Origin of the sequence: Campylobacter hyointestinalis subsp. hyointestinalis (assembly GCF_013372145.1) — a bacterium.
In the GTDB taxonomy this organism is placed as follows: domain Bacteria; phylum Campylobacterota; class Campylobacteria; order Campylobacterales; family Campylobacteraceae; genus Campylobacter; species Campylobacter hyointestinalis.
In genome coordinates, this window is the sequence record NZ_CP053827.1 from 1491703 (window position 1) to 1549373 (window position 57671).

The following is a 57671-nucleotide window of genomic DNA, read 5'->3' on the forward strand; positions in this document are numbered from 1 at the left end:
ATAGCTTCTTTTGTTTGAGGTTTTACTCCATCATCTGCTGCTACGACTATGATAACTATATCAGTTACGCTAGCTCCACGCGCACGCATAGCCGTAAATGCTTCGTGTCCTGGAGTGTCTATAAATGTTATATTTTTGCCATTTTTTTCAACCATATAAGCACCAACGTGCTGAGTGATACCGCCAGCCTCTCCGCTAGCTATGCGTGAGCTTCTTATATAGTCAAGCAAACTAGTTTTACCGTGATCTACGTGGCCCATTATAGTGACAACCGGAGCTCTTGTTTCTTCATGCTCGTCAATATCTATTTCTTCATCTTCATAAGCTTTTACGTAATCAAACGCTTCTTGCGTATCTATGATGTTGATCTCTATACCAAACTCTGCACCAAGTATCTCTATCTCGTCTTCTTCTAAAAAGTCGTTTTTAGTCGTCATTTTTCCTAACATAAATAGTTTTGCTATGATATCGCTAGGAGATTTTTTTATCTTATCTGCAAATTCATATAGACGTATCTCTTTTGGAATATTTACACTAGTTATCTCTTCGTTTTCTTTATCTTTTACAACTTTTTTATGTTTTTTGCGTGAATTTCTTTGAATTCCACCTTCAAAATTATAAGTATTGTTTTGCGCAGGTTTATAAATGTTTAACTGTTTTTTTACCGTATTTTGACGTTCAACTTCGATAGGCTTTATGGTAAAATCAGGTAGAACTACGACATTTTCATCTTCTATAACTATATCATCGCTAAAGTTTATCCCGGCTAATAAATCGATTTTTGCTGAATTATCTTTTTTAGATACAGGAACTATTTTTTTCTCTTTTTTCTTCTTTTTTAAATTATCGTCGTTACTGCTAAATATAGCCTCTAGTGCCTTATTAGCCGGTTCTACGGCTTGTCTTTTTTGTGTCGGTTGTTGGGCTGGAATTTCTTCTTTTTTCTTTTTTACTATTATCAGCCCTCTTCTTTTTGCAAGACTGGTACTAGCTAAACTCTCTTGTTTTTGCTCCATTTTGTTCTCTTGGGGTTCTTGTTTTTTTATATCATCTTGCTTTTGAACGCTTGGTTCTTTGGCTTGTTCGTTTTGGGTATTTACTTGAATTTCTTGTGTTGGTTTTTTATCTTCTTTTTTAATAACCTTGGTCTTTTGTTGATGGCTCTCTTTACTTTTCTTTTCCATATCATCTGGTTTTTTGCCAAATTGAACATAGTCGTAAAGTTTAGCTGCGTCCTCTGGCGATACGGCGCTAGATGAAGTAGTGACCTTAAAACCAAGCTCCTTTGCTTTTTCTAAAATCTCTTTATTTGAGTAACCAAGTTCTTTTGCTATCTCATGAATTCTAATATTGGCCATCTATGAGTATCTCCTTTAAATTTACACTATTTTTACTAAACCTTGAAAGTGGCTTTTTTAGTTCTTTTCTATCTTTTTGCATACAGTTTTTACACAAGTAAAATGATCTTGTATTTTTTGGATTTGGTATTATCTCATCATCAATAGAAGCAAATTTAAAAAGTTCATTTTGAAAGAATCTACCCTTACAAACCACGCACATTCTTATCGGTTTATGATTTTTGTTCATATTATATCTTAATTTTCTTTATTTTTGGCTTTAGAGTATCATAAATCCGTTATTATCAAGCTCAAAAACTTCAACTTTAAAATCAACAAATCTCTGTTTTAACAGATCTTTTAGTCTATTTGCATCGTCTTTGTATATCAAATTTAAAAAACTAGAACCGCTACCAGATAAATTGCTCATCAAGGCCCCGTTGTTGTAGGCTAACTCTCTGACTTCAAAAAGCTCATTTAGTCCTTGCATACGGATCTCTTCGTGCATCTTATCTATACTTGCTATCTTTAAATTCGCATAATCTTTACTCATAAAACAAGCCGTGAGATAAGCCGCGTGAGATACGTTGCTAACGACGTCTTTCATAGAGTATGATTTTGGTAGCTTTCCTCTGGACTGTTTTGTACTCATAGCGTTATTTGGTATCACGACTACGGCTCGAAGATCTGAGCTTAAGTCCATTTTGTGTGAATACACAACACCTTTATGAACGACATTTGCGGTAAATCCACCCCAAACAGCCGGAGAGATATTGTCTGGATGATTTTCAAATTCCAAAGCTCTATTTAGCACTTGCTGTCTATCTACTTTAAATCCTGAAATTTGATAAGCCAAAGCTATTGCGCTTACAATAACAGAAGAGCTACTACCAAGGCCTCTGGAAAACGGGATATTGTTAGTAAAAGAAAACTTAAAATTTGAATGTTTACCTGTAAGTTCAAATATAATTTGATTGAAGATATTTATAAACGTATTATTTTTTCTAAGACTTATCTTGTCGCTTCCCTCGCCGACTATGGAAACAGAAGTAAAGTTTTGTGGCGAAACGACAACTTCATTATATAATTTTAAAGCTAAACCAAGACTGTCAAATCCTGGACCCAAATTTGCACTCGTAGCTGGTGTAAGTATCTTCAAAATCTCTCCTAAATCGCATCTATAATATAATTTGGGAGTGTATCACAACTTCTATTTAAATTTGATAAATTGCTAGGCAAGCTAAATGGTGCTGGCATAACTTTTTTTAAATTTACGCTCCCGTTTTCATAGACGAAGCTCATATTTTTATTTGCTCTAATGGCACCGTAATTATTTAGCTCAAAGCCACTAACTGCGTAAAAATCGCAATCTTTTGCAATACAATACGTCTTAAGCACGACATAAGATACTTTTAAACCCATAAAACTACCAGGAGTATTTGCATAAGTTATGCTTTTGATCTTAAATTTGCTTCCGATCTGAGATAAAATGCTTATCAAAGCTTCGCTTGCTCTATCATCGCTTGATATAGTATTTATTAAAACATCATTTTCGTAAATTCCCACAAGAAGCGGAGACGAAAGAGCTACGACTAAAATTTCAACCTGTTTTATGCAAAAGCCTTTGCGTATTCTGGTTCTTTAAGCCCTTCTTTTATGGTAACTATCTCATAGTTTTTTTCATCAGCTAAGATAGCTTTTGTTAGCTTATGGTTAAGATCATGACTTCCTGCATAAGCCTCATAATCCCCAACCATAGGTGCTCCAAGCAAGCTTATATCTCCTATCGCGTCAAGAATTTTATGGCGAACAAACTCATCTTCAAATCTAAGCCCCTCTGGATTTAAGATATGCGTATCATCGATAACAACAGCATTATCCAAGCTTCCGCCAAGCGCTAGCCCCATAGCGTTTAATTTTTGAACGTCTTTTAAAAATCCAAAAGTTCTAGCGCGTGCTATTTCATTGATAAAGTTTTGTTTGCTAAACTCAAACGTATAGCTTTGCTTTCCGATAACTGGATTTTCAAATTTGATGGTATAGTTAAATTTAGGATTTTTGCTAGGACTTACTTTTACGTATTTATCGCCCTCTTTTATCTCAACGTCTTTTTTTATCACAAGAACTTTTTTATCGCCATCAAGCTCCTTGATCCCAGCTTCATCTAGCATCATACAAAAGCTTATCGCGCTTCCGTCCATAACAGGTACTTCGTTTGCGTCTAAAACTATTCGGATATTGTCTATCCCATAGCCATTTATGGCTCCAAGAAGATGTTCTATAGTAGAAACGTAGCCTTTTTCATTTCCAACTACAGTCGCCATTTGCGTATTTATAACATTTTTTGGCTCAGCTCTAAAGCTAGTCCCCAAATCGCTTCTATAAAAAACTATACCCATATCTTTTTCTAACGGTTCGAGTATGATCTTGATCGGCTCACCTTTATGCAAACCGATACCTACTCCCTCGACCTTTTTTGCTATCGTTGTTTGTTTCAAATTTATAATCCTCATCAAATTTTATGCAAAATTATATCAAAAAACCGGTAAATAAAATTTATCGATTAGAAATTTAGATCAATAATTCCGCGCTAAAAGCAATTACCGCTCTTCCTGTTATCTGTACAAGAGTCGGTTTAGTGCCGTCTTTAGTTACATTTACTTCCATCACGCCTGTGCGTCCTATCGCTTCGCCTTGCATAGCTTTAAATTTAAAACTTTGAAAATCGTTGTTTCCAAATAGACCATAATGCACAAGGTACGCCCCTAAAGGTCCATTTGCATTTCCTGTTACAGGGTCTTCATTTATCCCTATCGCAGGAGCAAACATACGTCCATGCACTAGAATTTCAGCATTTGGATCTAGTGTAAAAACATAATACCCATTGCAACCTATCTCTTTGCTAAGCGATATCAAAAGTTCGAAATTCGGTTTTAAAGAGTGTAAAACAGAGTTTGAATTTATAGCTATCATTACTTTTGAATGCCCTGTAGATGCGATGCAAACCGGACATTTTGAGTTTAGATCATCACTCTTGATACCAAGTGCTTTGATAAGCTTTTGTACGATCTGCCAAGAAAAAGGTTCGCCGATTTGGATTTTACCTTGAGTCATCACTATAGAATAATCATCGCCGCATCTGTTTATATCTACAAGAAGGTTTCCGGCGCCTGTTTTTTGCACTACTTTAGTAGAGTCTAGTCCAAGCTCTATAGCTCTAGCGTAATGAGCGGCTATAGTAGCGTGACCACATATAGGAACTTCGCTTGTCGGAGTAAAAAAGCGTACCCAAACATCATGACTCTCATCTTTAGGGGACAGAATAAATGCGGTTTCTGAGTTATTTAGCTCTCTTGCTATACGCTGCATCTGCTCATCGCTAAGTCCATCGGCGTTTATCACTACTCCAGCTGGATTGCCATAAAGCTTTTGAGTAGTGAACGAATCGACTTGATAAATGCGGTATTTCTTCATAATTTTCTCTATTTTATATAAATTTACAGCTTATTTTAGTAGCTATTTTTTATCTATAACCTGTTTTGAGAGTTCAAGCACATCATAGATGTTGTCTTTCATCCATTTAGTATCCATCCACTCTTCTGGTCTGACTTCCACGCCTTGAACCAAAACTCCAAAGTGTAAGTGATCACCTAAAGCTAGACCGCTAGTACCAGTCGTACCTATGAGCCGATCAGCAGATACCCTATCTTTTGTATTTACCACAGAACTGTTACAGTGGCCATAAAGCGTATAAAGCCCAAATCCGTGATATAAAATCATATTTAAACCATAAATTCCATTATCTGCGTTAAAAGCGACTATCGCATTGTTGCTTGATACGATATCAGCTCCAGCCGTACTTGCAAGATCTAGCCCTAAATGCCAACTTTCACTTACGTTTTGTCCATTGTAAGTATAATACCTATGATCACCAAAACTAGCAACCGCAGCGCCATTTTTAAGAGGATAAAAAGGTTTTACGTAAAATGAGTTTATAGACTCTTCTGGAACGACTGAGGTTATCTGCGCTATTTTTTTCTCATTTGATATCCTAAGCGTTTCGTTTATAAATTTAAATTTAGCCAATTTATCCATAGAATCAGGATCATTTGAGTGCATATTTGTAAGATCAAGTATCTTACCGTCTAAAAATCTATCATTCAATGCTATTTTTGAAACCCTATATTTTCTATCTTGTAAAAAGTATTTTATCCTCATAGAACTTCTGTTTTTTGCTTTATCAACCGCAACTATATCTGCGCTAAAATCATCTACGCTAACAGGCCAAGCAACCAAAGAAGCGTAATATCCTTCTTTGTAAAACGGTGTAGCTTTAAATTTCTTACCATAACTTGTCATAATATAAACTTCGTCTAAATTTGGATCGCTAGCTCTAAATACAACTGCTGCAGAACCACCTTTTGCTATCTTGTATGATTGATTTAGCGCGTAAAGCTCCGGTCTTTTCGTGTCTATCTTTAGCTCTGCTTGTGTGGTAGCTTCGTTTCCTCTAAAAAAATTCCATTTACTATTATCAGTCGCTTCTACGATAAGAGTATAATTTTTCTTTTCATTAAATGTATTTCTTTTTGGGAAAGAGATATTAAACGAGAGTTGTTTTGGCGTATCTTTAAACTCTTGGCTCATAACTACTTGAGATGAAGCGCCGTCATTTAGTATAACTTTTATAAATTTAATACCGCTCTCATCTTCTATCTTTATAGGTATAGGATCTTTTAAATTCCAGTAAATTTGAGATTCAAGAGCCACTTTTGGGCTATTTTTTTCAAACATACTAGAGTTTAAAACCCCAAAAACACCGGCTACTAAAACCAAAATGATAACTATATAAACTAAGCTTTTAAGTCCGTTATTTTTTCTCATATTCTACCTTTATTTACATCTAATTTTATGATTTTATCAAAATAATTATAAATTTAACTACAAAATATCTCTAAGTTTTCTAGCAGTGTTCATCCACTCTTTTAATTCGTCCCATTTTTCGCCTTTTATCAAATCTTGACAAATTTGAAGCTCATTTTTAAACGAATCAATCGCGCTGACAAGATTATTTTTATTTTGCTTAAATATATCCACCCACATTTCAGGACTTGACTTTGCGATACGAGCCATTCCGCTAAAACTACCACCAGCTAGCAACAAAATATTTCTTTTATCTTCTTCTTTTAGCGTAGCATTTACCAAACTATAGCTAATAGCGTGAGGTAAATGCGAGATGATACCTACATGATGATCGTGGCTTTTTGCGTCCATAAAAATGATCTTCATACCGGCGTGACTTAGTATCTCAACCGCTCTTTTTATATGCTTTTCGTGCGCATTTTTATCATCGCATACTACTACAACAGCGCCGTTTAAAAGAGATTTAAACGCTGCTTTAGGACCGGAGTTTTCAGTTCCTGCCATAGGGTGAGCTGCTACGAAATTTTCTCTTATTTCTTTTGGACATTCTTCTAATATTTTAGATTTCGTAGAGCCAAGATCTACTATCGTAGTATTTTTGGGTATATCTTTTAGATCACCCAAAACCTTTATGATGGCTTCAACAGGAATAGCTAAAAATATCATATCGCAAGTACGTTTCATCTCTTCAAAACTGATGATCTTATCAATCAAACCGAGCTTTAGAGCGTCCTCTTCATTTTGCTTATTTAGATCATAACCGCTGACACTAGAGATGATCTTCATATCCCTAAGGGCTAGACCAAGAGATCCGCCTATAAGTCCGAGTCCGATTATTCCAACTTTCATATATTTCCTTGATAATTTTTTCGCAATTATACTTTAAATTTAAAAAAAGTTTTATTACGCTATCAAATTTGTATCGCTTTTTTAAATTTATTGTATGTTAAAAGTATTTATGATAGTATGGCAAAAATTACTTAACTTTAGGCAAAAATTAATGAAAAAAATTTTCTTTTTAAGCTTAGTTGCAGCGTCCGCGCTAAATGCTGCTACTATAAAATCCATAACATACAAAGGGCTTATCCACTTATCAAACGATATAGCAAATGATATCTCTGGATTAAAAATAGGCGATAATCTAACTGAACAATCCTCAAATCAAGCTATTTTAAATTTATATAAACAAGGATATTTTAAAGATATCTACATAGAAGAAAATGACGGAAACGTTATTATAAATTTCAAAGAAAAACCTACGATAGCAAAACTTGATATAGAAGGTGTCGTAACAAATGATAAAAAAGCTATTGATGGCATACTTGGCATAAAACAAGGTCAAATGTATGATGGCGTAGGCATAAAAAAAGCAAAAGAGAGAATAAGACAGTTTTATGAAGCAAAAAGTTATTTTGATACCGTTGTAGATGTAAAAACAGTTCCACTTCACGGAAACGAAAATGCGCTTCAAGTCATAATGACCGTAAATAGAGGCGAGAAAATCACTATAGAAAATGTAAATTTAGAAGGTGCAAAAGTTCTTGATTACTCAGATATAGAACCGGCTATAGCAAATAAAGAACGTGAATTTATGGGCTGGATGTGGGGGCTAAACGACGGTAGCGTAAAGATATATGAACTCCCAAACGATCCATCAAAGATCAAAGAAGAATACCTAAAAAAAGGTTATCTTGATGCTAGTGTTTCTAATCCGTATTTAAATACATATTTTGATAATTACACAGCCGATCTTACTTATTATATAAACGAAGGCGAAGCATATAAAGTAAGTAGTGTAAGCATAGAAGCTCCTAGTGAGCTTGAGCTAAATACGGATGAGATCATAAAAGGCTTCAAACTTGAAAAAGGCGATAGACTAAATTCTGCTTGGCTTAGAGGCGATGTAGAAAAACTTGAAAATATAGTAGCAGACAAAGGCTATGCTTATGTAAAAGTTTATCCGCAAACTCAAAAAAACGAGACAGATCATACAGTAGATATAGTATATCAGGTAGTTCCAAACGATCAAGTATATATAAGAAACGTTATAATCTCCGGAAACGACAGAACAGTAGATAGAGTTATCCGTCGCGAGATGTACTTGACTGAAGGAAATTTATACAACAGAAGTGACCTTGTAGATTCTAAAAATGCACTTAAAAGAAGTAGTTACTTTGAAGATGTAGAAATAACAGAAAATAGGATAAGTAAAGATCAAGTAGATCTAGAAATAAAAGTAAAAGAAACTTCAACAGGTAGTATAACAGGCGGTATAGGATACGGAACGAGTGATGGTCTGCTTTTAAACGCTGGAGTAAGCGATACGAACGTATTTGGTAGCGGATACAAAGGCAGTATAAGCGTCGATAAAAGCGATGACACTCTTAGCGGAAATATAGGACTTACAAACCCTAGAGTCTTTGACTCAGAATATAGTCTTGGCGGAAATATTTTTGCAAACGACTATGAGTGGGATGATTATAGAGAGAAAAACTACGGAGCTTCTATAACAGGTGGTAGAAAGCTAGGCAGATACGTAACGGCATTTCTAACATATCAGATCGAACAAAGCAAGATCAGCGGTTTGGATCAGTTTTATAAAGCAGCTGGATACCAAAACGGTACGAATTTAAAAAGCTCATTAATACCTGGTATTACATTTAACAACACTGATGACTACTACTTGCCAAGAAGCGGTATCATAGCAGGTACGAACTTTGAGTATGCAGGAGTCGGCGGAGATATTGAATTCGTAAAAAATAAAACAAATTTTAACTATTATTTTGGACTTAGGGATTATATAGATTATGATTTGATCCTTAGATATAAATCGAATTTTGGTTATATATGGAATAGTGATGATGCTAAACTTCCTATTAATGAAAAACTATTCTTAGGCGGTATAAGAAGCATAAGAGGATACGATAACAGAAGCGTAACTCCAAAAAAAGCCATAACCATAAACGGAACTACAAAAAATATCGATATGGGTGGTAAGATAGCGTTTAACAACTCAGCAGAGCTAAGCTTTCCTATCATAGATCGTTTAAAAATGCGCGGGGTTTTATTTTTTGATTACGGTATGATAGGCGATGATAGTTTAAATGAGATAAAGCGCTACAGTACAGGTGCTGGTATAGAATGGCTAACTCCTATCGGACCGCTTCAACTTATCTATGCTAAAGCATTAAACGACAAACCAGGCGACGATACAAGTAGCTTTGAGTTTTCTATAGGCAGAAGATTTTAACGCATAAATTTGACCGGAACTACCGGTCAGATCCTTTTTTATATTTTACAACTCACTCATATAAGAATTGTCATAGACACCTTTTATACGCTTTGCTATAACACTCTCCCAACCACTACTTAAAGTCTTTAATCTCTTAAATTTATCCATCAAATTTAGATGATTTTTTGGATCATAAAAAAGCATATTTACTTCCATTACGCTCATACAAACTTCGTCCTTTTTTACGATCTCTATCTCATCGCCGCGTTTAGCGCTTCCTGCTTCTAAAACACGGTAATACCAGCCAGTTAGCCCAGTTTTAAATATCTCTTTAGTAAAACCTTTATCGTCCCAAACACCAGATATCTTAAAACAAGGTTTTCTAGGCTGAGATACTTGTAAAACAAGCGAACCTATTTTGTGTATATCGCCCACGCATACTTTATTTTCATCTAGTCCATCTATGCATAAGTTTTCACCCATAAAGCCGATCTTCATATCTTTTTTTAGATATTTCGACCAAATAGCGTAATTTTGCAAACTATTTGCAAAAACCGCTTTTTCTAGTCCACCATGGTTTTTAGTATCACTTACACAATCGCCTATAAAGCCCATTTGAGTGCAAAAAACCTCACCATTAATGCTATCTTTAAGCATACCCGTTTCAAAAACGACTTTTATGTTTTTACCCTCTTCTACTCGATGCAACTTGCCTATATGCAAAGAATGAAGCTTCATCTCACCTCATTTCCAAAAAATATTCTAAACATTAAATTCGCACTTTCTTTAGTAAAATTCGATATAAACTTATCAAACACCGGACGCTCTTTCCAGATAGGATTTTCCACTCCGCTTAAGATCTCAAGCTCTTTTTTAGCGTCACGATAGCTTTTGATTCCGTCTATCAATCCAAGCTTTAGAGCGTCATTTGCTAAAAACACTCTAGCATTAGCCCAAATATCCACGTCGTTTAAATTTAGCTTTCTAGCTTTTGCTACGTCACCGTAGAACAGCTCATAACTTTTATTAACCAAATTTTGAAGCTCATCTTTTTCTGCTTTACTCCACGCACGATAAAACGCACCAGCTTCTTTAAATTCCCCGGCTTTTATGGTTTGAGTTTTGATGCCTATTTTATTTGCTAACTCTTCTATATTTGCACCTTGCATTATCACGCCGATAGATCCTATAAAACTTCCACGGTTTGCATAAATTTTATCCGCCCAAATACTAGCGTAATAACTTCCACTCGCCATAGTTCCACTCGCGTAAGCAAGAACCGGTTTTTTGGCTTTTAGCTCACGCAAAGCGTCGCTTATGGCAATGCTAGGAGCCAAAGCGCCACCTGGACTATCTACGTCAAATAAAACGCCCTTTATAGACTCATCATCCATAGCTTCGTAAATTTGATCTAAAACCGTTTTTTCATCAACTATAGCGCCATTTAGAGATATCTGCGTTAAATTTGGATTTGAAACCTTATCGCCGCTAAATAAAACAAGCGCTACGATAAACAAAAAAACACACGTTTTAAAATACGTATTGATAAATTTAAAAATAGCCACAAACGGCGAAAATATAAGCTTTAAAATTTGCATTCATCACCCTTTATAAATAATTTTTTAACTTCTTTTGTATGCAGTATGAGCTCAGTTGCTAACTGAGTGCTATCTCTAACATCAAGCCCTTTATATACTGCTATATCAGCAATCCTTCCACTAGATAAAATACCTAAATTTAAATTTAGCGCCCTTGCCGCCCAGTTTGTAGAAGCCAAAAGAGCAAATTTAGCTAAGAAATTTAGCTCAAATTCACAGTGTGTCCATAAAAACGCTCTAAGTTCATCAAAAAAATTCAGACTGATGTTTGAGCTAAGCCCGTCTGTTGCGATATTTAAAGATAGATTCTGTTCTATTATTTTATTTAAATTTAGTCTTCTTTGTCCTAAAAGCCTATTTGAGACTGCGCAAGTAGTAACGCTATGTAAGTTTTTATCAAAAAACTCAAGATAATCATCACTCCAAACGCAGTGAGTAAAAAGCGCTCTCACGCCGCTAAAATTCGCTAAAAATTGACTTGGAGAGTAAAGCGGAGTGGGATTTGGAGTAAAGCTTGATAACCAAGATTTAAACTCGCCGCTTCCACTTTCTAGCCACATTTTTTCATGTTCGCTTTCTAAAAAATGAGTGCTAACTAAAAGATCTTTCTCTCTAGCTAAATTTAGTGCTTTTTTAGTAAGTTCTGGGTGCGTAGAATATGGCGAATGGACAGAGATAGCCGGTATAAATTTATCGCTTTTATACTCTAAACTTGCATTAAATCTAGTCATAAATTTATCAAAACATTCATCTATTGCTTTATCATTTGTACCTAAAATTTCATTAAAAAAAACAAATCTAGCTTTTGAATTCGCACAAATTTCTGTATCTTTTCCAAAGCTTGAGATCTCGCCTATCGTGCTAACTCCACTTTTTAAGATGCTTGTTATAGCTTCTTTCATGACCAAGTTTTTAGCCTCATCGCTTAAGCTATCTCTAAAGCTTATAACGCTTTTTAACCAAAGCAAGAAATCGCCATAATCAAGGCTTGAAACATTAGAGCTAAACTCCAAATGCGTATGTGGATTTATAAACGCCGCAGAGATGATATCATTCGAAAAATCAAAAATTTCAGCGTCTGGATACATCAAAACAAGTTCATCAAATTTACCTATAGATCTTATGATCTCATCAAAGGCGATGCTCATGTTTTGCAAGATATCAAATTCATCATTGCAAGTTATTATGTATTTGGCTTTTATTATTTTCATTATATTGTCCTAACGTAAAAGGAAAAAAATTATAGCAAAAATTTAGCAATATTTTTGTACAATCGTAGTTAAAATATTTTTTAAGGATTTTTTATGGAAGGCAAGATGAAAATAATGGTTATACAAGGACCAAACATCAATATGTTAGGTCGCAGAGAGACAAATATTTACGGTGTTATGAGTATGGAAGGCATACACGAACAGATGAAAACGGTTGCTGATCAAGCAAATCTTGATATTGAGTTTTTTCAAACAAATTTTGAAGGTGAAATAGTAGATAAGATCCAAGAATGCCTAGGAGAATTTGATGGTATCATCATAAATCCAGCCGGCTATACTCATACTTCAGTAGCTATCCGCGACGCCATATCAGCGGTAAAACTTCCTACGATCGAAGTCCATATAAGCAACATCCACCAAAGAGAAGAATTCCGTCAAAAAAGCCTTATAGCGCCTGTTTGCGCAGGACAAATAGTAGGTTTTGGACCAGTAGGATACCATCTAGCTATGATAGGTATGATACAAATTTTTGAACAAATAAAAGCCATAAAAGCCAGATCACAAAATAATGCATAATTTTATCTTAAAAGATGAAAATGCCGTATTTTATGAGTGCGGATACAGTTGCGATAATGAAATTTATATAAAATCCAAAGATGATGCGTTTTTTTTAACGGACGCTAGATATTTTATAGAAGCAAAACAAAACGTTAAAAATGCCATCGTCGTACAAACAAGCAGAAATATAATAAAAGAAGCAAGGCTACTTTTAAGGTCTTTAGGCATAAAAGATATCGATTTTAATCCAGCGGATTTTAGCGTTTTGGAGTATCAAAGTTTAAGTAAAAACTTGGGTATAAATTTCATAGCAAAAAACGAATTCTCAAAGCTAAAAAGAATGATAAAAATGAAGCAAGAGATAGAAACTCTGTTGATGGCCGCAAAACTAGGGGCGGATAAATTCGATGAGTTTGGCGAGTTTATAAATAAATTCGGTCTTGGTATGAGTGAAAAAGAGCTAAATTTCCATGCTCAAAATATATTTAAAGATAGCGGAAATTTAGGACTTAGCTTTGAACCTATCGTAGCCATAAACGCAAACGCGGCAAAAGCTCACGCAATGCCTACTGATACAAAACTAGCAGAAGGCGATCTTTTATTAGTCGATGCCGGGGTAAAATTCAAAAGATATTGCTCAGATAGAACAAGAACAGTATGTGTGCAAAACGGTTTTAAATTTGATAAAAATCAGAAATTCAGATCAAATAAACAAAATGATATTTTTAGCATAGTAAAAGAGGCGCAAAACGAAGCGATAAAAGCGATAAAGCCTGGTATTTTAGCTGACGAGATAGACAAGGCAGCAAGAAGAGTTATAGCAAAATTTGGCTATGAAAAAGAGTTTTTTCACTCAACTGGACATGGCGTAGGGCTTGATATCCACGAGTTGCCAAGCATCAACAAAACAGATAAAACAGTACTTAAAGAAGGTATGGTCTTTAGCGTAGAACCAGGAATTTATATAGAAAACGAATTTGGTGTACGTATCGAAGACGTGGTGGTAGTAACGGAAAATGGATGTGAAATCTTATAATAACGCATTTATTTGCAATGAAGCTAGAAGCGTAGTAAGATCACATTTTTTCCCGAATTTCAAAGATGGTGGGAATGAGTTTAAAAACTCGTTTTTGCTAGGTATCGGAGGAAATGTGGGAGATACAAAAAAACGCTTTGAGCTTTTTTTGTATAAACTAAAAAAAGATAGAAGATTTTTCGTAAAAGAGTGTTCTTTGATACTTAAAAACAAAGCTTTTGGATATACTAAACAAGCTGATTTTTTAAATGCGGTCTTACTAGTCAAATCTTCTTTTTATGCTGCTGATGTTTTAAAAATTATGCAACATTACGAGAAAATTTTCGGTAGGATCAGGAGCTTTAGAAACGCTCCAAGAACTCTTGATATAGATATTTTGTATTTTGATAAAAAGATTAGAAATTCACAAAGACTGATTTTGCCTCATCCAGGAGCAAATGATAGACTCAGCGTGATAATTCCTATAGGATCGATGAAAGGAATATAATGGCTACGGTGCTTAAAACCTTTACGGGCGAGAGTGCGATCGAGGCACTCAAAAAAGCAAAAGAAGAGTGCGGCGAGAGTGCTATGCTAGTGACTACTAAACAAATTCAGCCAAAAACTCTAAACAAAAAACCAATATATGAGATATTAGTAAGCGTAGAAGATACTCAAAAAGCAGCCCCTTCAAAAGAAAGTATAGAGAGTATAAAACAGCAAATTTCGGCTTATACGAAGTTGCCTGAGTCACCAAAAAGCGATGAAAGCGTTCTTTTAAATATCTCAAAAGCAGCAAAAGAGATCAGTAAAGCCGCAAATATAAATACAAATCAAAATACTAACGTAAGCGCAAATGAAGAATATAACAAAAAAATAGAAGACGTCGCCAAACAAGTAAATAAGCTAAATGATAAAATTTCGCTTATCGCAGATATGATCTGGGACGATAAAAGTGAGAATAGAGATGATATAGCCATTCCTCCGGAGTTTTCTACTATATATAAGCTTGCAAAACAAAGCGGTATGAAAAACGAGCATCTAAAATCTATCTTAGAGATAACTATACAAAATATGCCAACTTCCATGAAAACAAATCCTACTGCGGTAAAAAGATACTTCTATTCGCTTTTACGAAATATGCTACCTTGCAGAAATACAGGATTAGACATAAAAAAACAAAAAATAATGATGTTCGTAGGACCAACAGGAGTCGGAAAAACTACGACACTTTCAAAACTTGCTTATAAATTCGCTCACTCAGGCGATATCAGATATAAAACAGGGATCATCACTCTTGATACGTACAGACTAGGCGCCGTAGAACAGCTGTTTCAATATGCTAAGATAATGAGCATACCTATACTTGATGCCATAGAACTAGATGATTTTAAATCTGCATTAAAGAGTTTGAGTAACTGCGATCTTATACTCATAGACACTATGGGTAGTAGCCAGTACGATAGAGATAAGCTCATTAGACTTGATAATTTTTTAAAAGGAAGCGGAGCTAAAATAGACGTGAATTTAGTACTTTCCGCTGGTTCAAAAATAGAAGATCTATTAGAAATTTATGATAATTTTTCATTTTTAGATATAGATACTCTTATCATAACTAAATTTGACGAAACAAAAATATTTGGAAATGTTTTTTCGCTAGTTTATGAAACAAATACTCCAGTTAGCTATTTTTCAACAGGACAAAATGTGCCTGATGATATAGTAGAAGCGAAAAGCGAATTTTTGGTTGAGTGTGTTTTAGAAGGTTTTAACAAAGGAGATGACGATGGATCAAGCAGATAAGCTAAGAGAACTTATGTCAGTGCCCTCCAAACCGAAAAAATCAACTCACTTTATAGCAGTAACCAGCGGTAAAGGTGGTGTAGGCAAATCCACAATCAGCGCAAATTTAGCAAATATCCTAGCAAAAAACGGTTATAAAATAGCTCTTTTTGATGCAGATATAGGGCTTGCAAATTTAGACGTTATCTTAAACGTAAAGATAAGAAAAAATATCCTAAATGTCTTAAAAGGCGAATGCACACTTAGCGATATCTTGATACAAGTAAAAGAAGGACTTACGCTAATACCAGGAGACAGCGGCGATGAGATCTTTAAATTTAATGATCAATTTTTAATGGAAAAGTTTTTAGAAGAAGCAAATACTCTTGATGGATTTGATTTTCTTATCATAGATACTGGAGCTGGGATCGGCTCAAATACACAGGTATTTTTAAATGCTTGCGATGAGATCATAGTAGTCACAGTGCCAGATCCAGCAGCCATAACAGATGCTTACGCGACTATAAAAATCACTTCTAAAATGAAAAAAGATATTTTTATGCTACTAAATATGGTAAAAAATGAGGCTGAAGCGATAAAAATTTATGAAAATATAAAAAAAGTAGCGAAATTAAATATCAAAAATGAGTTAGATCTAGAACTTCTTGGATATATCGAGGCAGATAAAATAATATCAAAGAGCATAAAACAAAGAACTTTATTTAGTGATGACGCTCCTCATATAGGTCCTAGTATAGAGCTAAAAAAGGCGGCAAGCAAACTTCTTTATAAATTGGAACGAAAAGTGCTTAATGACAAAGAAGATAGAAGCTTCGGAGGCTTTTTTAAGCGTCTAGTAGAACAATTTTAACTAGGTTGGACAAATTGAAAACAGATAATTTTATAGCTTTTTTTACGGTTTGCGGCTTTTTTATGGGACTAGTTTTTGTGATCTTAAAAGCGACTGATCCATCAGAACTTATCCTTTATACGCTACTTATAACCCTATTTTTCTATCTTATGGTACATATTGTTATTATGAATTACGTCGATGCAAATAAAATAGGTAAAAAATACTTTAACAAAGAAGAATATGAGGAAGTCAATGACTATCTTATAGACGAACTAGCACTTAGAGAAAAACGGATAGAAGGCATTATAAATACCTCACTTGACCCAAAAACAATATTAAAAAAACAGAGCAAAAAGCATGAACGAGTTAAAGCAAAAGCAGCTTGACGCATACAAAAATGCTATAAAAAAAGAGCAAGATGATCTTGTAGTAGCATATATGCCAGCACTCAAAGCTATGGCATTTAAACTAAAAGCTAGACTTCCTAGTTCTATAGACGTGAGTGATTTGATCAGCGTAGGAGCTGCTGCTATGGTAAAACTTTCTCGCACTTATGATAAAGAGCAAAATGACAATTTTTGGGGATACGTAAAACAAAGAGTTTATGGCTCTATGCTTGATTATCTAAGAAGTTTGGATTTTATAAGCAGAGGCAATAGAAAACTCATAAAAGAGATAGATAACGCAATTGATGAATATTTTAATAAATTCGAATGCGAACCAGGCGATGATTATTTAGCAAATTTACTAGGTATCGAAGAGAGCAAAATCAGGGAAGCTAGAAATTTAAGTGACGTATCCGCAGTACTTCCTATAGACGAACAATTTGAGCTCCTTAGTGATACAAATGTAGAATCAAAGATAGAAAAAGACGAACTCATAGAAAAAATAACAGAAGTTTTAGAAGATTTTGATGAGCGTGAGCAGACGATTATCCAACTTTATTATTATGAAGAGTTAAATTTAAAAGAGATGAGTGAAATTTTAGGTATAACAGAGTCGAGAATTAGTCAAATTCATAAAAGACTTATAACAAAAATTAGAGAAAGGCTAGGATTTTAATGGCTGATATTTTAAGTCAAGAAGAGATCGATGCCCTGCTGCAAGTAGTCGATGAAGACGGAGATACTGCTGCTGCCACTGAAGTAAATTTACATCCAGAAGAGCCAAAGCAAGTAATAATCTATGATTTCAAAAGACCAAACCGTGTTAGTAAAGAGCAGCTACGAGCAGTAAAAGGCATACACGATAAGCTCGCGCGAAATCTTGCCAGTCAAATTTCAAGCATTATGAGAAGTATAGTCGAAATAAGACTTCACAGCGTAGATCAAATGACTTATGGCGAGTTTTTGATGAGTTTGCCAAGTCCGACTAGCTTTAATGTATTTTCTATAAAACCGCTTGATGGAAACTGCGTTTTAGAGATAAATCCAAGTATTGCTTTTCCTATGATAGATCGTCTTCTAGGCGGAAATGGCGATGGTTTTGAAAGTAACAGAGAGCTTACTGATATCGAGATAAACCTGCTTGATGCGATACTTCGCATAATGATGCAACGCTTAAAAGAGAGCTGGTCAATGATAACTGATATGTATCCAAACGTCGAAGCCAAAGAAAGCTCACCAAATGTCGTTCAGATCGTCAGTCAAAATGAAATAGTCATAATGGTAGTTATGGAGATCATCATCGGAAACTCAAGCGGAATGATAAATTTATGTTATCCCGTGATCTATTTAGAGCCGATTTTAAGTCGCCTAGCAAATCGTGATATAATGCTCGGAGAAACAAGCGCTAAAAAAAGTCGCAACAAAGAGCTAAAAACACTCATCGGTCGTGCAGAAGTCCTATATGAAGCGATTTTAGGAAAAACAGTTATCAGCGTAAATGAGTTTTTAAATTTAAAAGAAGGCGATATCTTAAGACTCGATAGAAGCGCCGATGATAAAGCAATAGTTTGCATAGATAAAAAAGATGTATTTTTAGCACAAATCGGACTTCATAGATTTAGAAAATCCATAAAGATAGAAGAACTTATCAAAACCGATAAAGACGAGATAAAGTCGATATTAGAACAATATGAAGAAGAGAGAAAAGCCAAAATAATGGCATATCAAGAGCAAACCGAAGAAGAACCGGAGGAAGAAGAATATGATGAATAAATTTTTAGAAGTATTTACAAGTGAGGCAGGAGCCACTGTAGAGGGGCTAACTGGTCATACTTTAAACCTCACTGATATCGGCGAATTCGATGCAGATAAACAAAACGGGATAAAACCTCCAGTAGTCATGGCAAATGTAAGCGTAAGCGGAGATATAGATGCGAAAATAGTTCTACTAGCTTCCCCACTACTCATCAGCGCTATAAATGATTATATGTTAGGAGAAGAAGAGCTTAGCGGAAATGAAAATATAGGAGACGACGAGCTAGACGCTAGCAAAGAGATCTTTTCAAATATAATGAGCGCCGTATCTACAAATTTAAATGCACAAAAAGAACTACCAAAGCTAAATTTCGAAGTTACTAAAGTAGTATTTTTAGACGAATCAGGAGTTTTAGAGCTAAGCTCATATCAAAAACTATTTTTATATACGGCAAATATAGAATCACTAAATGAGCAACTAGGTATAGTTGTGGATTTGGCTTTTGATAAGTATTTTAATAAACCAGCTCACAGCGAAAATAAAGAATCAGGAACTCATAAAGTTGAAATAGCAGATGAAATAAAAAATATAGGTCTTATCATGGATGTAAGACTACCTATAAGAGTTAGGATAGGATCTAAAAAAATGTTACTAAAAGACGTATTATCCATGGATATAGGATCTGTTATAGAACTAAATCAACTAGCAAATGATCCTTTAGAAGTTCTTATAGGCGATAAACCAGTTGCTCTTGGCGAAGTCGTTATCATAGATGGAAACTTTGGAGTTCAGATCACTGAAATAGGTAGTAAAAAAGAGAGACTTGAACAATTAAAATAAAAAAAGCTTATTTAAATTTAGGTATTTTAAATTTAAATAAGTCTATATCTCTTGATCTTTTTGCGCAAAAAAAGTATCTGTATGTATATTTTCAAACGCAGCTTGTAAGCTAGTAAATAGCTTTGGATTTTCTTTTTCAAGCTGTGCTAAAAGCTGTTTTGTTTCATATCTAGCGTGGGGCATTTTCACGTCAAATCTCATCGCAGGACACGCTTCATCGCCTATGACAAAGAGATTATTTCTAGTAGCATTATCTCTAAGCTGACGCTCTCTGACATTTATGAGAGGTCGTATCAACACTAGTCCATTTTTCGCTCTGTATTTTGGAGCAAGTGTTCTTAAAGCACCGTTGTAAGTAAAATTCATAAAAAAACTCTCAGCCGCGTCATCAAGATGATGAGCGATCGCTAGTTTATTGAAACCGTGCTCAAGCGCATAAGTATAAAGATATCCACGTCTCATACGGCTAAAAAAGCTACAAAAACTCGAATTTTTTCTGATTTTATCTTTGCTTATTTCAAATATAGAGCTATCGATAACACTATGCTTTATACCATGTGCATTGCAATGTTTAGTCAAGTACGCATAGTCCTCGCCCATACCATAGCTAAGCGTTACGGCTTCAAACTCAAATTTATCTGGAGTAACGTTTTGAAAATGCTTTAGTATATGAGCCAAAGCTAAGCTATCTTTACCGCCACTTAGCCCAAGAAGTATTTTATCGTCTTTCTCAAACATCTTATATTTAGCATTTGTTTGACCAACTTGACGAATGAGCTTTTTACTTAGATCTATCATAAATACTCTACCATATCAAGTACAAATTTAGCAGATGTATTTGCAACTTCTACCACAAACTTATCAAAGTCGATCTCGGCACCGCCGCCTGCTTCATCACTTATAGCCCTCATCAAAAAGTATGGAATATCAAGAGTAGCACATACTTGTCCAACGCTAGCACCTTCCATCTCCACGGCATCCGCATCAAAAGTAGATTTGATCCACTCTTTTTTCACAGGATCACATATAAACTGATCTCCACTAGCTATAACTCCACTAACAAGATTTACACCATTTTTAGCAGCAACTTTTTTTGCTATATTATTCAGTTTTTCATCTGTTTTTTCATACACATTTATACCAGGCACATAGCCATAAGGATGTCCGAATGCACTTATATCGAGATCGTGCTGAACCGTACTTGTAGTATAAAGGATATCGCCTATTTTTAATTTTTCATTTAATGCTCCAGCAACTCCAGTAAATAGCAATATCTCACAACCGAATTTTTCTATAAGTAGCGTAGCAGTTAAGGTAGAGTTTACCTTGCCTATCTTTGAATAAGCTATAACAAGGTCATGATTTTTATATTTAGCTAAATAAAACTCATTTTTAGCATATTTTATAGTTTCGTAATTTTGCAGTTTATCTAAAAGCGGTGCTATCTCATCTGACATAGCACCAAGAATTGCTATTTTCATGCTAACGCCTTTAAACTATCTTCTAAAGAGCTTAAATTTGAAATGCTATAAGTAGGTTTTGATGTTATCTTTTTGTTTAGTCCTTTTAATACGCTAGAGCCAAACTCTATAAAACAATCGATATCGTTTTCATAATTTTTAATACTTTGTTTATACAAAACAGGTTTTACCAACTGAAGCTTTAAAAGCTCCAAAGCATCTGCTTTACTAGTATAAGACTTAGCCGTGACATTTGATATGACAGGAGAAAACTCATCTTTTATAAGACATTTAAGCTCATCATAGAGCTTAATGCTAGCACTATCAAGAAGCGGACAGTGACTAGCTACGCTCATATCTAGAAGCATAGCTCTTTTAGCACCGGCTTCTTTAAATACAGGCTCAAGTTCCACAAGATCACTTTTTACTCCGGCTACCACTATTTGTCCATCACAGTTATAGTTTGCAGCCCAAACACTTTTTGATGATTTCTCGCAAATATCTTTTACAATATCATCATTTAAACCAAGGATAACCATCATTCCAGCATTTTTACCTTGACAAGCTTCGCTCATAAATTTACCTCTTAAATGAACAAGCTTTATAGCATTTAGCATATCAAAACCACCGCTAACACTAAGAGCAGAAAACTCACCGAGCGAATGGCCGAGTGCAAATTTAGCATTGCTATCGATATTTTCTTTGAAAGCAAGAAAACACATAAAAGAATTCAAAACAATAGCAGGTTGAGTAAATTCAGATATACTTAAGCGATCGTTTTCTTTAAACATAAGCTCTTTAAAATCGATCTTACAAAAATCGCTAGCACTATCTAAAAGGTCTTCTGCAGTTTTGAAATTTTCATAAATTTCAAACCCCATACCAAAGCTTTGAGAGCCTTGGCCAGGAAATAAAAAGGCAACATCACCCATCATGAACTCTTAGTGATTATGTTTTCCGCAGCATCCGCCGCCGTCTTTACCATGACCGTGACCGCCGCAGCACTCACCATCTTCATGATCTTCATTATGACCATGTCCACCACAACATCCACCGCCACCATGCTCATGATGATGCCCATGTCCGCCACATCCGCAAACATGAGGCATAGCAACAACGCCAGTTAGCTCCTCATCTGCATCTGCGTCTCTATTTTCTGTAATTTTAACGTTAAACTCAAGATCTCTACCCGCGTAAGGATGATTAAAATCCACGGTAACTTCATTTTCTCCGATTGCTTTTACGATCACTCTAACGCTACTTCCGTCTTCACCCTCGCCAAAAAGCTCCATACCTTCATTTAATTCTATACCGGCAAATTGCTCTTTTGGCAATACTTGAAGTGCTGCTTCATCATACTCGCCGACACCTTGCGCAGCAGGAATAGATATAATAGTACTTTCACCTGATTTAAGATTTATGACTCCTGCTTCGAGAGATTCTAAAACTTGATTTTTTCCAGATACAAATGCTATTTCTTGCCCATCTATATTTGATTCTAAAAGCTCACCTGTTTTGGCATCTTTTAATTCATAGAACATTTTTATTACTTTTGACATATTTTCTCCTAAAAATTTATGCAATTACTTGCGATTTGGTGAAGCTTTTGCTTCTTTACTATTTGGGTATGCTTGTTTTAATGCGTGATAGAATTTATTCGCACTATTTTTATCACCGATCTTATCAAAGCTAATAGCAGTATGATATAATAATTTTGGCATATAATCAGCTTTATCGTAAAGCTCCACGCTCTTTTGATAATGCGGAATAGCCTCTTTATAGGCTTTTTGTATATATAGTATTTCGCCTAACATAAAATTTGAATATGCTGGTTTATGATTTTTATCTACAAGATATAAATAAGCAGATTTTGAATTATCATAATCTTTTTTCTTATATGCAAGATCTGCATATTCTAGTACCTCAGATAACTTCTTGTCATCAAAATTTAGTTTATCTACTGTAGAAGAGTTAGCTTTAGCTTTGTCGCTATTTTCTAAATCGGTTTTTGAGGATTTAGTATCTTGATTATTCATAGAATCGATTAAAGAAGTTAATTCAGATATAGCTTGTGTAATTTTTTTATAATTTTTCTCTTGTATATCTTGATTTTGTTTTAGACTTTTTTTCAACTCAGTAATTTCACTGGTTAAATTTAGATCATTTGCATTAACTCTGTTTTCTAAATCAGATATTCTGCTATCCATTTTTTGATTATTGGCATTGATACCATCAAGAACCGTTCTAAGTCCCTCTATATTTTCTTGCGCATTGGCAATATCAGATTGTACCGAACCAATATTTTGATTTAATTTTTCTACTTTTTGTTTATTTTTTAATAAGATCTTTTCGTTTTCCGTAAGACCATATGGAGTATCTTGATTAATATTACCTGCATCAAACACCGAAACTTCAGCACTAAGAAAACTCGCGGCTCCAAATAGAGCCGCAAAGATGAAATTTCTTTTCATAAAGATTATGGAAGAACTTTAAATTCATCACGACGATTTTGAGCGTCGCAAGCTTTTGTTTTTTCAGTACATACAGGTTTACTCTCACCGTTACTTGTGATTTCAATTCTATCTTCGCTTACGCCTTGATTTACAAGAGAATCTTTAGCAGCTTTTGCTCTTTTTACACCTAGAGCATAGTTATATTCATCACTACCCCACTCGTCGCAGTTACCTTCGATCATGATTTTTAGGCTTTCTGCACCTGATTGATTAAATAAAGAAGCATTTGTATTTACAACTTCTTGCATATCAGAACGGATAGCGAATTTGTCAAAGTCGAAATAAACATTTTTAACTTGACTTTGAATTTGATTTGCTAAAGCAGCTAGTCTTTCTGCATCACTCATCATATCAGTATTTGACATAGAGTCATTTGACATTTTATTTGCATCTGCATTCATGTCAACCTCAGGAGCTTTTGAACTACAACCAGCCACAAATAAAGCGGCAGCAACAGCTGAAACTAAAACTAAATTTTTCATTTCCTACCTTCTAAATAAAATTTTCACGCAATTATATCATAATTTATAATTTTTGTGTCATAAAAATTATAAATTTTAAAAAACAGACAATCTTTACCAATCAATTGATTGTAGCTTACCAATCCTAAGCGGAAATTGGAAACTTTTATTCTCATTTATACGTATAATACCAACAGCGCTTTCTCCACCGGAATTTTTTATAAAGACCACGCTACCGCCATCTGCGGAAAAACGAGGATAAGTATTTACTCCACCAGCTGTAAGCTGCCTTATATAATCGCTCTTTGTAGAAATAAGATATAAATTAAATGTTTTTGTATTATAACCAGAGCTTTCACGACTAGAATAAACAACATAATTTTGGTATGTAGTCACAGAGTTATTGTTTTTACCGTGAAATACCATTTGCTCTACGGCTCCACCATTTACGCTAGTGCTAAAAACATTAGGATAGCCTAGCCTATCGCTGACAAAAACTATTTTAGTATCATTATCTACAAAATTTCCATTTACGTCTATACCTCTAAAATCAGTGATTCTAGTTTTTCTTTTTGTGTTTATATCATAAACAAATATATCGCTTTGGTCATCTGGTGCCATTGTTAAAAGAAGTTTGCTACCGTCTTGACTGACGTCTGAAGCGACTATCATACCAGCACTCGTCGTTATCTTTGTTTTTCTTCCAGTAGCAAGATCATATCTAAATAATGTCGGAACCATCTTTATATATGATGTATAATAAAACGCACTTTGCTCTTTATTTGCCCATTTTGGAAAAATATTTAATCCCCCTGTTAGTATAACTTTTTGATAAGTTAGCGTATAGTCTGCTACTATTATATTACTCTTTCCAGGAGACGTATATTGAGATATGATAATTGATTTATCCATCCAATCAATAGGGGATAAATTTAAATTCCTAGCTATCTCAGCTACACTTTTATGTGCTAAAAATGGAAATTTAGCAAGCTCGCCTTGAGAAAAAACACTCTCATATCTTATAGAGCCATCTTTTGCATTTAAAAGCTTGACTTTTAACTCAAGTCCAGATCCTGCATTACTCAAAGCATATCTTAATATAAACTCTGGATTTTTGCTATTTGCTAAATTTGTTCTAAAATCACCATCATACGAGCTAGTATAGTAATCCTCTATAACCTCAAATGATGAACCAACTTTCAAATCCCCTATCATGATCTTAAAAAATTTATTTTTAAGTCCTGAATTTGAAAAATTTGTAGTCGCATCTTGAACTAAAATTCTTGGTAAAACAAGCCCTTTATTTACGACTTCCATTGTAGCGTCAGCCGCGATAAGCCCCATACATAAGGCAACTAATAAAAATATTTTTCTCATTCTCACTCCGTATCAATTTGATCTATCAATGTTAATGAAATAGAAGCTGTTTGCCCATTTGGCGGGACAGGAAACTCTACTTCTTTAAGTCTTTCTAAAAAGTCCCTGACTTTATTATTAAACTCTTTATCATAAGATAAAGAGATGATATTGTAACTCAGTTTTCCAAATTTATCTATAAAAACTTGAACTTTTGCATTATTATTTGTATCGGCTTTATAAACAACCCATTTTCTTTGGATTATTTCGCTTATATCTCCAAAAAATTTATTATATTCGCCGGTCATTCCAGCTTTTGGAGCTTTAGAAGTTATATCTTTTTGAAGTGATTTAAATATGTCGCTTGCACTTTTTGAGCTAGATTCAGTTTTTTTAGCACTTTGCTTATTACTTTGGACGGCTTCAGGTTTTGTGCTACTTTTTGTTTCTGGTAATTTAGTATTACTAAAAAGCTCACTTAAATTTACATTCGGAGTCTCTTTTTGTGGAGCAACTTCTTTTTTCGGCTCTTCTTTTTGAGGCTCTGGAGTCTGTTTATTTGTAGTTTTTATCTGCTCTTCTTTGGGTTCTTCTTGTTCTTTTGTTATCTTAGCTTCCACTTTTTTTTCAGCTTGTTTTGGAGCAATAAGAGTATCTGCGACTTCAGTTTGAACAACATAAACGTCCATAAATGCATCTTTTTGATTTGTATATTTTTTCGGATCTTCTCTTGTATAAATTTTAAAAAAAAGAAAAAATATTATACATATATATATTATAGATGCGATTATAAAAGAGCTAAACGTAGGATACGTAGCACCGATTTTTTTAGATATTTTAGCCATTTGTTTCTAATGCGACTTTTGTAAATCCTGCATTTTTCATGCTTTTTAATACAAACATAACATCATCATATATAAGTCTTTTATCGGCTTTTATATAAACCGGTGAGCCTTTATCGTATTTTTGTGAAATCAAAACTAGGTTATCTGCTAACTCGTTTAAATCTATAGTAGTTTGATTGATATAGACTTTTCTTTGTGCGTCTATTCTTACAGTTAAACTTTTTAAATTTTGAGAGACGACTTTAGTTTTAGAACCATCTGGAAGAGTGATCTGCTCCTCATATATTATAGCTGGAGTTGTAACCATCAAAATAGCAAGCAACACAAGCATAATATCAACTAGTGGAGTTATATTTAACTCCGGAGTTTCATCGAGATTGATCATGTTACTTGGTTTCTTCTTGCATACTTAATAAAATATTTGATTCTCTTCTTATTATACTAAGAACCTCATACGCTTTTCTTTTTATAAGAAGATTGAAACTATAAGCTGGGATAGCTACAAATATACCACATCCAGTAGCAACCAAAGCTTCTGAAATAGCCGGTGCGATCACGCTTAAAGAACTACTTCCGCCACCTTGCCCAAGTCCTGCAAATGTTTCAAGTATGCTAACAACTGTACCAAAAAGCCCTATAAATGGGGACGTTGAAGCGATAATAGAAAGCATAGTAAGTCCGCTAGTCGCATTTGTCTCTGCCAAACTGATACATACGTCTAATTTCTCTTTAGTAGGAAAACTTGATGCGCATTTTTTTAAAGAAGAATCCACAGAAGATACTTTAGCCCCCATTAAGATAGACTCTAATGCGGCTTGCTCTTTTTTCTTCCAAGTATTAAGTCCAGTATATCTAGAAAATAGTATAGTAAAACTAATAATAAAATATAGTGACAACCAGCTTAAGACGAAGATTGTCACCAAGCTACTTTTAGATAGATAATTCAAAAACAGATCTAAAAAGCTTAACACCTATTTAGCCCTCGCAGCATTTTCGATTTTTGATAAAGCAGCAGCCAAAATTCCGTTTCCATCTTTCATAGATTGAACTAGATCTTTCGCTTTTTGTAGCGATTTAGCTATCTCACTCTCGCTATTTCCGGATACATAAACTGCGCCATCTGCTAAAACTATGACTTTATTTTCATCTATTTTAGCATAACCCCAGTCTATAGCAACTGCATCATGAGTTCCATCGGTATTTTCTATATCGACAACGCCTATCTTCAAAAGCGAGACAAGAGAGGCATGCCCAGGAAGCACACCAAACTCACCCTCGCTACCAGGAAGTACTACCATTTTAGCATCATTTGAAAATATAAGCCCTTCTGGGGTTACTATTTCTAAATGTATTGTATTCATATTGCTTCCTTTAGCTTATGCCTTCATTTTTTCAGCTTTAGCGATCGCCTCATCAATATTTCCTACCATATAGAACGCATTTTCTGGTAGATGATCGTATTTGCCTTCTAAAATACCTTTAAATCCGGCAATTGTCTCTTCAAGGCTTACATATTTACCAGGACTACCTGTGAAAACTTCTGCAACGAAGAACGGTTGAGATAGGTATTTTTCTATCTTTCTAGCTCTATCAACTGTAAGTTTATCTTCTTCGCTAAGCTCATCCATACCAAGAATCGCGATAATATCTTGCAAATCTTTGTATTTTTGAAGCACAGCTTGAACTCCGCGAGCGATTTTGTAATGCTCTTCACCTAAAATTTGAGGATCAAGCATTCTTGAAGTTGAATCAAGTGGATCAACTGCTGGGTAGATACCTTTTTCAGCGATAGCACGGTTAAGAACAGTTGTTGCATCAAGGTGGGCAAAAACTGTCGCAGGCGCTGGGTCAGTAAGGTCATCAGCTGGTACATATACAGCCTGAACAGACGTAATCGAACCTTTTTTAGTCGATGTGATCCTCTCTTGAAGTCTTCCCATTTCACTAGCTAATGTAGGCTGATAACCAACCGCACTTGGGATACGTCCAAGAAGAGCTGACATCTCTGAACCTGATTGTGAGAAACGGAAAATGTTGTCGATAAACATAAGAACATCTAGCCCCATCTCGTCACGGAAATACTCAGCCATTGTAAGACCAGTAAGTGCTATACGGTTTCTTGCCCCTGGTGGTTCATTCATTTGTCCATAGCATAAGGCAACTTTGTCCAAAACGCCGGATTCTTTCATTTCGTTATAAAGGTCATTACCCTCTCTTGTTCTTTCGCCAACACCTGCAAATACAGAATAACCACTATGCTTAAATGCAACGTTGTGGATAAGTTCCATTATGATAACTGTTTTACCAACGCCAGCACCACCAAATAGTCCGACTTTACCACCTTTTGCATAAGGAGCTAAAAGATCTACGACTTTTATACCTGTTTCGAAAATCTCACTTTTTGTACTTTGATCTTCAAATGCTGGTGGATCTCTGTGAATCGACCATTTTTTCTCAAAAATTTCATTTTCGCCCTCATCAATCAAATCACCGACAACATTGAAAATTCTTCCCAAAACTTTATCGCCGACTGGAACACTTATAGGTGAGCCAAGCGCAATAGCATCTAGTCCTCTAGTAAGACCTTCACTCATATCCATAGCGATCGTTCTTACACGGTTGTCGCCAAGATGAGCAGCAGTCTCTAGGATAAGTTTATTCGTCTTGCCCTCTACTGTAAAATTTACTTCAATAGCTTCGTTAATCTTAGGCAAGTAGTCTTTGAAATCGACATCAACTACAGGACCCATAACTTGGCTAATAATACCTTTCATTATCACTCCTTATAAAATTACTTCATACTCTCAACACCGCTTATAATCTCTATAAGCTCTGTCGTAATGCTCTCTTGTCTTGCTTTATTATAAGCAAGTTGTAACTCTTTCACTCTAGCTTTTGCATTATTTGTAGCATTATCCATAGCCTGCATTCTAGCACTATGCTCAGCTGCTAATGAATCTACCAAAGCGTAATACATACTATATTCAAAATACTTTTTCATAAGCTCATCAAGGATCTTATCATCATTTTCTGGTTCTATCTCCATAAGAGAACTAGAAGCGCTAGCACCCTCTATAGATGGGATATCTACAGGAACGATATCATTTATCCTGATCTCTTGAGAAATCATATTTTTATATCCATTATGGACAAGTATGACCTTATCCGTAGCGCCTGACATAAAATCGTTAATAGCGTCAGCAATAATGCCTTGAGCTTTTTCGTATGTCGGTGCAGAACTTACACCTTTATAGCTCTCTAGGATTTCAGTGCCTTGAAAATTAAAAAATTCGATACCTTTTTTACCTACGGCTCTTAATCTTACTTTGATTTTTTTTGATTTATACTCTTCTATCATATTTTTAATGGTTTTTATGGTAGATATATTAAATCCACCGCAAAGTCCCTTATCTGCCGTAACAAATATAATATCTATCTTTGTTACTGGAGTATCTAAATCAAAAAATTTACTATCTTTACCGACTATTTTAAATTGATTTATTTTATAAGCGATTTCGCTTATCACCTCATTTATCTTAAGAGCATAAACACGTGAGTGACGAGCTGCTTCTTCTGCTTTTTTTAGTTTAGCAGTAGATACGAGCTTCATCGCTTTTGTTGTTTTCTGAGTGTTTTGAACGCTCTTAATCTTCCTTTTGATATCTTTTAAATTTGACATATCTTAGCCTTATTCAGCGCTAAATGTTGCTTTGAAATCATTTAATGCTTTAGTTAAAGTTTCTTCGATATCTTTATCCAGTGCTTTTTTAGTTCTAATTTGCTCAAAAATTTCTGGATATCTAGCCTCTATATATGGATAAAGCTCAGCTTCAAATTTAGTTACTGCACTTACAGGAACATCATCAAGGTAACCTTTACTTCCCGCAAAAATTATGATAACTTGATTTTCTACTGGAAGTGGGCTATAAGGAGGTTGTTTTAGTACTTCAACCATTCTTTGTCCACGCTCAAGTTGCTTTCTGCTGCTCTCATCAAGATCACTTGCAAATTGAGCGAACGCTTGAAGTTCACGATATTGAGCAAGATCAAGACGAAGTGTTCCAGAAACTTTCTTGATAGCTTTGATCTGAGCTGATCCGCCAACACGACTAACAGATAGACCAACGTTAATAGCAGGACGGATACCTGAGTTAAACAAGTCGCTCTCCAAGAAAATCTGACCATCTGTGATAGAAATAACATTCGTAGGAATATAAGCTGAAACATCGCCTGCTTGAGTCTCGATAATAGGTAAAGCCGTAAGACTTCCTGCTCCTAATTTATCGCTTAATTTACTAGCTCTTTCAAGTAGTCTTGAATGTAGATAGAAAACATCACCTGGATAAGCTTCACGACCTGGCGGTCTTCTTAAGATCAATGACATTTCGCGATATGCGACAGCATGCTTACTCAAATCATCATAGATGATAAGTGCATGGCGTGAGTTATCGCGGAAATACTCACCCATAGTAACACCAGCGTATGGAGCTAGATATTGAAGCGCCGCAGAGTCGCTTGCGCTCGCATTTACGACTATCGTATAATCCATAGCACCATATTCTTCAAGTTTTTTAACAACTTGAGCAACTGTAGATTGTTTTTGACCGATAGCTACATAGATACATATAACATCTTGACCTTTTTGGTTTATGATAGTATCTATAGCAACTGTTGTTTTACCTGTTTGACGATCGCCAATGATGAGTTCTCTTTGTCCGCGACCGATCGGAACCAAACCGTCAATAGCTTTGATACCAGTTTGTAGTGGCTCATGAACTGATTTTCTAGCCATGATGCCTTTTGCTTTTTCTTCGATAAATCTTGTTTCTGTAGCTTCTATAGCGCCTTTTGCATCTATTGGCTCACCAAGTGCATTTACAACGCGTCCTATCAAAGCATCACCGACTGGAACACGAAGAAGTTTTCCCAATCTTTTAACGCTAGTTCCTTCTTTTATACCACTTGATTTACCAAGTACAACTATACCAACACTACTTTCTTCAAGGTTTAAAGCCATACCTTTTTCGCCGCCCTCAAACTCTACCATCTCTCCGGCCATAACATTTTTTAGACCATAGACGTTAGCAACTCCATCAGCAACGGATATTACTTTACCAGTTTCTTCAACATCAACGCTTAAGTCAAAATTCTCAATGCGTTCTTTGATGATACTGCTAATTTCGTCAGCTTTTAATTTTACACTCACGCTTTTACTCCTTATTAAATTGCTTTTAAAATATATTCGCTCATTTGAGCCTTAAGTCTATCTATAGAAAAACTAACTTCCAAACCCAAACTATCAAGCTCAATTTTGACACCGTTGTAATCATTTTTGATCGTTTCAAAACTAATCTTTGAACCAAATTTTTTAGAAAAACTTTGTTCTAGTTGCTCTTTCTCAGCTTTGCTAAACTCAAAATTTCCAGATATCAATCCAGTAAATTCATTGTCTTTTACGGATTTTTGATATGCAAATTCTTTTGCGATATCTGGCAACACGTCAAGTCTTTTGTTTTCACCTAGAAGATTGATAAATTTTTTAAGTTTTTCCGAACCATTTTCCACCAAAGAAAAGATAAAATCGGATTTGCTTTTAGAAGAAATATCCGGCGAATCAAGTATAACTTTTAGTCTTGGAAATCCTGAAACAACGCCAAGAATCGCTAAAGATTCATTCATTTTATCAAATTCACTAGCCTCTAAACTTGAAATCAATGCTCTTACATATTTTTTAGCTATTACTTCTTTCATCAGCTCACCTTCTTAAGCACTAAATTTACAAATTCGTTTTGATCTACTTTTAAAGTATCTGAAGTAAATAATTCATCTAAAACTTCACTTACGACGGTTCTAATTATTTTTCTTTCTTCAAAAGCTTTTTGCTCTTCATGGCTTTTTTCTAAATACGCAAGTTCATTTTGTGTATCTGCTTCAACCTTACAAACTAAAAGCTCGGCTTCTCTTTTAGCAGTTTTTACAAGCTCTTTGGCATTTTCTTTAGCTTGTTCCACGGCTTTTATAGCTTCATCTTTTTTGGCTTTTGATTCACGAAGCTTATCTTGGATAGCTTCTAGTCTAGCAGCTATAGAGTTTATTCTTCCTTTATATGCATTTTTCACCGGTTCAGCGATCAAATAATACAAAATTCCAGCAAATATAAGAAAATTTATAGTTCTAGCAACTATATCATAGTCGTGCTGTGCAGCTGCATTGCTGCTAGCAAATACAAATACCGGAATTAATAATAATGATATATATCTAAGTTTCATTTTAATTCCTTAAATCTTTGATAATTTTATGCCAAGACTACTTTTAAACTCAGGAAGTTTGGCTAACAGCATACTTTTTAATTCATCTTTTCTAGATACTAAATCTTTGGAAAAAAGTTCATACTCTGATTCTAAAGTCTCTTTTTTAGCTTGAATTTTTTTAGCGGCTTCATCTTTAGCTAAATTCAAAGCAGTTTGTTTGATAGAATTCGCTTCGGCTCTAGCACTCGATATGATTCTTTCGATATCGGCTTGATATGCTCCAACATCGCTAGCATTTTTACTTACGCTTTCTTCATCATTTTTTATCGATACATTTCTATCGTCGATAAATCTTAGAAGAGGTTTGTAAAGAATGGAATTTAGAACAAAAATCAGTCCTAAAAAAATCACAACCGTAACTATAAGTAACGGTAGATTAATTTCTAACATTAAATCTCCTTAATAAATTTCTTTGGCAAACGCAAAATAGTCCCGTATTTTACAATACTAAATACTAATTTTTACTGAATTTTTGCAATTAAATATTTAATTTCATCAGTATCTTTTAAATTTAATATAATTTTTTTCTTATTTATCTTACAATTTAATCCCAAATTTGAAAATGCTGCTTGAAGTAAGCTTAGATTGTCATTATAGTCTTGCTGTATATTATCTAAATTTGATGATTTATCTGATCTGTTTTTAAGTCTTTTTACAAGATTTTCCGTATCCCTTACATTTAATCTTTGACCAATGATCGTATCTACGACCATTTTTTCATCATCTTTTTTTAATCCAACTATGATTTTTGCGTGACCTTGAGTTAGTTTTCCATCTTCAATAAGTTTTTTTGTATCATCACCTAAAGTAAGCAAACGAAGCGTATTTGTGATCACGGTACGGCTTTTTTTTATAATATTAGATAAAGCTTCTTGCGTTATTTTATACTCTTCTATGAGCTCTTTATATGAATTTGCTAGCTCAATAGGGCTTAAATTTTCTCTTTGAATATTTTCTATAAGAGCTAATTCTCTTAAGTTTTTATCTTCTAAATTTGCCACTATGGCTTTTATGCTAGATCTTCCTAGCATTTTCGTAGCGCGAAGACGTCTTTCACCGGCTATAAGCGTATAACCATTTTTGTTTTGTATGACGATGATAGGCTGGATAAGTCCGTGTTTTTCTATACTTTGACTAAGTTCGCTTAATGCTTCTTCATCAAAATAAGTACGTGGTTGATATGGATTTGGGATTATTTTATCTATATCGATATCTTTGACTAAGTCCCTATTTAACTCTTTATCATACGCCTCTTCAACATCTGAAAGTATCGAACTAAGACCTCTACCTAATGCCATTTTTACCCCATTATCGAATATGCTAAATTTTGATACGCTATACTACCACTAGACTTGATATCATACAAAATAACCGGCTTACCGAAGCTTGGGCTTTCTGCGAGCTTAACATTTCTTGGGATTATAACAAAGCCTTCTTCACTACCTTCTACTTTAAATAATTTATTTTCAAAATGCTTTTTTAGATCGGCCACAGTCTCTTTTGAGAGATTATTTTGCGCACTATACATAGTCGGTAAAAATCCCTTAATATTTAACTTTGGATTTATAGACTTTTTGATAACTTTTACAGTGTTTAAGATCTGAGCAAGTCCTTCCATAGCGTAAAATTCGCATTGTATAGGTATGATAACACTATCGCTAGCGCTAAGTGCATTTATAGTAAGACTTCCTAGTGCAGGAGGACTATCGATGATAATAAAATCATAGCTATCCCTAAGTTCGGCAATTTTATTTTTTAGTATAGCCTTATAGTCTTTAGTTTGATCGTTGAACTCTTGTTCTATGCCGACAAGTCCTATATTTGACGGAGCTAGATGAAGCGATTTGATCTCTGTTTTTAGTATGATTTCACTAAGTTTTTTTCTGCCTGTTAGAACATGATATATGTTAAACTCATAATCGCTCCTACTAAAACCGAGTCCAGTTGTAGCATTAGCTTGTGGATCAATGTCTATCAAAAGAACTTTTTTTTCAGCCACGCCTAGCGATGCAGCCAAATTTACAGCTGTTGTCGTTTTACCTACGCCGCCTTTTTGATTGGCTATTGTTATAACTTCACTCATCTTAAAGAATACACCTTTTTATCTTTTATCATTATCGAGCCGTCGTTCAGCAAAATAGCGTCTCTAAGGCTCGTTAGCTCGCCATCTATATGGGTATTAAAAACTCTTGATTTCTCGAATTCTATCAGATATTTGCTAAAAATTTGCTTCCACGATATCTTTAAATTTAAATAATTAATAAATCCATCAACAATATTTGGCACTGAAATATCGATATCAAGGATATTTGCAAAACTTGGTGATTTTTTTAAATTTATTCCCATACCACACACATATACTGATTTTATTTTTGTCGTGATAACTCCACCGATTTTTTTATCACCCAGATAAAAATCATTTGGCCATTTTATCCAAAGTTTCGAGCCGCAACTCTTTAAAAATTCACCCATCAAACTAGCAAAATATATGCTAGCAGACGCTGTTTCTACGTCATTTGCAAGATCGTTTTCATTTATGCAAAAGCTAAAATACAAATTTCCCTCATCGCTTTGCCAAGAATGCCCCCTGCTCCCTACGCCGTTTGTTTGAGTACTTGCCACTAGGGCATAAGGCGGAGTTATGACTGCATTTTTTAGCATAAAAATGAGTTCTTCTTGAGTCGAAGGACAGCTTTCAACAAAACTTACTACCAACGCTTAGCCTTTTACCATTTATATAATCTTTTGCCAAAACACTTTTTTTTCCGGCTTCTTGAAGTACGTTTATCTCAATACTTCCATCATTTACACCAACTACAAAACCGTTTTGATCAATACGTAAAATTTCACCGATAGGACCTGATAAATTTGAAACTCTCATCTCTAAAATCTTAGTTTGATTTTCTAAAAAGATACCCGGCCAAGGATAAAAAGCTCTAAATTTAGCATAAATATCTTTAGCGTTTATTTTTAAATTTATAAGCCCGTCTTCTTTTTTTATCTTTGTACATTTGCTACTAAGTGCGCTAAACTGCTTTATAGGCGATATATTATCAAACTCGTCAAGTACTTTTATGCTCAAACTTGCAGCCATTTTTGCTAATTCGCAAAAAAGTTCGCTTGATTTTAGATTTGATATATCAATCAAGCTAAAGCCTAGCATATCTCCATCATCAAGACCTACTCCCATTCTCATAGCAGTTACGCCACTAAGCTTTTCGCCACGTAAAATCGCTTCTTGGATAGGACTTGCACCCCTAAATTTTGGGAGCAATGAAGCATGCAAATTTATACAAGGTGCGATATCTAAAATATCTTTTGGTAAAATTTGTCCATAAGCCGCAACTACGATAAAATCAGGTTTTAAAGCCTTAATATCATTTGCAGTGCTGCTATCTTTTAAATTTAAAGGTTGAAAAATAGGGATATCAAGCCCAGTTTGCAAAACTGTTTTTTTTACTTCTGGAGGAGTCAAGATCGCTTTTCTTCCTACTGGGCGATCGGGCTGCGTAAATACCGCAACTACGTTATAACCACCATTTTTTAATATAGCCTCTAAAATGACACTAGCATAATCAGGAGTCCCCATAAAAACTATATTTTTCATTGTTCGCCTTTGAAGATTGTACCACCTATTTGATTATTGTCTAGTAAAAATGCTCTTGCATCACTAAGGTCAAATCCACTAGCTAAAAACATATCTTTTTTATTGTCCATCAAAAACTTAGCAGCCAAAAGCTTTGTCGTAATGCCGCCCGTACCGTGTTTACTTCCTGTATCGCTAGTTTTATTTAGCTCTTCATCGCTTAAACTAGTAACTAGATGACGGATTTTTGCATTTTTATTTTCTCTTGGATCGCTGTCATAATAACCATCGATATCACTTAATATAACTAGCAAATCAGCGTCAAAATAAAACGAAACAGCGCTTGAAAGTCTATCGTTATCACCATAAACTATCTCGCTGATAGCGATAGCATCGTTTTCATTTATGATAGGTATAATACCGTTTTTCAAAAGACCATTTATAACGTTTAGTGCGTGATTTGTTTTTTTTCTTGAATCAAAGTCGCCTGCGCTAAGTAAAAGCTGAGCAGCTTTTTTACCAAATTTAGCCAAAGCTCTACTATAAATTTCCATCAAATAAGGCTGTCCTATAGCAGAGAGAATTTGTTTATTTACAACAGTAGTTCTTGGGATATCAAGCTTTGTTTGACCAGTACTTATAGCACCAGAACTTACCAAAATCACTTCGTATTTTAAGCTTAAATCATATAAAAACTCACACAGATGAGCGACTCTTTCTTCACTAACACTGTGATCGTCGCTGATCACGTGAGAACCTACTTTTATAACCACTCTTTTCATAAAAATATAGCCTTTAAATTTAAAAATAAATTTAATGATTATACTATTTTGCTACTTAAACTCAAGTATTAATATAAACGGAGTGATGCTAAGGTATTTGACAAAATGTCTTCGTCATACTTTTGACAAGACACTTTAATGATTTTTTGAGATATCTAGCTAAAATTAATTTTCGCCTTTCAAAATCTCCAAAAGTCCAAATTTAAGCTCTTTTAAACCATCTCCAGCGACGCTTGATATAGGAAGTACGAAAAACGGCTTTTGGCGATCGTATTCATAAATATCTTGTTTTTTATCAAATTTAAATTCACTCAAAAACTCTTCTATCTTTTCATCAGCGTCTCCTGCAGCGTCAAGGCGCGTCAAAGCTATAGCAAAGTCTCTTTTTGCTAGATTTGGCGAAAATTTCAAAACTTCACTTTTTAGAGTTTCAAACTGCTCTTTAAGTGAGCGATAGTTTGCTAAATCTATCATATAAAGTAGGACTTTTGTTCTTTCTATATGTTTTAAAAACTGTATTCCAAGTCCTTTTCCATCGCTTGCGCCTTCTATGATGCCTGGTATATCTGCCATGATAAATCCACTAAACTCATCAACTTCTACAAGTCCTAATTTTGGCGTGAGAGTTGTAAATTCATAATTTGCGATCTGCGGCTTTGCGTTTGATATACTTGAAATAAGAGTTGATTTGCCAACGTTTGGAAATCCTACTAAACCAACGTCTGCTATGAGTTTTAGCTCCAAACGGATATTTTTTGTCTCGCCCGGAAGTCCTGGTTGGGCTTTAGTCGGAGCTTGATTTACGCTTGTTTTAAAATGAACATTTCCAAGTCCGCCTTTTCCACCCACTAAAAATAGCTCTTTTTGACCTTCTACGGTAAGATCTAGCAGAAGATCATTTGTATCTGCGTCATAAACAGCAGTCCCTGGCGGAACGATAAGCTCGAGATTATCTCCTTTTCTTCCTGTCATATTTCTAGGAAGTCCAGGTACGCCGTTTGCGGCTTTCATAGATCTTTTACCTTTGTAGTTGGCTAGAGTGTGAGTGTTGTTATCTACTATAAAATAAACATCTCCGCCATTCCCGCCATCTCCGCCGTCTGGTCCGCCTAAAGGAACGTGTTTTTCGCGACGAAAACTAGCACATCCCTGACCGCCTTTGCCACTACTTACACTAAAACTTGCACTATCTATAAACATAAAATATCCTTAAATTTAGGGGAGATTATAATAAAAAATTGCTGAAATTAAAATAGAAGAGATAGCCCAAAATGGGCTATGAGTTACGCTGCAGGATAAACAGAAACTTTTTTTCTGTCTTTGTCTTTTCTTTCGAATTTAACAAAACCATCAACAAGTGCAAATATAGTATGATCTTTTCCAATACCTACGTTATTGCCCGGATGAGTTGCTGTTCCTCTTTGGCGGATTATGATATTTCCAGCTCTTACAAACTCGCCACCGAATTTTTTTACACCTAAGCGGCGACCTATACTATCACGGTTATTTTGGGTTGAACCTTGACCTTTTTTGTGTGCCATACTTTACTCCTTAGGCTTTTATACTTGAAACTTTAACGCGAGTGTATTGTCTTCTAAAACCGCGTTTTAATTTTGAGTCTTTACGTCTGCGTTTTTTGTAAATAACGACTTTTTTGTCTTTTCCTTCACAAACTACTTCTAAGACAACTTTTGCACCACTTACGAACGGCGCACCTACCTTTAAACTGCCATCATTAACTACTAAAACTTCGTTAATCTCGACACTTGACTTTGCTTCGGCTTCAAAATGATCTAAATTTAGGAAGTCACCTTCACTAACTTTATACTGTTTTCCGCCGTGTTTGATAATCGCGTACATCAAACTATCCTTTATAAATTTGGTAGACCAAAAAGCATTTCTAAATTTAAAATATAGAAAATTTTAGGGGCTTATTTTGGTTATGGAATGTGGATTATACTCAAAATTATATAAATTTCAGTTGAAAATAAATTCAAAATTATAGCTTATATATTACATAAATTAAAATTTAACATTTTATCATTTATATTGTTTTTTGAGATTTTCTACTTTTTATTAATACCAAAATTCCAAAAATTCCAAGTAAAAGCCCTATCGCACTTAGTATTCCCTGATATTTTATATAAGCCAATTCGTCGTATTTTTCCACACTAAAGTCATCATTCACAGTCACGCTAAACTCACTCTTATGCTCACCGTGATCACTAAAAGCAGTAAGTTCTACGCGGTAAACTCCTGATTTTGGAGGTAAAAAAGCAAATTTGCCATAAGCATCAGTTTGAGCATGAAGTAAAGCTATCGCAGAATCTCCTTCATAAATATCTATTTTACCGTAAGCCACTGGAGTATTTTTTGTAAAATTTGCTGATATTATAATGGCTTTGCCGGTATTTACAGCGTAACTGACACCATGAGCAAAGCCAAAAACGACGCACAAAAATGCTATTAATACAAATTTCATTATTTTAACTCAAAAGATATGGAACTTTGTAAAAGCAAAGTATTTGCATTTGGATCTTGCAACTCTTGCTCGCTATCTATAGCTGCGATTATATTTAGTCCTTTTTCTTTTATCTCGATCTGAGCTATACCAAATTCATTTGTAATGACTTTACTCTCTTCTTTCCCAACTTCAAAACCGATACCTTTTATAGGCGCTCCATTTTTCAAAACAAGCACTGGCAAATAATCTCCGATCTTTAGTTTAAATGGATCACTCAAAGCTATAACTTCTAATTTTAATCCAATAGGAGATGTCAAATTTGGATTCCACGAAAAATATGTTTTACCTAATTTAACACTTCTAGAAGTTGAAAATACTACACCATTTGCCGCACTTTTTCCACCATCTACAAAAGCTCCACCTTTATCACTCTCTACCCAATATCCGGCGTCGAATGCGCTTGTTATGATAGCTGGTTTTGCAGCAGTAATAACCTCTGGAGTTTTATTTTCTCCAAAATGATAATTTATGCCGGTTTTAATTTCTTTTGAATTTAAATCATAAGCATTTGCTGCTATTAGTTGATTTGCCTTATATGGAACAAAGTCTCCATGAGCCCAAAACTTCACCTCGAATTTATTTGTACCGATATTTTCCGTAATAACTTGATGAGCACAAAGTGTTGTGACAGTGCTTATCACTGCAACTAAAAATAGTTTTTTATACATAAGAGTCTCCTAAATAATACTAAAATAATTTTAGTATTATATTTATATAATATAAATTTATAATAAATAAAAACATTTTATTTTATTTAGTAATACTAAAAATGGTAAAAACTATTTTAATAAATATTTTAGTCAAGTCATAAAATAATATGGAAAACAAGAAATGATGAATAGAGTTCGCTCCAAAATATGGAGCGAAAGATTATTATAGCTCTGGTTTTGGAGTTTTATCAGTGCTTCTTGGGAACATTGGGTAAGTAACTTTTGGCATTTCACCTGTTAGTGAATTTAAGAATGTTACTATGCTTTTTGCTTCTGCATCACTTATTTCGATACCTAATTGAACACTACCCATAGTTTTAACAGCTTCTTCAAGTGACCATATAGCACCATTGTGGAAATATGGAGCAGTTTCAGTGATATTTCTTAAAGTTGGAGTTTTAACCATACCGTTTGCATCGCCTTTGAAATCGCCAATATTTGCGAATTGGTATTTTCCAGCTACTTCAAATGCTTGCATAGAACCGCCCAAATTTACACCTGTATGGCAGCTTACACAACCTTTATCAAGGAATAATTTAAGACCTGCTTTTTCATCTTTTGTTAAAGCTTTTTTGTCGCCTTTTATGAATTTATCAAATCTTGAAGGAGTAAGAAGTGTTCTTTCAAAACTTGCTATAGAATCAGCGATGTTGTCAAATGTAACGCCTTCGTTACCATAAACTTTTTTAAACTCAGCTACATACTCAGGTAAAGATGCTATTCTCTCAACCGCAAGTGCTGCTGGAGTAGCCATCTCAGGCTCAGCTTCGATTGGTCCTTTTGCTTGATCTACTAAAGTCATAGCACGACCATCCCAGAATTGTGTTGTGTTTAAAACTGAGTTATAAACTGTTGGAGAATTTAGATGATGTGGGTTTGCAGTCCATTTATGACCAACCGCAGCAGCTATACCGTCAGTACCGCCAAGTCCTAGATTGTGACATGTATTACAGCTTATGATTCCGCTTTTTGATAGTCTTGGTTCAAAATAAAGTTTTTTACCAAGCTCAGCTTTAGCTTCACTAAATTTATTTGGTGTAACACCTATCTCTTTAAGCATAGCATCAACTTGTTTTTGATCGCTTGGTAGTGCAACTAGACCTGCATTTTTTGCCTCTTTTAATAAATCAGCATCACTTATAGCAAACATCGAGCTTGCAACTAGAACAGAACTTAAAAATAAAACTGAACCTTTCATGGTCATCTCCTTACATAGTTGTAGTAAATATAATGAAATTGTATAGTAACCAAAATTAAGTTATAATAAATTTTATTGTATTCTAAATATTATTAGAACTTTATTTTTTAAATTTAGAGTAATATTATAAATTTTAATTATATTATTTAAGAGATTATTTATCTTTTTATGGCTATTTTAGCGGTATTTTTTAGAAATATAAATTTTTATTATAAATTAATTTTATATTAAAATATAATTTTAATTTTATTAGAAAATTGTTACTTTATTACACAATAAATTAAAAAATGTAATAAATTTATTGTTTTTAAAAAAGATTATTGTGAAATTTAAAAAATATTTCAAAGAATCCAAATATTTTCAATGGATCCTTTGAATTTAAAAGATTAGATGTTTGCGTTTTTGATAAGCACTCTTTTGCGATAAATATTTGAAACTTCAGTCGCATCACCAACCAAAAGAGCATTTGTAGAACAAACTGCGGCACACATAGGCACCTTACCTTCAGCAATTCGGTTTTGACCATAAAGATGACGCTCAGCTTCGCTGTTTGTCTCTTCTGGACCACCTGCACACATAGTACATTTATCCATCTCACCTTTGATGCCAAACGCTCCGTCTCTTGGAAACTGAGGAGCACCGAAAGGGCAAGCGTATAAGCAGTATCCGCAACCTATACACTTATGTTTGTCGTGTAAAACTATGCCGTCTTCTCTTATGTAAAAGCATTGTACCGGACATACTTGAGCACAAGGTGCGTCAGTGCAGTGCTGACACGCGATAGTGCTAGATACTTCTTTGCCTTCCACACCATCATTTAAAGTGATGACTTTGCGGCGGTTTATTCCGACTGGAACTTCATGAGCTGAACTACAAGCAACTTGACACGCAAAACAGCTTATACATCTGTTTTTATCTACATAAAATTTCATTCTTGCCATTTTAAATTCCTTGCTCATTTCTCATCAAAAAACGAAGTTTTAAACATACTTTGATCTTTGGCACGTTCAAGCCTACAAAGTCCTGCATTAAACTCTGAAATTTGAGTGTTTATATCAAAACCATAGTTTGTAACTGTATTTGAGCTCTCACCAATAGTATAAGGTTTAGTTCCTTCTGGATATCTATCGCTTAGATCTACCCCTTGCATAATACCCGCAAAGTTATATGGCAGACATATTCTATCAGGAGTAACGCTATGACTATGGATGCATTTTACTTTTATCTTTGTGCCTTGCGGACTATGTATCCACATCATCTCTCCATCTTGTATGCCATATTTCAAAGCAAGCTCTGGATTTACATGAGCAAACATTTCTGGAGTTATATGGGCCAAATATTTACTAGTTCTCTCAAGCATTCCTGCACCACTTAAATTTACTAGACGCATTGAACTAATGATAGTAGGGAAATCCTTACTCCAATCTTGAGCCTTTTGCTCACTTATAAATTTAGTAGATACCCTAAAATTTCTAGCTTGATCATCAAAAGTAGGATACTTCTCTACTAGATCTTGACGTGGAGAGTGAAGCGGTTCTCTATGTTTTGGATACTGATCTGCAAATTCCCAAACTATCGCTCTTGCTTTTGCGTTTCCACAAGGGCTAACACCAGCTTCTTCGCATTTTTTGACTATAATTCCACTATAGTCCATGCTCCAGCTACTACCCATCTTAGCTTTTTCTTCTTCGCTTAGAGTGATGCCTAGAACTCTTTCTATATTTTCTTTAGTGATCTGAGGATAACCACCTTTTACTTTTGATCCAGGAAGCGTAACGGCGTCTTCTGCTAATTGACTAACACCATTGTGCTCAAGTCCAAAACGGTTTCTAAATCCCATACCGCCTTTCCAAACAGGTTTTGTAACATCATAAAGAACTGGACTGCCTGGATGATTTTTATTCCAACAAGGCCAAGGAAGGCCGTAATACTCTCCTGCTACAGGGCTACCTGGTTTTCCCATCAATGTATCTGGATCGAAATTCTCCCAGTTTTCTTGATGTTTTTTTAGACGATCTGCAGTACGTCCGTTATTGCCGATACTTTGAGTAGTTCTTGCTATCTCATTTGTAGCATCATCTGGCCATACAAAGCTATCTTTTACTTTTTTGATTTCTCCATCAACTACATCAAGCATCATACCTTTTACGTACTCGTCATAAAAACCAAATTTTTTAGCAAATTCCATCATAATTTCTTGATCTTGTTTTGCCTCATAAATCGGAGGTATAACTTGACTTCTCCACTGAGCAGAACGGTTTGTAGCGCTTACGTATCCACTACTTTCAAACTGAGTTGAAGCAGGAAGTATATAAATTCCATCTTTTCTATCGCTTAAAACTGCTACTTCATTTACAAATGGCTCTACTACTACAAGCATATCTAATTTATCTATAGCCTCTTGTATTTTTGTAAGATGAGCCATAGATGTGATACCAGTACCTTGTACCCAAAGTACGCGTAAATTTCCACTTGAAAATGTATTTTCCTCTTTTAAAACGCCTTGCCACCATTTAGATAGAGAATAGCCTTTTTCATTTCTCCAATTTCTATCTTCTGGATTTTTTGGATCATGATAAAAATACTCTTTAAATTTAGTATTTTCCACATCTTCGCCGAGCTTTTCTCTAGGTTCTTTGACGCTAGTTGCGAAACGTTTTATAAATTTATCGTAGTCTTGTCCCCAACCTTTGCAAAAGTGTTTCCACGCAGCATCACCCAAACCATAATATCCAGGAAGTGAGTCTGCAAGATTGTTCATATCTGTCGCACCTTGAACATTGTCGTGACCACGAATAATATTACATCCGCCACCATTTTGCCCTACATTTCCTAGAACTAATTGCAAGATAGAGTAAATTCTAGTATTAGAACTACCAACTGAGTGTTGAGTAACGCCTAACGCCCACGCCAAAGTCGCAGGTTTTGTCGTAGCAAAAACTCTAGTGATCTCTTTTAGTTGCTCTGCTGGGATACCTGTGACATTTTCTGTCTCTTCAGGAGTCCAATGCTCAGCTTCTTTTCTTATCTGATCGATCGCGTAAGAGCGATTTTTTATAAATTCTTTATCTTCCCAACCATTTTTAAAGATTAAGTGAAGCATACCATAAGCAAACGCTATATCTGTTCCTGGTCTAAGTCTTACGTAATAATCAGCTTTTGCAGCAGATTTTGTATATACAGGATCAACTACGATAAGTTTGCAGTTATTTCTATCTTTTGCTTGAAGCATATGCTTAAATCCTATAGGATTTGCAACTGCTGAATTTGCTCCGATTAGAAGTATAGCTTTTGAATTTGCTGTCACATCGCCAAAATGATTTGTCATCGCGCCATAACCCCAAGTATTGGCCACACCGGCCACTGTTGCGCTATGTCAAATACGTGCTACGTGATCTATATTATTTGTTCCCCAAAAAGCTGCAAATTTTCTAAAATAAAATGCTTGTTCATTACTAAATTTAGCCGAACCCAAAAACTCAACGCAGTCTGGCCCATCTTCTTTTCTGATCTCTAGCATTTTATCGCCGATTTCATTTATAGCGGTTTCCCAGCTGATCCTCTCCCATTTGCCATTTACTTTTTTCATAGGATATTTGATGCGTTGTTTGGATTTTGTAAGATCGATCTGATCTATACCTTTACAGCAATGACTTCCTTGAGATATCGGGTGATCTATAGCCATATCTTGTCTTATCCAAACACCGTCTTTTACCTCAGCTTCTATACCGCATCCAGCAGAACATATCGAACAAATAGTTCGAACTTTTTTTGAACCCGGAAATGGGTTTTTTATCTCTTCATTAGTAGCAGTTCTTATAGTATCGTTTTCTTTGCCAAAAGCCAAAGTGCTTCCCGCGCCAAGAGCAGCTAGCTTTAAAAACGACCTTCTGCCTATATGAGATTCACTCATTTTAAGCCTTTCAGTATGCTATTTTATAGTATTTACTCCAAGCTTCACTTTGCCAGTAAAGCACCTCTTTTTTCTTTGTTTTTCCTCTAACAACGCCGTTTGAATCTGCATCGCTATAAGCTTTAGAGCTAGCTAGCGCCGAAGTCGCAGCGACTCCTGCGCCTGCAATAGCGCCTATTTTTAAAGCTTTTTTTAGAAAATCACGTCTATTTTCCAAAGCAACTCCTTTATAAAGTAAAATATATTTTACTTGTATTTGCGATCTATTTTACTTAAAAGCGAATCAAACTATAATAACTTATGGAGATTAATAATTTAAATTTATTTATATTTCAAAATATATAAATTTATATTGTAGTAAATTCATCCCAATTTATCTTACTTTTTTGTGTAGGCATCTTCGTTTGGTATGGCTTTTTACTCATAGAAATTTCAGCCATACTTTTTTCAAAAACAGGTGCTTTAATGCCTAAAATAGAGCGTTCTAAGGCGATAAAATTTCTATAGATATTTGCATAAGCTTTGAAGAAATTTGCAGCCTTATGTTCGCTTAACATTTTAGTAAATTCATCAGAAAAATCATTTATAATTTTTTCAAATAATTCTCTTGATAATTTGAGATCACTTTTCAAAAATGTAGCCATCAGTCTAAATACGAATCCTATATAATCCTCGCTAGCTTTGCACTTTTGCGAATTCCTTCTAAAGTTGCTACTTTTTAAGATTTCCATAACTTTTAAACGTTTATTGCCATCATCTCTTCCTTCGTCATAAAAACTAGCACTCAAAGGAACATTTACATAACTCAGATCAAAAAATACCGAATTTTGTTCATTTTTAAATTTATCAAAATCAAAACCCAAAATAGTCTCAAAATCGCTTATATTTGACTCATCTATAGGACTTTTTGATAAGTAATGGGCCTGCTCTAAAAAGCTCTTAAAGCCTGAACCATTTTCATCAAAAAACAGAGGATAAGCCAAAAATTCGTAATAATAACTCCTGCCCACATCTAAATCACTCATCAAATTCTCCTTTTTCTATCTGCTCTTTTAACATCAATTTTGCTTTACATTCAGCACAGCAATAAAGCGTTCTTAGCTTTACTGGATTACCAGCAAATAAAGGCTTTAAGGTATTTGCTATCTTTTGTACAGACTTTGCAGTGGCAAATTCCTTTCCGCACTCTACGCATTTAAATAGCTCATCTTTAGCCAAAGTTTTATACTCAAAATAGCTATTTTTAAGCTCCATACCATCCCTATAAACTTTTAAAGTATCTTTCTCGGCACAGCTTGTTTCGCAGTATCCACAAGTAGTGCAAACCGAAGCGTTAAATTTGATAGAATTATCACTTTTATCAGCGTATAAAGCTCCGACGTTACAGGCTCCGACACAGCTCAAGCAAAGCGTACAGCTATCTTCATTTATAGCGATCTTGCCGTATCTTACCCACTCTTTTGGAGCAGTTTGGCCAAAATCATTTTCCCCTACCAAATGTTTAACTCTTTTAGCAAATATCTCTCTTTTGTTTAAATTCGTCTGTAGAAGATCGAATTTACTTCCTTCTATAAACTCAGCAAGCTCTAAAACAGCTTCTATATCACTCTCATCTGCTAATAAAATAGCCTTTTTACCATAGGCTTTTTCGTAAATTTCATTTATCAGATCTACACTATCTTTTGTACCGTCGCCCAAATTCTTTGTTAGTAAAATGACAGTAGCTCCAGTCGTTTGAACTAAATTTAAAAGGTAAGATTGATCTAGAAAATTTACTGTTTTTAACATAAGCGGTAAAACTTTATCTTTTAGCTTAATGCTTAGATCATCTAAATTTATACTCTCATCAAGAATGAGCGCTATATGATCCTCATAAAATTTGCTTATAAACTCAAAGCCCTGTCTTGGGTTCATTCTCCATTCGATTGAGCCACTTGGACAAACACTCGCGCAAAGTCCGCAAGAGACGCAGTCTATATCAGAAAATACAAGCTCTCTTTTTTCATCATCTTTCATGATGGCAACACTTGGACAAATATCTACGCATTTAGCACAGTGCTCGCTCCTACGCCTATGATACTGACAAATACTATCATCGTAGTTTATGACCTTTTTATAATCAAATTTCGGACTTACGCTCCCAACCAAATTTAATATCTCATTCTCATTTAAACCATCTATCTCAAAACAACCGCTTTGCCTTAACATAAAGTCTTTTGCGCCACGTACAAGCAAGATATCAAAATCGCAACAGACGCTGTCATCACCAAAGTCGCTAGTTTCTTTCGTATTATTATTAACCTTTAAAATTCCACATAAATCGCCGATTTGTCCGTATATCAGCTCTACTTCAGCGTGAGTTATCTTTATGACGTTAAATCCAAGCTCTTTTAGTGATTTTTCGATGTTTTCACTCTCGTTACTCACAAGTAAGATATTTTTACCTATCTCTTTACTAAAATCGACATCCAAAGCGTAATCAAACTCACTAGCTCTGATCTCATATAACTTTAGTGAATTTTTTGCTTTTGTTAGAGTATTTTCGAGCGTATTTTTAAGATAAAAATTTATCTCTGGAGCATAAATGAGCGCGTCAAGCTCCTTTGAATTCGCTACTAAAAATTTATCATTCGTTTTTTTATTTAAAACTGCTATTTTATCGCTAAGAACTATCTCGTCTTTGCATAAAAATGCAAATTCTTGCATTAATTTTCCTTGTATAGAATTTGCTTTTATTTTATAGTTTTTTGAATTAATCCATGCTGAGCAATTATAACTAATCATTATTATAAAAGGAAAAACAAAAGTAAAAAATGTTATACTTAATCTAAATTTAAGATGGAAAAAGATGACAATGAAACTACCCAAAATCGACAAGATAGTAAATTTAAAACAGTTTGAGAACGGCTTTAAACCAGCTCTTTTAGAGATTGCAAAAAAAGTTATAAACAAGCTAAGAGAGGACAAAAACTCTGAAATAAAAGAAAATGAGATAATAGATCTTATAGCAAAAGATTACGCCAAATTTGAAAACTTATGCACGAAAAATTTGATAAATGCAACCGGAGTCGTAGTACATACAAATCTTGGCAGAAGCCCTATTAGCAAAGAGATCATAGAAAAAATAACTCCACTTATCAGCTCGTATTCAAATTTAGAATACGACATCGGCAGTGGAAAAAGAGGCGATAGATACGGTTTTACGAGTTATTTATTTAAGTTAATGCTAGGCTGCCAGGACGCACTTATAGTAAATAATAACGCTGCAGCTGTATTTTTAGTGCTAAACACTTACGCAAAAGATAAAGAGGTCATAGTAAGCAGAGGCGAACTAGTAGAGATAGGCGGAAGTTTTAGAATTCCAGAAGTCATGGCAAGTAGCGGATGCTTGCTAAAAGAAGTCGGCACCACAAACAAAACGCGTCTTAGCGACTATGAAAACGCCATAAATGAGAATACAAATGTTATCCTAAAAGTGCATAAATCAAACTACGATATAGTCGGATTTAGCGGGGAAACAAGCATAGAAGATATCTCAAATTTAGCTAAAAAATCAAATTTGATAAGCTACTACGATCTAGGAAGTGCTTACGTAAATGAGCTACCTTTTAATCTCGGCAAAGACGAAAAGAGTCTAAAAAAAGTACTTCAAAGCGGCGTGGATCTAGTAAGCTTTAGCGGTGATAAATTATTTGGAAGTACACAATGTGGGATAATTTTAGGTAAAAAAGAGCTTATAGATAAGCTAAAACAAAATCAGCTTTTAAGAATGCTAAGAGTAGATAAAATCACACTTAGTATATTAAATGAAACTATAAAAGCATACTTAAATAAAGAATATAAACTAATAAAACCGTTAAATCAAATTTACAAAAACGTTAATGAACTTGAGATTTTGGCCAAAAACGTTGCTAAAAATATCAAATTTAAAACCCAGATCAAAAGCACTAAAACATTCATCGGCGGTGGAAGCTTACCAAACACGCCATATCCTAGTGTAGCACTCGCATTTTTAGGGAATGCAAACTCTTTTGAGCAAGAATTTCGCCAAAAAGGCATAATCGGACGTATTGAAGAGGGTAAATTTATACTAGATTTTAGATCTATTTATGAAGATGAGATTCCAAATTTGATCAATAAAATAAACGAGGTAAATGGTGAATAACTTAATAATAGGCACGGCTGGACACATAGATCACGGAAAAACCGCTCTTATAAAAGCATTAAACGGTTTTGATGGAGATGAGACAAAAGAAGAAAAAGAGCGAGGGATCACGGTAAATCTTAGCTTTTCAAATTTATCAAATGCTTCTTCAAATATAGCATTTATCGATGTTCCTGGTCACGAAAGCCTTATAAAAACTATGATAAGTGGAGCATTTGGATTTGACGCGGCGATGCTTGTAGTAGCAAGCAACGAAGGACTTAAACCTCAGAGCAAAGAGCATATCGCCGTGCTAAATTTGCTAAATGTAAAAAATATAATCCTAGTCATAACAAAGTGCGACCTAACAAATACTCTAGCTCAGCAAAAAGTACAAAGCGAAGTAAAAGAGTTCATAAAAGAGTATAAAAATTTAAGTATATATGAAACATTTTTTGTAAGTATAAAAGATCCTAGTAGCATAGAAGAGCTTAAAAATTATCTCTTTACGTTAAATCCGAAAAAACACGACGAAACTGCACTTTTTAGATATTACATAGATAGAGTTTTTAGCCTAAAAGGTCATGGAGTGATAGTCACTGGAAGCGTACTAACTGGAAGCGTAAAGCTCTCAGATAAGCTTTTAAATTTGGACATAAACGAAATATTTAGCGTACGTTCCTTAGAAGTTCACGCTCAAAACAAAGATATAGCATTTGCTCCAAACAGAGTAGCGCTAAATCTTAGCGGCAACAATACTCATAAACTAGAAAAAGGGCAAATTCTAAGCAAGAAAGGATTTTGGCGAGGATTTTTTGAGGCGGATTGTTTTGTGAATACTAGCATATCTCACGGAAGCGAACTGCTTTTTTGTGTAGGGACAAAACAAGTAAATGCCAAAGTTTTGCATCTAAAAGATGGTTTTTACACTTTTAAATTTGATAAAAAAATGTTTTTGCAGTTTGATGAGCTGTTTATTTTACTTAAAGAAGGTAGAGTAATAGGCGGCGGAAGAGTGCTAAATCCAGTAAATGAACCACTTAAAAAAGAGCAAAAAATAGCACTTTTAGACGCACTCAAAGAAAAAGATTTTTTATCTGCTTTTGCTAGACTCACAAACATTCATAAACACGGATTTGGATTGATATCAAGTGTGCAAAGATTTGGCTTAAACCAAGAAGACGCGCTTAGCTTGGCTAAAAACTTAAATGATGTATTTGTAGATATAAAAAACGGGTGTATCTACGGTAAAACTGCCTTTAAAGATGTTATGGAATTTGTAAATTTCATCATACTTAAAAATCCAAATGCCCTGTTTTCTTCTTCAAGTATAAATTTAAAACTAAACTGGGCTTCGCAAGAGCTCATACAAAAAGTTCTAAACGAGCTAGAAGCCAAAAAAATCATTCAAAAAAACGGTGGAATTTATACTAAATTTGGAGCTGATTTTGACAAACTAAGCCTTAGTTTGGAAGATAAAATTTATGATATTTTAAAAGAGCAAAATATAACTCCAGAGGCACCATACAATATATATGATAAACTTGATATAGATAGGACTTTAGGCGACTTAGCGTTAAAAAAACTCACAAAAGCAAAAAAAGTAGTAAGACTAGAACACAATCTTTTTATCGAAGAAAACGCCCTTTCAAACATCATGCAAAACTTGAGAAATATCATCAAAAAAGAAGGTTTTGCAAACATAACAAACGTAAAAGCGAATTTAGGACTGAGCAGAAAATACGCTCTTGCTTACTTAGAATATTTGGATAATTTTAAAGATATTACCAAATTTGAAAATGATAGGGTTTTTGTTTAGAAATAATTCCTATAATTTAACAATTTTATATAAGGGTAATGAATGAAAAAAATAATTGTATGTAGTTCTTTGATAGCGGCTAGTTCTTTGTTTGCTATAAGCGACGCGGATATTTTAGAGCTATTTAGCGCAGCTAGCGTTCAAGGTTTAAGCGTAAAAGTTGATTCAAAAAGCAAATTAGAAGGCACAAAATTTGAACAAGTAGTCATAGAGATCACAGACGGAAAACAAAGCCAAAAACAAGTTTTATTTACTGATGGGAAATATATATTTCCAGATGTTATAGACATAGATAAAAAAACTTCTTATGCAAGCCATTTTAACGAAATACAAGAAAAAGCGGCTATGAAAGGTGCTTATAAAAGCCTTGGAGAAGTTTTGAAAAAAGAAGGAAAGTCAAGGATTATAGAGCTAGGAAACGATCCTAAAAAACCTACAAAATATCTATTTACAGATCCAGACTGTCCATACTGCAGACTTGAGCTAGACAAGATCGAAAAAGATCTTGAAAATCTAAATTTAAAAGTAGTAATGGCGCCGATTCCTAGCCACGGCGAAGATGCCATAAAAAAATCAATCGCGATATATAAAGAAGTAAAAAACGCATCAAGCGATGAGCAAAAGATAAAAATCTTTAGAAAATACTATGCAAAAGATGCAAAAGCTCCAGCAAATATAACAGATGCTGAAGTCAAAAAAGAGCAAATTGCCATAAACAGATACTTTGAAACAGGCGCTATAAGAGGTGTACCTACGATGATCGACGAGAGTGATCTAAAATAACATAGGGCTTTATAAGCCCTATCTCTCAAGCAGAATTCAAAAAATCATAATTATAAATTTTTAACATAAACTTACTTCTATGTATGACCATAATAGTTCTTTTGAAAAATAAATTTGATATAATTATAAAAAAATTAGAGACTTAAGTTTATGAAAAGCATTTGTGTTATTCCGGCACGTGGCGGAAGTAAAAGGATTCCACATAAAAATATAGTTGATTTTCTTGGCAAACCGCTAATTAGCTATGCAATAGATGCGGCCAAAGAAGCCGAAATATTTGATGAGATCATAGTCTCCACCGATGATGAAATGATAGCAAACATAGCTATGAGATACGGTGCAAATGTGCCAAATCTCCGTCCAAAAGAGCTTAGTGATGACTTTACAAGCAGTGATGATGTTGAAGATTTTGTCATAAAAGAGCTTAGTGCGCAAGGAAGAGATTTTGATATATCATGTCAGCTTTACGCTACTGCGGTACTATTGCAACCTAAATTTTTAAAATTAGGATATGATGCGCTTATTGATGATAAAAATCTACAATACAGTCTTGGAGTTTGCGAATTCTCGTCATCTATTTTTCGCTCATTTGAACTAGTTAAAGATAGATGCAAAATGTTTTATCCACAGCATTATCTCACTCGTTCACAAGACTTACCAAAAGCTTATTTTGATGCTGGACAATTTTGTTTTAGACGCCTAAGTATGCCAAGAAAAATAAATGTATTTACCGAATGCACAAAGGCCATCATCTTGCCTAGAGAGCTAGTTTGTGATATAGATACACCACAAGACTTAGAATTTGCTAAAAAGCTTTATAAAGTAAATAGAAATGAATATTAATAAGCTAAAATTTCCACTAGTTGTTAAACCGAGCGATAGAAGTGCAGGAAGAGGCGTAGTAAAAGTAAATAATATTTCTGAACTAAAAATAGCCTACAAAGAAGCAAAATCTTTTGCTACAAACGGTATAGTTTTAATTGAAGAAGTTTTAGATGGAAAACAATTTAGTGTCGAAACTATAAGTGAAAATGGCATACATATCATTGTAGCTATAACGGAAGAATTTTTTCGACAAGGTAAATATGAAGATGATTTTTTAGAAGTAGGACATTTAATTCCTGCTCGTTTGAATGATAAAGAAAAATCCAAAATTCAAAAAGAAACTTTAAAAATTTTAGATGCATTTGAAATCAAATTCGGTGCTTGTCATATTGAACTAAAACTTGATATTAATGGTGTAAAGATCATAGAAATCGCAAGCAGAATGGGTGGTTGGAGAAATACTCTTATAAGAGATGCTTACGGATATAATATAAATGAAATGCTTTTAAATGTAAGTTTAAATAAAAAAATGAAATTTAAAGAACAAAAAAATAAATTTAATGCTATTGTAAATTTTATCTTTACAAAAGACGATTTTGAACATTATAAATGGACTAGAAAAAAATATCCAGAATTTATCAGTGATGATTTTGTAAATGCAAAAGATGATACTAAATTCTTTTATGCTAGCGATCTGCTTTGCTCAAATGGATTTTATTATTTAAAAATACCACCAAAAACAGATATGAAACAGTTTTTACCAAAAGGATATAAATGATCAAAAAAGAACATTACTTTATCATTGGCGGTGGAAGTTTGCAACTAGAATTCTTACGCTGCGTAAAAGAAAATGGATTTATAACTCACTGTTTTGATTATGATCCAAACTGTATTTGCAAAAATGAATGCGATTTTTTTCATCTAATTAGTATTGGCGAAAAAGAAAAAATTTTAGAACTAGCTAAATTTTATAATATTGTCGGCATCGGCACTACTGCAACAGAACTTGGAAATATTACGGTTTGCTATGTAGGTCAAAATTTGGGTCTTGCTACAAATTCTTATGAAACAGCTTTAAACACAACGGATAAGAGTAGAATGAAAAAGATTTTTACTAAATTTAATATACCTACTGCCAATTATATTGAAATTTCAAATGAAACTGAATTTGAAGAATTATTAAACAAAATGGGGGGGGGTATAACCGAATTTCCACTAGTTGTTAAACCAAGCGATAGAAGCGCAGGAAGAGGAGTAAAAAAAGTAAATAATATTTCTGAACTAAAAATAGCCTACAAAGTAGCAAAAGATTTTGCTACAAACGGTATAGTTTTAATTGAAGAAGTTTTAAAAGGAAGACAATTTAGTGTCGAAACTATAAGTTCTAATAAAGAGCATAAAATAGTAGCAATAACAGAAGAATATTTGCGTAAGGGATATTATAAGAATGACTTTTTAGAAACACAACAATTAATTCCAGCTAGAATTTCTAAAGCCAGGCATCAAGACATAGAGTATCAAATTATAAAAATTTTAGATGCATTTGAAATCAAATTCGGTGCTTGTCATATTGAACTAAAACTTGATATTAATGGTGTAAAGATCATAGAAATCGCAAGTAGAATGGGCGGTTGGAGAAATGTACTAGTAAAAAACTCTTATGATATAGACTACAACTATCTACTTTTAAAAGCAAGCTTAGGTAGGAAGTTAGATGACATAAAATGCAATGCGGAAAATTTTTGCTTAGTTAAAATCATTTTTACGCAAAAAGACTATAATTTTTATCTGCATGTTAAACAAAGATATCCACAAATGATAATAAATAATAACGTGTTTATAACAAATGAAACAAAATTTGACTACTCATCGGACTTGCTTGATGCAAAAGGATATTATTATATCAAAATACCTAGCACCGATAATCCTAGCAAATTCATAAAAGGTATTATAACTGAGTCAAATCCGAAAATAACCGCAAAATCTTCTCACTAGCAAATGCGGTATCTACTTCGTCTTTGAATACAAGATGGCTATTTTTCGGAAGCTCTGCTTCTTGATTAAGCCCTACCATATTAATAGTATTATTTTTAAAAAAATTCTTACTGTCTCGCTTTTGTCGAATTTCGAGAGAGACGTCAAGAAAAATTTCTAAATAAACTTTGAAATTTTCACGATTAAAATCCCTAACTTTATCAAACATAGAAATAGTGGCAAGTACAACTACGAAGCCTTGATCAACTAGAATTTTAGCAATTTTCACATAATACATAGCCATAGACATTCGTCCATTACTAGTATAGTCAAAATTATGAACGCATTCTCTCAAAGTATCTCCATCTAAAAAAATAGCCTTTATACCTTTATTTACTTGAAGGCTTGCTACTACTTGCTTTGCTAATGTACTTTTACCACTTCCGCTAAATCCTGTTATATATATTAAAGCCCCTTGCAAAATTTCTCCTTGAGCTTTAAAATATCCTTTGGTCTACCAAGATCCTTTCTGGCGCCTTTACTTACTCTTATCTCTAAAAATATAAGTTTTTGTGAATCTTTTATTCTATCTAAAACAGATATTAGTTCATTTTTTGAACTAACACTATAGCTCTCATCATATCCACAAGATTTAGCAATCAATGTAAAATTACCATTTTTTGCATTTGTTTCTTGCCCACCGACACTATCGTGAGCGAAATTATTTAATACCACGTGGATAAATTTAGCTCCTTTAAAGTTCAAAATAGAACCCATATGCATTATAAAAGATCCATCTCCATCAAGACAAATAACCCTATTTTTGCTAAATTTATCTATCATAAAAGCAATTGAACTTGCAAATCCCATAGAGCCAACTACTAAAAAATCATTTTCATGACCTTGATTCTTAAGATCTCTTAATTCATAATTCTCACGTGAAATCATCCCCGTAGTACTAATAAATTTTGCACCGACAAATGTATCTTGTATTAAAGAAATAGCTTCTTCCCTATTTAAACTATACCCATTTCCTACATCATCTAGATTAAACTTTTCAAAAGTATCCTTTTCAATCAACACAGCAAACGGCGTAATATTTTTCATGCATTCTTCTATAGCATTTAAAATTTGTACCTCTGCTTTTTTAATATCTTTTACAAGCGTAATAAAAGGAATTCCACATGCGGCTAAAATTTTATCGGTTACTTCACCTTGTTTTTTATGCTGAGGCTCATCATTTACTCCACCCCTAAGACCGATCAACATCAAAAATGGTAATCCATAAACCTTTTCATCGGCTAAAGATAACATTGGATTTATCGCATTTCCTAGTCCTGAATTTTGCATATACACAAGACCTATTTTAGAAGTAGCTAAGTGGTAACCGCATGCGAATGCAACCGCTTGCCCTTCATTAGCAGTAGTGAAAAATTTACCATCCCCAGCTACTTGATTTAAAGCTGAATTTAAAGGCTTTAAAAGACTATCTGGAACACCAGCAAAAAATCCGATATTTTTATCTAAGAATTTAGCAAATTCTAAAGAATCTATCATTCCTAATTACCTTTAATTAAACTTATAAGCTCAAGTGCAGAAATATAGTTTTTATCGGCTTCAAGTGCTCTTTTATGCGACAATATGGATGTTGCAGTATTTAACATAGCAGTATATGAAGCCCTTAAAAGTTGATTTGCATAAACAATTATATTTGCTCCAGCTTTTTGTAGATCTTCTTCGCTTAAAATAGGATAATTAGTAGGCACAACCATCAAAGGCTTTCTGTTTTTAAATTTATTATAAATTTCACAGAACTCTAGAATTTCAGCGCCATCTTTTTTACGTGAATGTATCATTATGCCATCAGCCCCCGCTTCTATATACTCCTTTGCTCTTAATACTGCATCATCCATACCGACCCCTAAAATAAGACTTTCTATACGAGCTATTATCATAAAATCATCTGTGATTTGAGCGTTTTTACCAGCTTTAATTTTCTCACAAAAATGCTCTATACTATCTTGAGTATGTTTTGCGGCACTTCCTTCAAGTAGCGAATTCTTTTTAAGTCCCATTTTATCTTCTATAACAACAGCACTAACACCAAGTCTTTCCAACCTTTTTACAGTTAATGCAAAATGTGGTATCTCTGAACCTGTATCTCCATCATATATTATAGGCTTTGTGCAAACCTCAAGTATGTCATTTACAGTCGTCATTCTTGATGTCAAATCAACGAATTCAATATCTGGTTTACCTTTTGCACTAGAGTCGGTAAGCGAACTTAACCAAATCAAATCAAAACTTTGATTCACGCCGTTTTCATCTTTTACACTCGCATCTTCAACTATCATCGCACTTAGTCCACTATGAGCTTCTATGCCTTTTATCATAGGTTTAGCATTTAGAGATTTTTTGAGTGCGGCTAGGCGGATATGTGGCATTATTCCAAGCTCTTTTATACTTTTATTAAATTTAGTAGATGAAATATCTTTTGTATATTGAGGCTCTACTACTTTTCCACCCCAAGTTTGCATCAATGCAATAGCTCTTTGTCTTGGACCATTTAATGGTCCTTCATTCCAGTCGCTACCATGGACTAAAAAATCAGGCTTGTATTTTATTAAATTTGGCTCATACTCTTTTTCATCTTGCATTACAACTTCATCGACGCCTTTTAAATTTTCAACTACAACCTTTCTTTGTTCATATGTCATAAAAGGTACTCTTTTATAACTTGCTATTGCCCTATCTGAAAATAGCCCAACCATGACGCGTCCAAGCTTTGCAGCTTCTTTTATGATATTTAAATGACCAGGATGAATGATATCTGCTGCCATAGGCACATAAACAAGTTTTTTCAATTTTTATCCTTTAAATAAACAAGTATCGCATAATCTAGTTTTACTCAGATCACCTTTTATATGAGCATCTCTAAGTTCTTGCATTCCTTTTGAATGCCAGATATTATAAATG

General features: G+C 34.3%; 64 protein-coding genes (2 of these 64 only partly in view). 16 read left to right on the plus strand and 48 right to left on the minus strand.

The features are described 5' to 3' along the window. The 8 genes from infB to CHHT_RS07680 form a co-directional block, all read right to left on the minus strand. Positions 1 to 1358, minus strand: partial view of a translation initiation factor IF-2 gene (gene infB / locus CHHT_RS07645; RefSeq protein WP_034962024.1) — the 5' portion only. 1225 nt of this gene lie to the left of the window's left edge; the window shows 1358 of its 2583 coding nt (coding positions 1-1358); its start codon is at positions 1356 to 1358; its stop codon lies off the left edge, out of view. Then, complete coding sequence (locus CHHT_RS07650; protein ID WP_034962023.1) at positions 1345 to 1587, minus strand: DUF448 domain-containing protein; 243 nt, start codon at positions 1585 to 1587, stop codon at positions 1345 to 1347. The genes infB and CHHT_RS07650 overlap by 14 nt, the downstream gene beginning before the upstream one ends. 30 nt (positions 1588 to 1617) lie before the next feature. After that, a complete protein-coding gene (gene thrB / locus CHHT_RS07655; RefSeq protein ID WP_034962022.1) occupies positions 1618 to 2496 on the minus strand; it encodes a homoserine kinase in 879 nt (292 codons plus the stop codon). A gap of 8 nt (positions 2497 to 2504) precedes the next feature. Continuing rightward, positions 2505 to 2903 (minus strand): glycoprotease, encoded by a 399-nt coding sequence (locus tag CHHT_RS07660; RefSeq protein ID WP_232051117.1) that lies wholly within the window; start codon positions 2901 to 2903, stop codon positions 2505 to 2507. Positions 2904 to 2947: 44 nt separating this feature from the next. Continuing rightward, positions 2948 to 3835: a UDP-3-O-acyl-N-acetylglucosamine deacetylase gene (lpxC, locus tag CHHT_RS07665; RefSeq protein WP_034962020.1), complete on the minus strand. Its 888-nt coding sequence runs from the start codon at positions 3833 to 3835 to the stop codon at positions 2948 to 2950. Between the two features lie 73 nt (positions 3836 to 3908). Continuing rightward, the gene (locus CHHT_RS07670) at positions 3909 to 4811 is read right to left on the minus strand and encodes a PhzF family isomerase (RefSeq protein ID WP_034962017.1); all 903 of its coding nucleotides are present in this window, start codon (positions 4809 to 4811) and stop codon (positions 3909 to 3911) included. Between the two features lie 42 nt (positions 4812 to 4853). Beyond that, positions 4854 to 6221 carry a peptidoglycan metallopeptidase Pgp6 gene (gene pgp6, locus CHHT_RS07675; RefSeq protein ID WP_034962015.1) on the minus strand — a complete coding sequence of 456 codons (1368 nt, stop codon included), beginning with the start codon at positions 6219 to 6221 and terminating at the stop codon, positions 4854 to 4856. Between the two features lie 57 nt (positions 6222 to 6278). After that, on the minus strand, positions 6279 to 7109 hold the full coding sequence (locus tag CHHT_RS07680) for a prephenate dehydrogenase (RefSeq protein ID WP_034962013.1): 831 nt from the start codon (positions 7107 to 7109) through the stop codon (positions 6279 to 6281). A gap of 151 nt (positions 7110 to 7260) precedes the next feature. Here CHHT_RS07680 and bamA point away from each other — a divergent pair, with 151 nt between their 5' ends. Beyond that, complete coding sequence (bamA, locus tag CHHT_RS07685; protein WP_034962011.1) at positions 7261 to 9510, plus strand: outer membrane protein assembly factor BamA; 2250 nt, start codon at positions 7261 to 7263, stop codon at positions 9508 to 9510. 45 nt (positions 9511 to 9555) lie between these two features. Here bamA and CHHT_RS07690 read toward each other — a convergent pair whose 3' ends face one another. Genes CHHT_RS07690 through mqnF form a run of 3 tightly spaced genes read right to left on the minus strand, consistent with a single transcriptional unit; the run spans position 9556 to position 12301 of the window. Then, positions 9556 to 10230, minus strand: coding sequence for an MOSC domain-containing protein (locus CHHT_RS07690; protein ID WP_034962008.1), 675 nt, complete (start codon positions 10228 to 10230; stop codon positions 9556 to 9558). Continuing rightward, complete coding sequence (gene sppA, locus CHHT_RS07695; protein ID WP_034962006.1) at positions 10227 to 11090, minus strand: signal peptide peptidase SppA; 864 nt, start codon at positions 11088 to 11090, stop codon at positions 10227 to 10229. Before sppA ends, CHHT_RS07690 begins: the two co-directional genes overlap by 4 nt. Beyond that, entirely contained in the window at positions 11078 to 12301 is a 1224-nt protein-coding gene (gene mqnF, locus CHHT_RS07700; protein WP_034962004.1) for an aminofutalosine deaminase family hydrolase, read from the minus strand. Before mqnF ends, sppA begins: the two co-directional genes overlap by 13 nt. A 105-nt stretch (positions 12302 to 12406) precedes the next feature. Between mqnF and aroQ the strand changes: the two genes are divergently transcribed. The 9 genes from aroQ to fliY are packed head-to-tail and all read left to right on the plus strand — an operon-like array spanning position 12407 to position 19491. Continuing rightward, on the plus strand, positions 12407 to 12877 hold the full coding sequence (gene aroQ / locus CHHT_RS07705; protein ID WP_172506210.1) for a type II 3-dehydroquinate dehydratase: 471 nt from the start codon (positions 12407 to 12409) through the stop codon (positions 12875 to 12877). Next, the gene (locus tag CHHT_RS07710; protein WP_034961999.1) at positions 12870 to 13895 is read left to right on the plus strand and encodes a M24 family metallopeptidase; all 1026 of its coding nucleotides are present in this window, start codon (positions 12870 to 12872) and stop codon (positions 13893 to 13895) included. The genes aroQ and CHHT_RS07710 overlap by 8 nt, the downstream gene beginning before the upstream one ends. Then, on the plus strand, positions 13876 to 14382 hold the full coding sequence (gene folK / locus CHHT_RS07715; protein ID WP_074898787.1) for a 2-amino-4-hydroxy-6-hydroxymethyldihydropteridine diphosphokinase: 507 nt from the start codon (positions 13876 to 13878) through the stop codon (positions 14380 to 14382). Before CHHT_RS07710 ends, folK begins: the two co-directional genes overlap by 20 nt. Next, positions 14382 to 15677 carry a flagellar biosynthesis GTPase FlhF gene (flhF, locus tag CHHT_RS07720; RefSeq protein WP_034961995.1) on the plus strand — a complete coding sequence of 432 codons (1296 nt, stop codon included), beginning with the start codon at positions 14382 to 14384 and terminating at the stop codon, positions 15675 to 15677. The genes folK and flhF overlap by 1 nt, the downstream gene beginning before the upstream one ends. Further along, entirely contained in the window at positions 15661 to 16527 is an 867-nt protein-coding gene (locus tag CHHT_RS07725; protein ID WP_104066315.1) for a MinD/ParA family protein, read from the plus strand. The genes flhF and CHHT_RS07725 overlap by 17 nt, the downstream gene beginning before the upstream one ends. 14 nt (positions 16528 to 16541) lie before the next feature. Continuing rightward, complete coding sequence (locus CHHT_RS07730) at positions 16542 to 16895, plus strand: hypothetical protein (RefSeq protein ID WP_034961991.1); 354 nt, start codon at positions 16542 to 16544, stop codon at positions 16893 to 16895. Beyond that, positions 16867 to 17571, plus strand: a complete 705-nt coding sequence (locus CHHT_RS07735; protein ID WP_034961988.1) for an RNA polymerase sigma factor FliA — start codon at positions 16867 to 16869, stop codon at positions 17569 to 17571. Before CHHT_RS07730 ends, CHHT_RS07735 begins: the two co-directional genes overlap by 29 nt. Then, entirely contained in the window at positions 17571 to 18668 is a 1098-nt protein-coding gene (fliM, locus tag CHHT_RS07740) for a flagellar motor switch protein FliM (protein ID WP_034961986.1), read from the plus strand. Before CHHT_RS07735 ends, fliM begins: the two co-directional genes overlap by 1 nt. Next, positions 18658 to 19491, plus strand: a complete 834-nt coding sequence (gene fliY / locus CHHT_RS07745) for a flagellar motor switch protein FliY (protein WP_034961984.1) — start codon at positions 18658 to 18660, stop codon at positions 19489 to 19491. The genes fliM and fliY overlap by 11 nt, the downstream gene beginning before the upstream one ends. Before the next feature lie 42 nt (positions 19492 to 19533). On the opposite strand, the gene CHHT_RS07750 is transcribed toward fliY, so the two are convergent. From CHHT_RS07750 to CHHT_RS07910, 33 genes are all read right to left on the minus strand, one after another. Further along, positions 19534 to 20289 (minus strand): tRNA lysidine(34) synthetase, encoded by a 756-nt coding sequence (locus CHHT_RS07750; RefSeq protein WP_034961982.1) that lies wholly within the window; start codon positions 20287 to 20289, stop codon positions 19534 to 19536. Beyond that, on the minus strand, positions 20286 to 20972 hold the full coding sequence (locus tag CHHT_RS07755) for a 5'-methylthioadenosine/adenosylhomocysteine nucleosidase (protein ID WP_059426276.1): 687 nt from the start codon (positions 20970 to 20972) through the stop codon (positions 20286 to 20288). The genes CHHT_RS07750 and CHHT_RS07755 overlap by 4 nt, the downstream gene beginning before the upstream one ends. Continuing rightward, positions 20969 to 21886, minus strand: a complete 918-nt coding sequence (fabD, locus tag CHHT_RS07760; protein ID WP_034961980.1) for an ACP S-malonyltransferase — start codon at positions 21884 to 21886, stop codon at positions 20969 to 20971. The genes CHHT_RS07755 and fabD overlap by 4 nt, the downstream gene beginning before the upstream one ends. Before the next feature lie 6 nt (positions 21887 to 21892). Further along, a complete protein-coding gene (locus tag CHHT_RS07765; protein WP_034961978.1) occupies positions 21893 to 22510 on the minus strand; it encodes an FKBP-type peptidyl-prolyl cis-trans isomerase in 618 nt (205 codons plus the stop codon). A 24-nt stretch (positions 22511 to 22534) separates the two neighbouring features. Next, positions 22535 to 23422: a tetratricopeptide repeat protein gene (locus CHHT_RS07770; protein WP_064019879.1), complete on the minus strand. Its 888-nt coding sequence runs from the start codon at positions 23420 to 23422 to the stop codon at positions 22535 to 22537. Positions 23423 to 23427: 5 nt separating this feature from the next. Continuing rightward, on the minus strand, positions 23428 to 23946 hold the full coding sequence (locus CHHT_RS07775) for an OmpA family protein (RefSeq protein WP_034961976.1): 519 nt from the start codon (positions 23944 to 23946) through the stop codon (positions 23428 to 23430). Between the two features lie 93 nt (positions 23947 to 24039). Then, positions 24040 to 25302, minus strand: a complete 1263-nt coding sequence (gene tolB / locus CHHT_RS07780; protein ID WP_034961974.1) for a Tol-Pal system protein TolB — start codon at positions 25300 to 25302, stop codon at positions 24040 to 24042. 2 nt (positions 25303 to 25304) lie between these two features. After that, positions 25305 to 25970: a TonB C-terminal domain-containing protein gene (locus tag CHHT_RS07785; RefSeq protein WP_167540852.1), complete on the minus strand. Its 666-nt coding sequence runs from the start codon at positions 25968 to 25970 to the stop codon at positions 25305 to 25307. Positions 25971 to 26118: 148 nt separating this feature from the next. Beyond that, positions 26119 to 26511 (minus strand): biopolymer transporter ExbD, encoded by a 393-nt coding sequence (locus tag CHHT_RS07790; protein WP_034961972.1) that lies wholly within the window; start codon positions 26509 to 26511, stop codon positions 26119 to 26121. A 1-nt stretch (position 26512) separates the two neighbouring features. After that, a complete protein-coding gene (locus CHHT_RS07795; RefSeq protein WP_034961969.1) occupies positions 26513 to 27097 on the minus strand; it encodes a MotA/TolQ/ExbB proton channel family protein in 585 nt (194 codons plus the stop codon). Further along, complete coding sequence (atpC, locus tag CHHT_RS07800; RefSeq protein ID WP_059426281.1) at positions 27098 to 27487, minus strand: ATP synthase F1 subunit epsilon; 390 nt, start codon at positions 27485 to 27487, stop codon at positions 27098 to 27100. Positions 27488 to 27502: 15 nt separating this feature from the next. After that, positions 27503 to 28900 (minus strand): F0F1 ATP synthase subunit beta, encoded by a 1398-nt coding sequence (atpD, locus tag CHHT_RS07805; RefSeq protein ID WP_034961966.1) that lies wholly within the window; start codon positions 28898 to 28900, stop codon positions 27503 to 27505. 17 nt (positions 28901 to 28917) lie between these two features. After that, on the minus strand, positions 28918 to 29805 hold the full coding sequence (gene atpG, locus CHHT_RS07810; RefSeq protein ID WP_034961964.1) for an ATP synthase F1 subunit gamma: 888 nt from the start codon (positions 29803 to 29805) through the stop codon (positions 28918 to 28920). A 9-nt stretch (positions 29806 to 29814) separates the two neighbouring features. Beyond that, on the minus strand, positions 29815 to 31332 hold the full coding sequence (gene atpA, locus CHHT_RS07815) for a F0F1 ATP synthase subunit alpha (protein WP_059426283.1): 1518 nt from the start codon (positions 31330 to 31332) through the stop codon (positions 29815 to 29817). 14 nt (positions 31333 to 31346) lie between these two features. After that, complete coding sequence (locus tag CHHT_RS07820; protein ID WP_034961963.1) at positions 31347 to 31877, minus strand: F0F1 ATP synthase subunit delta; 531 nt, start codon at positions 31875 to 31877, stop codon at positions 31347 to 31349. Beyond that, a complete protein-coding gene (locus CHHT_RS07825; protein WP_034961961.1) occupies positions 31877 to 32395 on the minus strand; it encodes a F0F1 ATP synthase subunit B in 519 nt (172 codons plus the stop codon). The genes CHHT_RS07820 and CHHT_RS07825 overlap by 1 nt, the downstream gene beginning before the upstream one ends. Before the next feature lie 9 nt (positions 32396 to 32404). Continuing rightward, positions 32405 to 32827: a FoF1 ATP synthase subunit B' gene (locus CHHT_RS07830; RefSeq protein WP_034961958.1), complete on the minus strand. Its 423-nt coding sequence runs from the start codon at positions 32825 to 32827 to the stop codon at positions 32405 to 32407. A gap of 71 nt (positions 32828 to 32898) precedes the next feature. Beyond that, the gene (locus CHHT_RS07835; RefSeq protein WP_034961955.1) at positions 32899 to 33735 is read right to left on the minus strand and encodes a ParB/RepB/Spo0J family partition protein; all 837 of its coding nucleotides are present in this window, start codon (positions 33733 to 33735) and stop codon (positions 32899 to 32901) included. A gap of 2 nt (positions 33736 to 33737) precedes the next feature. Next, on the minus strand, positions 33738 to 34520 hold the full coding sequence (locus CHHT_RS07840; RefSeq protein ID WP_034961953.1) for a ParA family protein: 783 nt from the start codon (positions 34518 to 34520) through the stop codon (positions 33738 to 33740). Then, a complete protein-coding gene (locus tag CHHT_RS07845; protein ID WP_370510346.1) occupies positions 34517 to 35098 on the minus strand; it encodes a biotin--[acetyl-CoA-carboxylase] ligase in 582 nt (193 codons plus the stop codon). Before CHHT_RS07845 ends, CHHT_RS07840 begins: the two co-directional genes overlap by 4 nt. 34 nt (positions 35099 to 35132) lie before the next feature. Next, positions 35133 to 36044, minus strand: coding sequence for a methionyl-tRNA formyltransferase (fmt, locus tag CHHT_RS07850; RefSeq protein WP_034961950.1), 912 nt, complete (start codon positions 36042 to 36044; stop codon positions 35133 to 35135). Then, positions 36041 to 36805: a glutamate 5-kinase gene (gene proB, locus CHHT_RS07855; protein ID WP_034961949.1), complete on the minus strand. Its 765-nt coding sequence runs from the start codon at positions 36803 to 36805 to the stop codon at positions 36041 to 36043. Before proB ends, fmt begins: the two co-directional genes overlap by 4 nt. A 165-nt stretch (positions 36806 to 36970) precedes the next feature. After that, complete coding sequence (gene obgE / locus CHHT_RS07860) at positions 36971 to 38005, minus strand: GTPase ObgE (protein ID WP_034961948.1); 1035 nt, start codon at positions 38003 to 38005, stop codon at positions 36971 to 36973. 83 nt (positions 38006 to 38088) lie between these two features. Next, positions 38089 to 38346 carry a 50S ribosomal protein L27 gene (gene rpmA, locus CHHT_RS07865; protein ID WP_034961947.1) on the minus strand — a complete coding sequence of 86 codons (258 nt, stop codon included), beginning with the start codon at positions 38344 to 38346 and terminating at the stop codon, positions 38089 to 38091. A 10-nt stretch (positions 38347 to 38356) separates the two neighbouring features. Continuing rightward, complete coding sequence (rplU, locus tag CHHT_RS07870) at positions 38357 to 38665, minus strand: 50S ribosomal protein L21 (RefSeq protein WP_059426291.1); 309 nt, start codon at positions 38663 to 38665, stop codon at positions 38357 to 38359. Positions 38666 to 38849: 184 nt separating this feature from the next. Further along, positions 38850 to 39287: a hypothetical protein gene (locus CHHT_RS07875; protein WP_034961945.1), complete on the minus strand. Its 438-nt coding sequence runs from the start codon at positions 39285 to 39287 to the stop codon at positions 38850 to 38852. Beyond that, the gene (locus CHHT_RS07880) at positions 39287 to 39997 is read right to left on the minus strand and encodes a DUF4198 domain-containing protein (protein WP_034961944.1); all 711 of its coding nucleotides are present in this window, start codon (positions 39995 to 39997) and stop codon (positions 39287 to 39289) included. The genes CHHT_RS07875 and CHHT_RS07880 overlap by 1 nt, the downstream gene beginning before the upstream one ends. 205 nt (positions 39998 to 40202) lie before the next feature. Further along, on the minus strand, positions 40203 to 41237 hold the full coding sequence (locus CHHT_RS07885) for a cytochrome-c peroxidase (RefSeq protein ID WP_034961943.1): 1035 nt from the start codon (positions 41235 to 41237) through the stop codon (positions 40203 to 40205). A 386-nt stretch (positions 41238 to 41623) separates the two neighbouring features. Next, positions 41624 to 42178, minus strand: a complete 555-nt coding sequence (fdh3B, locus tag CHHT_RS07890) for a formate dehydrogenase FDH3 subunit beta (RefSeq protein ID WP_034961942.1) — start codon at positions 42176 to 42178, stop codon at positions 41624 to 41626. Positions 42179 to 42192: 14 nt separating this feature from the next. Then, positions 42193 to 45150 (minus strand): formate dehydrogenase subunit alpha, encoded by a 2958-nt coding sequence (locus tag CHHT_RS07895; protein ID WP_082864101.1) that lies wholly within the window; start codon positions 45148 to 45150, stop codon positions 42193 to 42195. Between the two features lie 10 nt (positions 45151 to 45160). Next, complete coding sequence (locus CHHT_RS07900; RefSeq protein WP_034961936.1) at positions 45161 to 45367, minus strand: twin-arginine translocation signal domain-containing protein; 207 nt, start codon at positions 45365 to 45367, stop codon at positions 45161 to 45163. Positions 45368 to 45497: 130 nt separating this feature from the next. Further along, a complete protein-coding gene (locus CHHT_RS07905) occupies positions 45498 to 46175 on the minus strand; it encodes a molecular chaperone TorD family protein (protein ID WP_034961934.1) in 678 nt (225 codons plus the stop codon). Continuing rightward, positions 46168 to 47856, minus strand: coding sequence for a 4Fe-4S dicluster domain-containing protein (locus tag CHHT_RS07910; protein ID WP_034961932.1), 1689 nt, complete (start codon positions 47854 to 47856; stop codon positions 46168 to 46170). Before CHHT_RS07910 ends, CHHT_RS07905 begins: the two co-directional genes overlap by 8 nt. 142 nt (positions 47857 to 47998) lie before the next feature. On the opposite strand from CHHT_RS07910, the gene selA reads away from it, so the two are divergent. From selA to CHHT_RS07940, 6 genes are all read left to right on the plus strand, one after another. Further along, positions 47999 to 49315: an L-seryl-tRNA(Sec) selenium transferase gene (gene selA / locus CHHT_RS07915; protein WP_074898786.1), complete on the plus strand. Its 1317-nt coding sequence runs from the start codon at positions 47999 to 48001 to the stop codon at positions 49313 to 49315. Beyond that, positions 49308 to 51113, plus strand: a complete 1806-nt coding sequence (gene selB / locus CHHT_RS07920) for a selenocysteine-specific translation elongation factor (protein WP_115600661.1) — start codon at positions 49308 to 49310, stop codon at positions 51111 to 51113. Before selA ends, selB begins: the two co-directional genes overlap by 8 nt. A 42-nt stretch (positions 51114 to 51155) precedes the next feature. Next, a complete protein-coding gene (locus CHHT_RS07925; RefSeq protein WP_034961927.1) occupies positions 51156 to 51896 on the plus strand; it encodes a thioredoxin domain-containing protein in 741 nt (246 codons plus the stop codon). A gap of 150 nt (positions 51897 to 52046) precedes the next feature. Beyond that, positions 52047 to 52739, plus strand: coding sequence for a pseudaminic acid cytidylyltransferase (gene pseF / locus CHHT_RS07930; RefSeq protein WP_034961924.1), 693 nt, complete (start codon positions 52047 to 52049; stop codon positions 52737 to 52739). Next, positions 52729 to 53499, plus strand: a complete 771-nt coding sequence (locus CHHT_RS07935) for an ATP-grasp domain-containing protein (protein WP_051663718.1) — start codon at positions 52729 to 52731, stop codon at positions 53497 to 53499. Before pseF ends, CHHT_RS07935 begins: the two co-directional genes overlap by 11 nt. After that, on the plus strand, positions 53496 to 54716 hold the full coding sequence (locus CHHT_RS07940; protein ID WP_147734228.1) for an ATP-grasp domain-containing protein: 1221 nt from the start codon (positions 53496 to 53498) through the stop codon (positions 54714 to 54716). The genes CHHT_RS07935 and CHHT_RS07940 overlap by 4 nt, the downstream gene beginning before the upstream one ends. Here CHHT_RS07940 and CHHT_RS07945 read toward each other — a convergent pair. The 4 genes in view from CHHT_RS07945 to CHHT_RS07960 are tightly spaced (at most 3 nt apart) and all read right to left on the minus strand, a layout consistent with a single transcriptional unit that may run on beyond the window. Beyond that, complete coding sequence (locus CHHT_RS07945; RefSeq protein WP_172506192.1) at positions 54670 to 55176, minus strand: adenylyl-sulfate kinase; 507 nt, start codon at positions 55174 to 55176, stop codon at positions 54670 to 54672. The genes CHHT_RS07940 and CHHT_RS07945 overlap by 47 nt on opposite strands. Continuing rightward, positions 55161 to 56252, minus strand: a complete 1092-nt coding sequence (gene aepY / locus CHHT_RS07950) for a phosphonopyruvate decarboxylase (RefSeq protein ID WP_034961917.1) — start codon at positions 56250 to 56252, stop codon at positions 55161 to 55163. Before aepY ends, CHHT_RS07945 begins: the two co-directional genes overlap by 16 nt. Before the next feature lie 2 nt (positions 56253 to 56254). Next, complete coding sequence (aepX, locus tag CHHT_RS07955) at positions 56255 to 57559, minus strand: phosphoenolpyruvate mutase (protein ID WP_034961914.1); 1305 nt, start codon at positions 57557 to 57559, stop codon at positions 56255 to 56257. Positions 57560 to 57562: 3 nt separating this feature from the next. Then, positions 57563 to 57671: the 3' portion of a radical SAM/SPASM domain-containing protein gene (locus tag CHHT_RS07960; protein ID WP_034961911.1), read on the minus strand. Its footprint extends 902 nt past the window's final position; the window shows 109 of its 1011 coding nt (coding positions 903-1011); its start codon lies off the right edge, out of view; its stop codon occupies positions 57563 to 57565.

Excerpts from the sequence above, each read along its gene's own strand:
- fliM (WP_034961986.1), top strand. The coding sequence starts at position 17,571 with ATGGCTGATATTTTAAGTCAAGAAGAGATCGATGCCCTGCTGCAAGTA.
- CHHT_RS07875 (WP_034961945.1), bottom strand. The coding sequence starts at position 39,287 with ATGAAATTTGTATTAATAGCATTTTTGTGCGTCGTTTTTGGCTTTGCT.
- aroQ (WP_172506210.1), top strand. The coding sequence starts at position 12,407 with ATGAAAATAATGGTTATACAAGGACCAAACATCAATATGTTAGGTCGC.
- rplU (WP_059426291.1), bottom strand. The coding sequence starts at position 38,665 with ATGTACGCGATTATCAAACACGGCGGAAAACAGTATAAAGTTAGTGAA.
- fliY (WP_034961984.1), top strand. The coding sequence starts at position 18,658 with ATGATGAATAAATTTTTAGAAGTATTTACAAGTGAGGCAGGAGCCACT.
- CHHT_RS07835 (WP_034961955.1), bottom strand. The coding sequence starts at position 33,735 with ATGGCATTAGGTAGAGGTCTTAGTTCGATACTTTCAGATGTTGAAGAG.
- atpG (WP_034961964.1), bottom strand. The coding sequence starts at position 29,805 with ATGTCAAATTTAAAAGATATCAAAAGGAAGATTAAGAGCGTTCAAAAC.
- CHHT_RS07725 (WP_104066315.1), top strand. The coding sequence starts at position 15,661 with ATGGATCAAGCAGATAAGCTAAGAGAACTTATGTCAGTGCCCTCCAAA.
- pgp6 (WP_034962015.1), bottom strand. The coding sequence starts at position 6,221 with ATGAGAAAAAATAACGGACTTAAAAGCTTAGTTTATATAGTTATCATT.
- CHHT_RS07765 (WP_034961978.1), bottom strand. The coding sequence starts at position 22,510 with ATGTCAAAAGTAATAAAAATGTTCTATGAATTAAAAGATGCCAAAACA.
- sppA (WP_034962006.1), bottom strand. The coding sequence starts at position 11,090 with ATGCAAATTTTAAAGCTTATATTTTCGCCGTTTGTGGCTATTTTTAAA.
- fmt (WP_034961950.1), bottom strand. The coding sequence starts at position 36,044 with ATGAAAAATATAGTTTTTATGGGGACTCCTGATTATGCTAGTGTCATT.
- CHHT_RS07845 (WP_370510346.1), bottom strand. The coding sequence starts at position 35,098 with ATGCTAAAAAATGCAGTCATAACTCCGCCTTATGCCCTAGTGGCAAGT.
- proB (WP_034961949.1), bottom strand. The coding sequence starts at position 36,805 with ATGAAAAGAGTGGTTATAAAAGTAGGTTCTCACGTGATCAGCGACGAT.
- CHHT_RS07670 (WP_034962017.1), bottom strand. The coding sequence starts at position 4,811 with ATGAAGAAATACCGCATTTATCAAGTCGATTCGTTCACTACTCAAAAG.
- rpmA (WP_034961947.1), bottom strand. The coding sequence starts at position 38,346 with ATGGCACACAAAAAAGGTCAAGGTTCAACCCAAAATAACCGTGATAGT.
- fdh3B (WP_034961942.1), bottom strand. The coding sequence starts at position 42,178 with ATGGCAAGAATGAAATTTTATGTAGATAAAAACAGATGTATAAGCTGT.
- flhF (WP_034961995.1), top strand. The coding sequence starts at position 14,382 with ATGGCTACGGTGCTTAAAACCTTTACGGGCGAGAGTGCGATCGAGGCA.
- CHHT_RS07885 (WP_034961943.1), bottom strand. The coding sequence starts at position 41,237 with ATGAAAGGTTCAGTTTTATTTTTAAGTTCTGTTCTAGTTGCAAGCTCG.
- fabD (WP_034961980.1), bottom strand. The coding sequence starts at position 21,886 with ATGATGGGTGATGTTGCCTTTTTATTTCCTGGCCAAGGCTCTCAAAGC.
- mqnF (WP_034962004.1), bottom strand. The coding sequence starts at position 12,301 with ATGAAAATAATAAAAGCCAAATACATAATAACTTGCAATGATGAATTT.
- CHHT_RS07770 (WP_064019879.1), bottom strand. The coding sequence starts at position 23,422 with ATGAAAAGAAATTTCATCTTTGCGGCTCTATTTGGAGCCGCGAGTTTT.
- aepY (WP_034961917.1), bottom strand. The coding sequence starts at position 56,252 with ATGATAGATTCTTTAGAATTTGCTAAATTCTTAGATAAAAATATCGGA.
- CHHT_RS07650 (WP_034962023.1), bottom strand. The coding sequence starts at position 1,587 with ATGAACAAAAATCATAAACCGATAAGAATGTGCGTGGTTTGTAAGGGT.
- pseF (WP_034961924.1), top strand. The coding sequence starts at position 52,047 with ATGAAAAGCATTTGTGTTATTCCGGCACGTGGCGGAAGTAAAAGGATT.
- CHHT_RS07750 (WP_034961982.1), bottom strand. The coding sequence starts at position 20,289 with ATGATAGATCTAAGTAAAAAGCTCATTCGTCAAGTTGGTCAAACAAAT.
- CHHT_RS07925 (WP_034961927.1), top strand. The coding sequence starts at position 51,156 with ATGAAAAAAATAATTGTATGTAGTTCTTTGATAGCGGCTAGTTCTTTG.
- CHHT_RS07935 (WP_051663718.1), top strand. The coding sequence starts at position 52,729 with ATGAATATTAATAAGCTAAAATTTCCACTAGTTGTTAAACCGAGCGAT.
- atpD (WP_034961966.1), bottom strand. The coding sequence starts at position 28,900 with ATGAAAGGTATTATTAGCCAAGTTATGGGTCCTGTAGTTGATGTCGAT.
- obgE (WP_034961948.1), bottom strand. The coding sequence starts at position 38,005 with ATGTTTATAGATAGTGCAAGTTTTAGTGTAAGTAGTGGCAAAGGCGGT.
- CHHT_RS07830 (WP_034961958.1), bottom strand. The coding sequence starts at position 32,827 with ATGTTAGAAATTAATCTACCGTTACTTATAGTTACGGTTGTGATTTTT.
- CHHT_RS07790 (WP_034961972.1), bottom strand. The coding sequence starts at position 26,511 with ATGATCAATCTCGATGAAACTCCGGAGTTAAATATAACTCCACTAGTT.
- CHHT_RS07910 (WP_034961932.1), bottom strand. The coding sequence starts at position 47,856 with ATGCAAGAATTTGCATTTTTATGCAAAGACGAGATAGTTCTTAGCGAT.
- atpC (WP_059426281.1), bottom strand. The coding sequence starts at position 27,487 with ATGAATACAATACATTTAGAAATAGTAACCCCAGAAGGGCTTATATTT.
- CHHT_RS07690 (WP_034962008.1), bottom strand. The coding sequence starts at position 10,230 with ATGAAGCTTCATTCTTTGCATATAGGCAAGTTGCATCGAGTAGAAGAG.
- bamA (WP_034962011.1), top strand. The coding sequence starts at position 7,261 with ATGAAAAAAATTTTCTTTTTAAGCTTAGTTGCAGCGTCCGCGCTAAAT.
- CHHT_RS07775 (WP_034961976.1), bottom strand. The coding sequence starts at position 23,946 with ATGAAAAATTTAGTTTTAGTTTCAGCTGTTGCTGCCGCTTTATTTGTG.
- tolB (WP_034961974.1), bottom strand. The coding sequence starts at position 25,302 with ATGAGAAAAATATTTTTATTAGTTGCCTTATGTATGGGGCTTATCGCG.
- CHHT_RS07820 (WP_034961963.1), bottom strand. The coding sequence starts at position 31,877 with ATGAAAGAAGTAATAGCTAAAAAATATGTAAGAGCATTGATTTCAAGT.
- CHHT_RS07880 (WP_034961944.1), bottom strand. The coding sequence starts at position 39,997 with ATGTATAAAAAACTATTTTTAGTTGCAGTGATAAGCACTGTCACAACA.
- CHHT_RS07755 (WP_059426276.1), bottom strand. The coding sequence starts at position 20,972 with ATGAAAATAGCAATTCTTGGTGCTATGTCAGATGAGATAGCACCGCTT.
- CHHT_RS07840 (WP_034961953.1), bottom strand. The coding sequence starts at position 34,520 with ATGAGTGAAGTTATAACAATAGCCAATCAAAAAGGCGGCGTAGGTAAA.
- CHHT_RS07825 (WP_034961961.1), bottom strand. The coding sequence starts at position 32,395 with ATGAAACTTAGATATATATCATTATTATTAATTCCGGTATTTGTATTT.
- CHHT_RS07710 (WP_034961999.1), top strand. The coding sequence starts at position 12,870 with ATGCATAATTTTATCTTAAAAGATGAAAATGCCGTATTTTATGAGTGC.
- selA (WP_074898786.1), top strand. The coding sequence starts at position 47,999 with ATGACAATGAAACTACCCAAAATCGACAAGATAGTAAATTTAAAACAG.
- CHHT_RS07785 (WP_167540852.1), bottom strand. The coding sequence starts at position 25,970 with ATGGACGTTTATGTTGTTCAAACTGAAGTCGCAGATACTCTTATTGCT.
- CHHT_RS07735 (WP_034961988.1), top strand. The coding sequence starts at position 16,867 with ATGAACGAGTTAAAGCAAAAGCAGCTTGACGCATACAAAAATGCTATA.
- CHHT_RS07680 (WP_034962013.1), bottom strand. The coding sequence starts at position 7,109 with ATGAAAGTTGGAATAATCGGACTCGGACTTATAGGCGGATCTCTTGGT.
- CHHT_RS07940 (WP_147734228.1), top strand. The coding sequence starts at position 53,496 with ATGATCAAAAAAGAACATTACTTTATCATTGGCGGTGGAAGTTTGCAA.
- folK (WP_074898787.1), top strand. The coding sequence starts at position 13,876 with ATGGATGTGAAATCTTATAATAACGCATTTATTTGCAATGAAGCTAGA.
- CHHT_RS07905 (WP_034961934.1), bottom strand. The coding sequence starts at position 46,175 with ATGAGTGATTTAGATGTGGGCAGGAGTTATTATTACGAATTTTTGGCT.